At 41.2% G+C, this 56,536-nt stretch carries 59 protein-coding genes, 1 pseudogene and 1 other annotated feature (2 of these 61 cut by a window edge); of the genes and pseudogenes, 49 read left to right on the top strand and 11 right to left on the bottom strand.

Translation table 11 applies throughout. The features are described from left to right. Positions 1-88, top strand: the 3' end of a protein-coding gene (locus QM810_RS04175) for an ABC transporter ATP-binding protein (RefSeq protein WP_414253970.1). The gene continues 641 nt to the left of window position 1, outside the view; 88 of the gene's 729 nt are visible here — the last part of the coding sequence; its start codon lies off the left edge, out of view; its stop codon occupies positions 86-88. Further along, entirely contained in the window at positions 81-1,601 is a 1,521-nt protein-coding gene (locus QM810_RS04170; RefSeq protein ID WP_414253969.1) for an ABC transporter permease/substrate-binding protein, read from the top strand. Before QM810_RS04175 ends, QM810_RS04170 begins: the two co-directional genes overlap by 8 nt. Before the next feature lie 53 nt (positions 1,602-1,654). On the opposite strand, the gene QM810_RS04165 is transcribed toward QM810_RS04170, so the two are convergent. From QM810_RS04165 to QM810_RS04155, 3 genes are read right to left on the bottom strand one after another with little or no spacing between them, the layout of a single operon-like run. Further along, complete coding sequence (locus QM810_RS04165; protein ID WP_414253968.1) at positions 1,655-1,990, bottom strand: glucuronide permease; 336 nt, start codon at positions 1,988-1,990, stop codon at positions 1,655-1,657. Between the two features lie 44 nt (positions 1,991-2,034). Further along, a complete protein-coding gene (locus QM810_RS04160; RefSeq protein WP_254730675.1) occupies positions 2,035-2,505 on the bottom strand; it encodes an HXXEE domain-containing protein in 471 nt (156 codons plus the stop codon). Positions 2,506-2,520: 15 nt separating this feature from the next. Further along, on the bottom strand, positions 2,521-3,060 hold the full coding sequence (locus QM810_RS04155) for a TetR/AcrR family transcriptional regulator (protein WP_254730671.1): 540 nt from the start codon (positions 3,058-3,060) through the stop codon (positions 2,521-2,523). Between the two features lie 132 nt (positions 3,061-3,192). Between QM810_RS04155 and QM810_RS04150 the strand changes: the two genes are divergently transcribed. Beyond that, on the top strand, positions 3,193-4,089 hold the full coding sequence (locus tag QM810_RS04150; RefSeq protein WP_414253967.1) for a cation diffusion facilitator family transporter: 897 nt from the start codon (positions 3,193-3,195) through the stop codon (positions 4,087-4,089). Between the two features lie 76 nt (positions 4,090-4,165). Further along, positions 4,166-5,203, top strand: coding sequence for a zinc-binding dehydrogenase (locus tag QM810_RS04145; protein ID WP_414253966.1), 1,038 nt, complete (start codon positions 4,166-4,168; stop codon positions 5,201-5,203). Positions 5,204-5,418: 215 nt separating this feature from the next. Here QM810_RS04145 and QM810_RS04140 read toward each other — a convergent pair whose 3' ends face one another. Next, positions 5,419-6,420, bottom strand: a complete 1,002-nt coding sequence (locus QM810_RS04140) for a LacI family DNA-binding transcriptional regulator (RefSeq protein WP_414253965.1) — start codon at positions 6,418-6,420, stop codon at positions 5,419-5,421. Between the two features lie 168 nt (positions 6,421-6,588). Here QM810_RS04140 and QM810_RS04135 point away from each other — a divergent pair, with 168 nt between their 5' ends. From QM810_RS04135 to QM810_RS04120, 4 genes are all read left to right on the top strand, one after another. Continuing rightward, positions 6,589-7,767: a galactokinase gene (locus QM810_RS04135; protein WP_000191955.1), complete on the top strand. Its 1,179-nt coding sequence runs from the start codon at positions 6,589-6,591 to the stop codon at positions 7,765-7,767. An 11-nt stretch (positions 7,768-7,778) separates the two neighbouring features. Further along, positions 7,779-8,438 (top strand): HAD family hydrolase, encoded by a 660-nt coding sequence (locus QM810_RS04130; protein WP_036759323.1) that lies wholly within the window; start codon positions 7,779-7,781, stop codon positions 8,436-8,438. Then, positions 8,438-9,919: a UDP-glucose--hexose-1-phosphate uridylyltransferase gene (locus QM810_RS04125; protein ID WP_414253964.1), complete on the top strand. Its 1,482-nt coding sequence runs from the start codon at positions 8,438-8,440 to the stop codon at positions 9,917-9,919. Before QM810_RS04130 ends, QM810_RS04125 begins: the two co-directional genes overlap by 1 nt. 69 nt (positions 9,920-9,988) lie before the next feature. Beyond that, positions 9,989-10,393, top strand: a complete 405-nt coding sequence (locus QM810_RS04120) for a PaaI family thioesterase (RefSeq protein ID WP_414253963.1) — start codon at positions 9,989-9,991, stop codon at positions 10,391-10,393. A 56-nt stretch (positions 10,394-10,449) separates the two neighbouring features. On the opposite strand, the gene QM810_RS04115 is transcribed toward QM810_RS04120, so the two are convergent. After that, positions 10,450-10,836: a bleomycin resistance protein gene (locus QM810_RS04115; RefSeq protein ID WP_414253962.1), complete on the bottom strand. Its 387-nt coding sequence runs from the start codon at positions 10,834-10,836 to the stop codon at positions 10,450-10,452. Between the two features lie 11 nt (positions 10,837-10,847). Then, positions 10,848-11,675: an exodeoxyribonuclease III gene (locus QM810_RS04110; protein ID WP_414253961.1), complete on the bottom strand. Its 828-nt coding sequence runs from the start codon at positions 11,673-11,675 to the stop codon at positions 10,848-10,850. 262 nt (positions 11,676-11,937) lie between these two features. On the opposite strand from QM810_RS04110, the gene QM810_RS04105 reads away from it, so the two are divergent. From QM810_RS04105 to trpA, 12 genes are all read left to right on the top strand, one after another. Next, a complete protein-coding gene (locus QM810_RS04105) occupies positions 11,938-13,683 on the top strand; it encodes an ABC transporter ATP-binding protein (RefSeq protein ID WP_414253960.1) in 1,746 nt (581 codons plus the stop codon). Next, positions 13,673-15,415, top strand: a complete 1,743-nt coding sequence (locus tag QM810_RS04100) for an ABC transporter ATP-binding protein (protein WP_414253959.1) — start codon at positions 13,673-13,675, stop codon at positions 15,413-15,415. The genes QM810_RS04105 and QM810_RS04100 overlap by 11 nt, the downstream gene beginning before the upstream one ends. 106 nt (positions 15,416-15,521) lie before the next feature. Further along, positions 15,522-16,214 (top strand): sugar transferase, encoded by a 693-nt coding sequence (locus QM810_RS04095; RefSeq protein ID WP_414253958.1) that lies wholly within the window; start codon positions 15,522-15,524, stop codon positions 16,212-16,214. A 38-nt stretch (positions 16,215-16,252) separates the two neighbouring features. Continuing rightward, a complete protein-coding gene (locus QM810_RS04090) occupies positions 16,253-17,479 on the top strand; it encodes a DegT/DnrJ/EryC1/StrS family aminotransferase (RefSeq protein WP_414253957.1) in 1,227 nt (408 codons plus the stop codon). 60 nt (positions 17,480-17,539) lie between these two features. Further along, positions 17,540-17,770 (top strand) — a binding site (T-box leader). A 160-nt stretch (positions 17,771-17,930) separates the two neighbouring features. Next, positions 17,931-19,109 (top strand): tryptophan synthase subunit beta, encoded by a 1,179-nt coding sequence (gene trpB / locus QM810_RS04085; RefSeq protein ID WP_004251478.1) that lies wholly within the window; start codon positions 17,931-17,933, stop codon positions 19,107-19,109. A 293-nt stretch (positions 19,110-19,402) separates the two neighbouring features. Continuing rightward, positions 19,403-20,764 (top strand): anthranilate synthase component I, encoded by a 1,362-nt coding sequence (gene trpE, locus QM810_RS04080; protein WP_414253956.1) that lies wholly within the window; start codon positions 19,403-19,405, stop codon positions 20,762-20,764. Next, a complete protein-coding gene (locus tag QM810_RS04075; protein WP_049528083.1) occupies positions 20,761-21,327 on the top strand; it encodes an aminodeoxychorismate/anthranilate synthase component II in 567 nt (188 codons plus the stop codon). The genes trpE and QM810_RS04075 overlap by 4 nt, the downstream gene beginning before the upstream one ends. Positions 21,328-21,337: 10 nt before the next feature. Continuing rightward, positions 21,338-22,342 (top strand): anthranilate phosphoribosyltransferase, encoded by a 1,005-nt coding sequence (gene trpD / locus QM810_RS04070; RefSeq protein ID WP_414253955.1) that lies wholly within the window; start codon positions 21,338-21,340, stop codon positions 22,340-22,342. Continuing rightward, positions 22,339-23,106 (top strand): indole-3-glycerol phosphate synthase TrpC, encoded by a 768-nt coding sequence (gene trpC, locus QM810_RS04065; protein ID WP_414253954.1) that lies wholly within the window; start codon positions 22,339-22,341, stop codon positions 23,104-23,106. Before trpD ends, trpC begins: the two co-directional genes overlap by 4 nt. Beyond that, entirely contained in the window at positions 23,093-23,692 is a 600-nt protein-coding gene (locus tag QM810_RS04060) for a phosphoribosylanthranilate isomerase (RefSeq protein ID WP_414253953.1), read from the top strand. The genes trpC and QM810_RS04060 overlap by 14 nt, the downstream gene beginning before the upstream one ends. Next, entirely contained in the window at positions 23,670-24,893 is a 1,224-nt protein-coding gene (gene trpB / locus QM810_RS04055) for a tryptophan synthase subunit beta (protein WP_414253952.1), read from the top strand. The genes QM810_RS04060 and trpB (QM810_RS04055) overlap by 23 nt, the downstream gene beginning before the upstream one ends. Then, positions 24,886-25,668, top strand: coding sequence for a tryptophan synthase subunit alpha (gene trpA, locus QM810_RS04050; RefSeq protein WP_414253951.1), 783 nt, complete (start codon positions 24,886-24,888; stop codon positions 25,666-25,668). Before trpB (QM810_RS04055) ends, trpA begins: the two co-directional genes overlap by 8 nt. On the opposite strand, the pseudogene QM810_RS04045 reads toward trpA, so the two are convergent. The 3 genes and pseudogenes from QM810_RS04045 to QM810_RS04035 all read right to left on the bottom strand — a co-directional run. Beyond that, positions 25,640-25,771: pseudogene (locus QM810_RS04045) on the bottom strand (prepilin peptidase); the annotation flags it as partial. The gene trpA and the pseudogene QM810_RS04045 sit on opposite strands and share 29 nt — an antisense overlap. A 125-nt stretch (positions 25,772-25,896) precedes the next feature. Beyond that, on the bottom strand, positions 25,897-26,613 hold the full coding sequence (locus QM810_RS04040; protein ID WP_214261551.1) for an EcsC family protein: 717 nt from the start codon (positions 26,611-26,613) through the stop codon (positions 25,897-25,899). Positions 26,614-26,663: 50 nt separating this feature from the next. Next, complete coding sequence (locus QM810_RS04035; RefSeq protein ID WP_214261552.1) at positions 26,664-27,320, bottom strand: prepilin peptidase; 657 nt, start codon at positions 27,318-27,320, stop codon at positions 26,664-26,666. A gap of 70 nt (positions 27,321-27,390) precedes the next feature. On the opposite strand from QM810_RS04035, the gene QM810_RS04030 reads away from it, so the two are divergent. The 8 genes from QM810_RS04030 to QM810_RS03995 all read left to right on the top strand — a co-directional run bounded on the left by QM810_RS04030 (position 27,391) and on the right by QM810_RS03995 (position 31,309). Next, positions 27,391-27,846, top strand: a complete 456-nt coding sequence (locus QM810_RS04030) for a GNAT family N-acetyltransferase (protein WP_414253950.1) — start codon at positions 27,391-27,393, stop codon at positions 27,844-27,846. Positions 27,847-27,931: 85 nt separating this feature from the next. Continuing rightward, positions 27,932-28,681 (top strand): tRNA pseudouridine(38-40) synthase TruA, encoded by a 750-nt coding sequence (gene truA, locus QM810_RS04025; RefSeq protein ID WP_414253949.1) that lies wholly within the window; start codon positions 27,932-27,934, stop codon positions 28,679-28,681. Continuing rightward, a complete protein-coding gene (locus QM810_RS04020) occupies positions 28,671-29,444 on the top strand; it encodes a bifunctional hydroxymethylpyrimidine kinase/phosphomethylpyrimidine kinase (RefSeq protein WP_414253948.1) in 774 nt (257 codons plus the stop codon). Before truA ends, QM810_RS04020 begins: the two co-directional genes overlap by 11 nt. Beyond that, a complete protein-coding gene (locus QM810_RS04015; protein WP_414253947.1) occupies positions 29,422-29,889 on the top strand; it encodes an ECF transporter S component in 468 nt (155 codons plus the stop codon). Before QM810_RS04020 ends, QM810_RS04015 begins: the two co-directional genes overlap by 23 nt. 58 nt (positions 29,890-29,947) lie before the next feature. Further along, positions 29,948-30,163, top strand: a complete 216-nt coding sequence (locus QM810_RS04010) for a YqgQ family protein (protein WP_080560879.1) — start codon at positions 29,948-29,950, stop codon at positions 30,161-30,163. A 5-nt stretch (positions 30,164-30,168) separates the two neighbouring features. Further along, positions 30,169-30,549, top strand: coding sequence for a rhodanese-like domain-containing protein (locus QM810_RS04005; RefSeq protein WP_045615282.1), 381 nt, complete (start codon positions 30,169-30,171; stop codon positions 30,547-30,549). Between the two features lie 90 nt (positions 30,550-30,639). Continuing rightward, positions 30,640-30,867 carry a hypothetical protein gene (locus tag QM810_RS04000; protein ID WP_006149827.1) on the top strand — a complete coding sequence of 76 codons (228 nt, stop codon included), beginning with the start codon at positions 30,640-30,642 and terminating at the stop codon, positions 30,865-30,867. A 196-nt stretch (positions 30,868-31,063) separates the two neighbouring features. After that, positions 31,064-31,309, top strand: coding sequence for a hypothetical protein (locus QM810_RS03995; RefSeq protein WP_414253946.1), 246 nt, complete (start codon positions 31,064-31,066; stop codon positions 31,307-31,309). A gap of 34 nt (positions 31,310-31,343) precedes the next feature. On the opposite strand, the gene QM810_RS03990 is transcribed toward QM810_RS03995, so the two are convergent. Then, entirely contained in the window at positions 31,344-32,069 is a 726-nt protein-coding gene (locus tag QM810_RS03990) for a pseudouridine synthase (protein WP_414253945.1), read from the bottom strand. 159 nt (positions 32,070-32,228) lie between these two features. On the opposite strand from QM810_RS03990, the gene typA reads away from it, so the two are divergent. The 3 genes from typA to QM810_RS03975 all read left to right on the top strand — a co-directional run bounded on the left by typA (position 32,229) and on the right by QM810_RS03975 (position 39,629). Continuing rightward, positions 32,229-34,070, top strand: coding sequence for a translational GTPase TypA (gene typA / locus QM810_RS03985; RefSeq protein ID WP_414253944.1), 1,842 nt, complete (start codon positions 32,229-32,231; stop codon positions 34,068-34,070). 19 nt (positions 34,071-34,089) lie between these two features. After that, a complete protein-coding gene (locus QM810_RS03980; RefSeq protein WP_414253943.1) occupies positions 34,090-34,335 on the top strand; it encodes a DUF3165 family protein in 246 nt (81 codons plus the stop codon). A 197-nt stretch (positions 34,336-34,532) separates the two neighbouring features. After that, on the top strand, positions 34,533-39,629 hold the full coding sequence (locus tag QM810_RS03975) for a G5 domain-containing protein (RefSeq protein ID WP_414253942.1): 5,097 nt from the start codon (positions 34,533-34,535) through the stop codon (positions 39,627-39,629). 128 nt (positions 39,630-39,757) lie between these two features. Here QM810_RS03975 and QM810_RS03970 read toward each other — a convergent pair whose 3' ends face one another. Further along, the gene (locus QM810_RS03970; protein WP_414253941.1) at positions 39,758-40,723 is read right to left on the bottom strand and encodes an aromatic acid exporter family protein; all 966 of its coding nucleotides are present in this window, start codon (positions 40,721-40,723) and stop codon (positions 39,758-39,760) included. A 227-nt stretch (positions 40,724-40,950) separates the two neighbouring features. On the opposite strand from QM810_RS03970, the gene QM810_RS03965 reads away from it, so the two are divergent. The 18 genes from QM810_RS03965 to rsmB all read left to right on the top strand — a co-directional run. Beyond that, positions 40,951-41,517 (top strand): mechanosensitive ion channel family protein, encoded by a 567-nt coding sequence (locus QM810_RS03965; protein ID WP_414253940.1) that lies wholly within the window; start codon positions 40,951-40,953, stop codon positions 41,515-41,517. Positions 41,518-41,568: 51 nt separating this feature from the next. Continuing rightward, positions 41,569-42,474, top strand: coding sequence for a magnesium transporter CorA family protein (locus tag QM810_RS03960; RefSeq protein WP_414253939.1), 906 nt, complete (start codon positions 41,569-41,571; stop codon positions 42,472-42,474). A 16-nt stretch (positions 42,475-42,490) separates the two neighbouring features. Continuing rightward, a complete protein-coding gene (locus tag QM810_RS03955) occupies positions 42,491-43,018 on the top strand; it encodes a YqeG family HAD IIIA-type phosphatase (RefSeq protein WP_414253938.1) in 528 nt (175 codons plus the stop codon). A gap of 2 nt (positions 43,019-43,020) precedes the next feature. Further along, positions 43,021-44,127 carry a ribosome biogenesis GTPase YqeH gene (yqeH, locus tag QM810_RS03950; RefSeq protein WP_414253937.1) on the top strand — a complete coding sequence of 369 codons (1,107 nt, stop codon included), beginning with the start codon at positions 43,021-43,023 and terminating at the stop codon, positions 44,125-44,127. Positions 44,128-44,333: 206 nt separating this feature from the next. Beyond that, entirely contained in the window at positions 44,334-44,645 is a 312-nt protein-coding gene (gene yhbY / locus QM810_RS03945) for a ribosome assembly RNA-binding protein YhbY (protein ID WP_000060171.1), read from the top strand. A 51-nt stretch (positions 44,646-44,696) separates the two neighbouring features. After that, positions 44,697-45,326, top strand: a complete 630-nt coding sequence (locus QM810_RS03940; RefSeq protein ID WP_414253936.1) for a nicotinate-nucleotide adenylyltransferase — start codon at positions 44,697-44,699, stop codon at positions 45,324-45,326. Next, positions 45,326-45,919: a bis(5'-nucleosyl)-tetraphosphatase (symmetrical) YqeK gene (yqeK, locus tag QM810_RS03935; protein WP_414253935.1), complete on the top strand. Its 594-nt coding sequence runs from the start codon at positions 45,326-45,328 to the stop codon at positions 45,917-45,919. The genes QM810_RS03940 and yqeK overlap by 1 nt, the downstream gene beginning before the upstream one ends. After that, positions 45,920-46,273 (top strand): ribosome silencing factor, encoded by a 354-nt coding sequence (gene rsfS, locus QM810_RS03930; RefSeq protein WP_414253934.1) that lies wholly within the window; start codon positions 45,920-45,922, stop codon positions 46,271-46,273. A 359-nt stretch (positions 46,274-46,632) separates the two neighbouring features. Next, complete coding sequence (locus tag QM810_RS03925; protein WP_414253933.1) at positions 46,633-47,373, top strand: class I SAM-dependent DNA methyltransferase; 741 nt, start codon at positions 46,633-46,635, stop codon at positions 47,371-47,373. A gap of 9 nt (positions 47,374-47,382) precedes the next feature. Beyond that, on the top strand, positions 47,383-48,480 hold the full coding sequence (locus tag QM810_RS03920) for a nucleotidyltransferase (protein ID WP_414253932.1): 1,098 nt from the start codon (positions 47,383-47,385) through the stop codon (positions 48,478-48,480). 133 nt (positions 48,481-48,613) lie between these two features. Beyond that, positions 48,614-48,868, top strand: coding sequence for a type II toxin-antitoxin system Phd/YefM family antitoxin (locus QM810_RS03915; protein ID WP_198921333.1), 255 nt, complete (start codon positions 48,614-48,616; stop codon positions 48,866-48,868). Positions 48,869-48,871: 3 nt separating this feature from the next. After that, positions 48,872-49,126 carry a Txe/YoeB family addiction module toxin gene (locus QM810_RS03910; RefSeq protein WP_045615310.1) on the top strand — a complete coding sequence of 85 codons (255 nt, stop codon included), beginning with the start codon at positions 48,872-48,874 and terminating at the stop codon, positions 49,124-49,126. Between the two features lie 219 nt (positions 49,127-49,345). Next, entirely contained in the window at positions 49,346-50,959 is a 1,614-nt protein-coding gene (locus QM810_RS03905; protein WP_045615311.1) for a ribonuclease Y, read from the top strand. A 135-nt stretch (positions 50,960-51,094) separates the two neighbouring features. After that, positions 51,095-51,721, top strand: a complete 627-nt coding sequence (gene gmk, locus QM810_RS03900) for a guanylate kinase (RefSeq protein ID WP_045615312.1) — start codon at positions 51,095-51,097, stop codon at positions 51,719-51,721. A gap of 24 nt (positions 51,722-51,745) precedes the next feature. Next, positions 51,746-52,060 (top strand): DNA-directed RNA polymerase subunit omega, encoded by a 315-nt coding sequence (gene rpoZ / locus QM810_RS03895; RefSeq protein WP_006149960.1) that lies wholly within the window; start codon positions 51,746-51,748, stop codon positions 52,058-52,060. A gap of 84 nt (positions 52,061-52,144) precedes the next feature. After that, positions 52,145-54,541, top strand: coding sequence for a primosomal protein N' (locus QM810_RS03890; protein WP_414253931.1), 2,397 nt, complete (start codon positions 52,145-52,147; stop codon positions 54,539-54,541). Positions 54,542-54,553: 12 nt separating this feature from the next. Beyond that, positions 54,554-55,489, top strand: coding sequence for a methionyl-tRNA formyltransferase (gene fmt / locus QM810_RS03885; protein WP_414253930.1), 936 nt, complete (start codon positions 54,554-54,556; stop codon positions 55,487-55,489). After that, positions 55,482-56,536, top strand: the 5' portion of a protein-coding gene (gene rsmB, locus QM810_RS03880) for a 16S rRNA (cytosine(967)-C(5))-methyltransferase RsmB (protein WP_414253929.1). Its footprint extends 259 nt past the window's final position; the window shows 1,055 of its 1,314 coding nt (coding positions 1-1,055); the start codon lies at positions 55,482-55,484; the stop codon falls past the right edge of the window. The genes fmt and rsmB overlap by 8 nt, the downstream gene beginning before the upstream one ends.

The following is a 56,536-nucleotide window of genomic DNA, read 5'->3' as shown; positions in this document are numbered from 1 at the left end:
TCGTCAGGTCGCAGAACCTGAAACAATTTTACAAGCGCCTGCGACAGACTTTGTAGCAAATTTGTTTGGAGGTAGACTTCATGTCTAATTTGATTTCAACCTTTCAAGAGCGATTTAGTGAATGGGTAACAGCTCTGGGACAACACTTACAATTATCTCTTTTGACCTTATTGGTTGCTATTTTTCTGACCATTCCACTTGCGGTTTATCTAAATGGACACAAAAAAGCGGCGAACTGGGTGCTACAAGTTGCGGGTATCTTCCAGACCATTCCCTCAATGGCTTTGTTGGGTCTCTTTATTCCTTTCATGGGAATTGGAACCTTACCAGCCCTCACAGCCCTTGTTATTTACGCTATTTTCCCGATTTTAGAAAATACGATTACAGCCTTGAACGGCATTGATCCTAGTCTTGAGGAGGCAGGGATTGCTTTTGGAATGACCAAGTGGGAGCGACTCAAAAAGTTTGAAATTCCACTGGCCATGCCTGTCATTGTATCGGGGGTTCGTACAGCAACCGTTATGATCATTGGGACAGCAACTCTAGCTGCTCTTGTGGGAGCTGGAGGACTAGGCTCCTTTATCCTTTTGGGAATTGATCGTCGGAATGCTAGTCTCATTTTAATCGGCGCAATCTCATCAGCCATTTTGGCCATTCTCTTTAATATCATTCTCAAATGGTTGGAAAAGGCAAAGTTGCGTACGATTGTTGCAGCTTTTGCAGTGATGGTCCTTGGTTTGGGAGCTAGTTATGCTCCAAGCATGATTCCTAACAAAGAGAAAGAAAATTTAGTTATAGCTGGGAAGTTGGGACCTGAGCCTGAGATTCTCATGAATATGTATAAACTTCTCATCGAGCAAAATACGGATATGACGGTGACGGTCAAGCCTAACTTTGGGAAGACAGATTTCCTTTATCAAGCGCTGAAAAAGGGTGATATCGATATCTATCCAGAATTTTCTGGAACAGTGACAGAGAGTCTCCTCCAACCATCTCCACAAATTGGGCATGACCCAGAAAAGGTTTACGAGGTGGCTCGTGACGGCATTGCCAAACAGGATCAACTAGCCTTTCTTAAACCCATGGCTTATCAAAATACTTATGCTATAGCAGTTCCTAAAAAAATTGCGCAAGAATATGGACTTAAGACGATTTCAGACTTGAAAAAAGTAGAAGGACAGCTCAAGGCAGGATTCACTCTGGAGTTTAATGACCGTGAGGATGGAAACAAGGGTTTGCAGTCTGTTTATGGATTGAATCTCAATGTGGCAACCATGGAACCAGCTCTTCGCTACCAAGCCATCCAGTCAGGTGACATTCAAATTACAGATGCTTACTCAACGGATGCTGAAATTGCTAGGTATGACTTGATGATTTTAGAAGATGATCAACACCTCTTCCCACCTTATCAAGGGGCTCCACTCATGAAAGCTGAGTTACTCGAAAAACATCCTGAGTTGGAAGATGTTCTTAATAAACTAGCTGGAAAAATCACCGAGAGCCAGATGAGTCAGATGAACTATCAAGTTGGTGTGGAAGGTAAATCAGCAGAGGAGGTTGCGCATGAGTTTCTCCTTCAAGAAGGAATACTTAAGCAATAATCAAAGGAGTATTAGTTTATGAGTATACAAAAAAGGATCAAAAGATCCTTTTTTTATTGTACCAAGGCTAACAAGATAGTAAGCACCAGTGCAATTCCAATTCGAATCAGATGGTGGGCTGGATGGAAGTTTTCTTTTTGTTTGCCATTCCAATAGGCTCCGTAGCAAATTAATCCACAGCCAATCAGCCAAAGAGATAGTGCGATAATCGGCAAAAAGAAGTAGAGGAAGATAGATAAGGTCGCAAGGCTACTTCCGATGAGGAGAAATGTATTTCCTAGAGTGTGATTTCCCTTTTTAACTTCAGAAAGAGAAGCCAATAAGTGAAGAAGAACAAAAGCAAGGGCAAAGAAGGCTATAAAAAAGCCGAGAAGAATGGAGAAGAACATAGAATTTCCTTTCAAGAAGAGATTTTGGATATGAGGATTATATATCAAGACCTACGACTCATTTTATGAAGTACCACAAATGATAATACAAGATTCAAAATGATAACCAACAAAGTCAAAAGAGAGTAACCATAAAGTTTAATTGGAAATTCATTTTTGAGATTGCAAAGAGCAAACAAACTCGTTAAAATGCCCGTCAACAATCCAGGCACATATTTTCGAATAACGACTGTCTGAATCAGATGTCCTAAGACATGGTAGATATAAGCGATTATGATGCTTACGTAAATAGTATAGTTGCTAAACCGGTAACTAAGAAAAAGTGATAGAAGCAGGATTAGAAATTGCTCCAAGACAATAGCATTGAAAGTAAAAGGCGTGTAATAAGAAAGGATTCGATTATCTGGAAACTGTGCCGATAATTTTTTGACAAAGGATGGCATCCATATGATTTCTTCCAGTTCGTGAAGCATAAAGAGCGCTGGAAAGAGAAAATAAAATTGTATGATGGACATTGAAAATACTCCCTTCTAGTTAGAGCCCACTTTTAAAATCTCCAAATAAAATTGGATCACTTCTTGTTCGGTGTAGGACTTGCCTTTTTTCAACCACCAGCTGAGGGTTTCGATGAAATGGCTGACGACCAGGTGTTTGAGGTAAGAGTGAGGGAGAGTTGGATGGGCCTGGATGAGTTCGTCGACTACCATTGGGTAGACATCGTGTTCCAGTTCTTTTCGCAGTTGCCGTATAAAATAATCGTTTTTAGAGAGCAAGAGACTGGTCACATGATCTTGATTTTTCTTGAAATGCTGAAAGATATGAGCCAGATAGTCTTGTGGTGAGAGGTGTTCAGCACGCTCAAAGAGATGGTGAAAGAGCTTTTGACAGAGTTCATCTAGCAATAACTCCTTACTCTCGTAATGGCTGTAAAAGGTCGAGCGTCCCACATCAGCAAGGTCTATGATTTCCTGAACGGTGATGGCCTCGTAGTCTTTTTGGTTGAGTAAGTGTAAGAAAGCCTGATAGATAGCTTTTCGTGTCTTGGTAATGCGACGATCTTGACTAGTCATATGGACAATTTGAACAAACTGTTCCGTATCTTACAAAGTAAACAGTTTGCTCCTATCCTTTCTGTAATGAATGTTAGATAATGATAATGAACAGGATGTTCATGAATCTATTATAACAAAGGAATGATGATTATGAAGACAAAACATACAGTCTGGTTAGCTTTTTTCTTGAATTTAAGTTATGCCATTGTTGAGTTTATCGCAGGAGGGATTTTTGGTTCTAGTGCAGTTCTTGCGGACTCGATTCATGACTTGGGAGATGCAATCGCAATTGGGGTATCAGCCTTTCTTGAAACTATCTCCAATCGTGAAGAAGATAGTCATTACACCTTGGGTTACAAACGGTTTAGCCTTCTAGGTGCCTTGGTAACAGCTGTGATTCTGATGACAGGGTCTGTTTTGGTTATCTTGGAAAATATAACAAAAATCTTTCATCCACAGCCGGTCAATGATGAGGGAATCCTCTGGTTAGGAATCATAGCGGTCAGTATCAATGTATTGGCAAGTCTAGTAGTTCGTAAAGGAAAAACAAAAAACGAATCCATCCTTAGCCTGCATTTTCTGGAAGATACTTTGGGTTGGGTGGCCGTCATCCTAATGGCCATTGTTCTGCGATTTACCGACTGGTATATTCTGGATCCGCTCTTATCTCTTGTCATTTCGATCTTTATTCTCTCAAAAGCTATTCCACGTTTTTGGTCTACACTCAAGATTTTCCTAGACGCCGTGCCAGAAGGAGTAGATATCCAGCAAGTAAAGAGAGAATTGGAGCAATTGGATCACGTTGCTAGTATTAATCAGCTTAATCTCTGGACCATGGATGGGCTAGAAAAGAACGCCATTGTCCATGTTTGTCTAAAAGAGATTGAACAGATGGAGCTTTGCAAAGAATCGATTCGAAGCATACTTAAAGATTGTGGTTTTCAAAATATCACCATTGAGGTTGATGCAGACCTAGCAACTCACCAAGCCCATAAGCGCAAGGTTAAGGAGTTGGAAGTAGATAAAAATCATGAACATCATCATTAATGAGATGTAGTATAAGTGAGCAAAAGCTTGCTAAAAAGTGTATACTTAAGGTAGTTACATAGAAAGAGGAAATGTTATGAAATCAGCAGTTTATACTAAGGCAGGTCAGATCGGTATTGAAGAAGTCAAGCGTCCAAGTATCCAAGAGGCGGACGATGTGATTATCCGTGTAGTTCGTGCCTGCGTTTGTGGTTCAGACCTTTGGAGTTACCGTAATCCCGAAATCAAAGAAGGGCATAGTAATAGTGGTCATGAGGCTATCGGAATCGTCGAAGAAGTTGGTGAGGCTGTCACTACTGTAAAACCAGGTGATTTTGTGATTGTGCCTTTCACTCATGGTTGTGGCGAATGTGACGCTTGTCGTGCTGGATTTGATGGTTCTTGCGACAATCATATTGGAAATAACCTTGGAGGGAATTTCCAGGCTGAATATATCCGCTTCCATTATGCTAATTGGGCACTTGTGAAAATTCCAGGTCAACCTTCAGATTATAGCGAAGGCATGCTTAAGTCACTTTTGACACTTGCTGATGTCATGCCGACCGGTTACCATGCGGCGCGTGTGGCTGGTGTAAAACCAGGTGACAAAGTTGTCGTTATTGGAGATGGTGCTGTTGGTCAATGCGCTGTTATCGCAGCTAAGATGCGTGGAGCTTCACAAATTATCCTTATGAGTCGTCACGAAGATCGACAACAAATGGCCTTGGAGTCAGGCGCGACAGCTGTTGTGGCCGAACGTGGTGAAGAAGGCATTGCCAAGGTGCGTGAAATCCTCGGAGGAGGAGCAGATGCAGCACTTGAGTGTGTTGGTACTGAGGCGGCTGTTGAGCAAGCACTGGGTGTCCTTCATAATGGTGGTCGTATGGGAATTGTTGGTGTGCCTCACTATAATAACCGTGCCCTTGGTTCGACCTTTGCTCAGAATATTTCTGTTGCGGGTGGAGCAGCTTCTGCAACAACATACGATAAGCAATTCTTGCTCAAAGCTGTTCTGGATGGTGATATCAATCCAGGTCGTGTCTTTACTTCAAGCTATAAACTGAAAGATATCGACCAAGCTTATAAGGCTATGGATGAACGCAAGACTATCAAGTCTATGATTGTGATGGATTAATACTCCTCGAAAATCTCTTCAAACCACGTCAGCTTTACCTTGCCGTAGATATAGGTAACTGACATCGTCAGTCTTATCTACAACCTTAAAGCAGTGCTTTGAGCAACCTGCGGCTAGCTTCTTAGTTTGCTCTTTGATTTTCATTGAGTATAAAAAGAAAAAACTAATAGGATTTGAGAATCTCTATTAGTTTTTTTTATGTTCAAGTGTTGTACTTAATGCAAGGTACTTTCTCTTAAGGTTAGTTTGGTTCCTAGCATAGTAAGGCTTGGAATTTTACGGCCGTGAAGGACTTCTCTGTTCAGAATATCCATTCCTGTGCGTCCCATTTCTTCGGTGTAGACTGTAATACTGGAAAGTGGTGGGAACACTTGCTTGGTCAGAATAGTATCATTAAAGGAAATAATACTGACGCGCTCTGGAATGCTGATGCTGGCTTCTTGAAGGGCGCGAAGGGCACCAATGGCTAAACTGTCACTGGCTGCAAAAAAGGCCTGTGGAAGTTTCTCTCCTAATTTTTCGATAGCCCCTTTCATCAAGTCATATCCAGATTGGGCAGTAAATAGACCTTGAAAAATGAATTTCTCGTTATAAATTCCTTTTTCTTGCGTATAAGATTTGAAGTAATCTAAACGCTTGTCTGCGATAACTTCCTCTTGGTCAGTAGTAGTTTCAAGACCGGATAGGATACCAATCTTCTTAAGCCCGTGGTCTGTAAAGTAATCAACCACCTGTCTAACAGCATTATTAAAATCTGTAATGACACAGGTATGGCCCAAGGCGATGGTGTCACTATCAAGAAAAACTAGAGGTTTTTGATATTCTTCAAATGAAGCAATCTGTGCTTGGCTAAATTTTCCAATACAAAGAATTCCAATGACTTCTTCGCTAAGCGTGAAAGGTTGATCGTTGAAATAACGCAAGATTTCGTAATCTAACTCTTGGGCTCTATTTTCGATTCCTAGTCGAATCTGGTAGTAGTAGAGGTCTTCCAACTCACCTTGTTCGCTGACCCACTGGATAATGGCAATCTTTTGTTTAAGTTTGTGACTTTCGCCTGTTTTAAGATGTTTGGTATAACCTAGTTCTTCAGCGACAGTTAAAATACGATGTCGGGTTTCTTCTGTGACAGATAGACTCTGATCGCGATTGAGAACACGGGATACAGTTGCGATTGAAACAGAGGCTAGCTGAGCGATATCTTTGAGTGTAGCCATAATTCCCCTCCTTTTTAGGTTATTATAGCATATTTTTCTTCCTTTTTACTCATAGTTTAGTAAAATATCGGTAAAAATGTTGACCTGAGCAAAACCCTTGGGTACAATAGAAGAAAACGATTACAGGATAAACTTTTTTACCTAATATTTCGTAAAAGGAGAATTCATATGACACAACATCTTACTGCTGAAGCACTTCGCAAGGATTTTCTTGCTGTTTTTGGTCAAGAAGCAGACCAAACCTTCTTCTCACCAGGCCGCATCAACTTGATTGGGGAACATACTGACTATAACGGTGGTCATGTTTTTCCAGCAGCTATTTCACTCGGAACCTATGGGGCTGCTCGTAAGCGTGATGACCAAGTTTTGCGTTTCTACTCCGCAAACTTTGAGGATAAGGGCATTATCGAAGTTCCTCTAGCTGACCTTAAGTTTGAGAAAGAGCACAACTGGACCAACTATCCAAAAGGTGTCCTTCATTTCTTGCAAGAAGCTGGGCATGTGATTGATAAAGGTTTTGATTTTTATGTTTTTGGGAATATCCCAAACGGAGCTGGCTTGTCTTCTTCTGCATCTTTGGAGCTTTTGACAGGTGTCGTAGCAGAATACCTCTTTGACCTAAAATTGGACCGTCTAGACTTAGTTAAAATCGGAAAATTGACAGAGAATAACTTTATCGGTGTTAACTCTGGGATCATGGATCAGTTTGCCATCGGTATGGGAGCAGACCAACGTGCTATTTACCTAGATACTAACACGCTAGAATACGACTTAGTTCCACTTGATTTGAAGGACAATGTTGTTGTGATCATGAATACCAACAAACGCCGTGAACTAGCAGATTCTAAGTACAATGAACGCCGTGCTGAATGTGAAAAAGCAGTGGAAGAACTTCAAGTTGCCTTGGATATCCAAACCTTGGGTGAATTAGATGAGTGGGCTTTTGATGAATACAGCTACCTAATCAAAGACGCAAATCGTTTGAAACGTGCTCGTCACGCCGTTCTTGAAAACCAACGTACCCTTAAAGCACAAGCAGCTCTTCAAGCAGGAGATTTAGACAAGTTTGGTCGTTTGATGAATGCTTCTCATGTTTCACTTGAGCACGACTACGAAGTGACTGGCTTGGAATTGGATACTCTTGTTCATACGGCTTGGGCTCAAGAAGGTGTTCTAGGCGCTCGTATGACAGGAGCAGGCTTTGGTGGCTGTGCTATCGCCTTGGTTCAAAAAGATGCAGTTGAGGCCTTTAAAGAAGCTGTTGGCAAACACTATGAAGAAATCGTTGGCTATGCTCCAAGCTTCTATATCGCTGAAGTTGCAGGTGGTACTCGCGTTTTAGACTAGGAGAGAAGGATATGGAAGCTGTAATATTTGATTTAGATGGCTTATTAGCCGATACTGAAATCATTTCTCTAAAAGTTTATCAAGAATTGCTTAGAGATTTTGGAATTCCTTTCACAGAAGAAACTTATTCTAGAGACTACAGTGGACATAGGGAAGAGGAGAATGTTCAACGATTTTTGGACACCTATGATTTACCTTGGAACTTTGACCAAACCTTGGCAAAAGTTTATGAACTGGAAGCTCAAATCTTAGCTCAAGGTGTAAATTTAAAAAAAGGTGCTAAAAATTTGCTCACTTATTTGCAAAAAGAAGGCGTTCCAATCGCTTTAGCAACATCAAGTGTTGAATCTCGGGCTAGAATGATATTGGATAGCAATGGTATACTGTCACTATTTGACCATTTAGTTTTTGCAAAAGATGTAAAGCGAAGCAAACCATACCCTGATATATTTTTAAAGGCCTGTAGTGATTTGAATGTTTTACCAGAGAATTGCTTGGTACTAGAGGATAGTGAAGCAGGGATTGAAGCGGCATCTAGAGCTGGGATTCCAGTTATTTGTATTCCAGATTTAAAAATACCAGCACAGTCTTTCTTAAATAAAACAGAACAAGTTTTTCAGGATTTGGATGCTGTTAGAGACTATTTAGAAAGTAAGAAGGAGGTTTTCTAGTGACCTTAGTAGAAAAATTTGTTACCAAAGTCATTGCAGAAAGCACCTTTGAAGAGTTGGATCGGATTTATCTGAGCAATCGCGTCTTGGCACTGGTGGGAGATGGAGTTCTTGAAGTTGAGACTGACCAAGATAACTTGATTGACCTCAAAGACCAGCTTGTCGAGGAAGCCGTTCGATTAGGGACGATTGAAGATAGTCTGGCTGCGCGTGAGATTCTCGGTGCTGATTTCATGGACTTGGTAACGCCTTGTCCAAGTCAGGTTAATCGTGACTTTTGGGCTACTTATGCACAGTCCCCAGAGCAGGCGATTGCGGACTTCTACCAACTCAGTCAAAAGAATGACTACATCAAACTAAAGGCCATCGCAAAGAATATTGCTTATCGTGTACCGTCTGACTATGGTGAACTAGAGATTACTATCAATCTGTCTAAGCCTGAAAAGGATCCAAAGGAGATCGCGGCAGCTAAGTTGGTCAAGTCGAGTAACTATCCTCAATGTCAGCTCTGTATGGAAAATGAAGGCTACCATGGTCGTGTCAACCATCCAGCTAGAAGCAACCATCGTATTATCCGTTTTGGCATTTCTGGGCAGGAGTGGGGCTTCCAATATTCGCCTTACGCTTACTTTAATGAGCACTGTATTTTCCTAGATAGCCAACATCGTCCTATGGCCATTGGTCGCCAAAGCTTCGAGCGTTTGTTAGCAATCGTAGAGCAATTCCCAGGTTATTTTGCAGGTTCAAATGCTGACCTACCTATCGTGGGTGGCTCCATCTTGACGCATGATCATTATCAAGGGGGTCGTCATGTCTTCCCAATGGAAGTGGCTCCTTTACAGAAAAGTTTTACCTTTGAAGGTTTTGAATCTGTCAGAGCAGGGATTGTTCAGTGGCCTATGTCAGTGATTCGATTGACGTCGGATTCAAAAGACGATTTGACCAATCTTGCTGAGAAAATCTTACTGGCTTGGCGCCAATACTCAGATCCAAGTGTACAGATCTTGGAAGAAAGCAATGGAACACCGCATCACACTATCACACCGATTGCGCGTAAAAGAGATGGGCAGTTTGAGTTGGATTTGGTCTTGCGAGACAATCAAACATCTCCAGAGCATCCAGATGGTATCTATCATCCCCACAAGGATGTCCAACATATCAAGAAGGAAAATATCGGCTTGATAGAGGTCATGGGCTTGGCAATCTTGCCACCACGCTTGAAGGAAGAAGTGGAGCAAGTAGCAGCTTACCTAGTCGGAGAGGATGTTTTAGTAGCCGATTATCACCAAGAATGGGCGGATGAGTTGAAAGAAAATTATCCTGGATTGACTGATAAAGACCAAGCTCTCGAAATTGTCCAAGAATCTGTTGGTAAAATCTTCGCTCGGGTATTGGAAGATGCAGGTGTTTACAAGCAAACAGAAGAAGGACAGGCAGCCTTTATGCGCTTTGTCGAGCAGGTTGGAGTTTTACCTGAATAAGTGCTTCTCCCTTGCACAGAGTCTTGAAAAGTAGTATCATAGTGTCGTTTGAAATATCAGGAGGAAAGTATGAAAGATTTTCACTTTGACGCTATATCTGCCTTTGAAAACTACGAAATTGAAAAAATGAGAGATGGTCACGTTGTGGTAACGACAAAAGTAGTGGACTCCTCACTCAACTATTATGGAAATGCCCATGGAGGCTATCTATTTACCCTTTGTGACCAAATCAGTGGACTTGTGGTTATTTCTCTTGGATTAGATGGTGTGACGCTCCAGTCTTCCATCAACTATCTGAAAGCTGGTAATCTAGGGGATGTTCTCACTATCAAAGGAGAATGTGTCCATCATGGACGTACCACTTGTGTCGTCGATGTTGATATCATCAACCAAGATGGCCGAAATGTCTGCAAGGCAACCTTCACCATGTTTGTCACAGGAAAACGATCTGAAGATAGACAGGTGAGGATATAGGAAATAAGAAAAAGAGGCATGTGCCTCTTTTTCTTATACTCTAGTGATCTATTATATTATTCACTAAATCTTAAAAAATAGCCATCTGGGTCTAAAACTGCAAATTCATGAGGGTAGATATATTGTTCATCAACACGAAATTCTCTTTTGGTCAAAGGACGATGAATAGGATAGTTAGACTCGATTACTTTCTGATAGAGTCGAGGGACATCCTCTATGCCAAAGGAAATGTTGACTCCACGACCAAAGGGGTAGGTCAGTTCAACTAAATCATCCTTTGTTCCCTCCTCTAACATTAGTTGGCAGTCTTCAAGCGAGAGGAAGAGAAATTTCTCCTCTGGACGCTCATATTCGACAGAAAATCCCAGCAAGTCGCAGTAGAAGTGGCGTGACTTTTCGAGGTCAGATACTACAAATTCAGGAATGACAGCTTGATAGTCCATTAGCTTTCTCCTTAGAGTTCAATCTCCAAGACAATCGGTGTATGGTCTTGGCGTGGGCCTGAGTCAATCATATCTGACTTGGCAACTTTGTCTGCCACACGGTTACTTGTGAGCCAATAGTCGATTCTCCAGCCTGTGTTGTTGATTTTTGAAGTCTTGCTGCGTTGTGCCCACCAAGTATAGCGTTCTGGCACATCACCATGGATATGGCGGAAGGTATCTGTAAATCCTTTGGCTAAAAGGTTTGTAAATCCTTCACGTTCTTCGTCTGTAAATCCTGGTGAACGACGGTTGCTAGCCGGGTTAGCAAGGTCAATTTCCTTGTGGGCAACGTTATAGTCTCCAGTTGCTAGGACTGGTTTTTTCTTGTCTAGTTCAGCCAAGTATTCCGCATATTTGATGTCCCAGACTTGACGTTCTTCCAAACGTTTGAGTCCATCACCTGCATTTGGTGTGTAGACTTGAGTCACGAAAAATTTATCAAATTCCAAAGTAATGATGCGGCCTTCCAAGTCCATAGTAGAAGGGGCGCCAATCTCTGGGAAGCTGATAGTTGGAGTGAGTTCTTTCTTATAGAGGAACATGGTTCCAGCATAGCCTTTACGGGCAGGCTCTTGAGAGGAACGCCAGGTGTTTTCGTAGCCTGGGAAGAGTTCTTCCAGTACCTCAAGGTGTTTTTTAGTAGGACCTTTAGCTGAAAGCTTGGTTTCTTGGATAGCGATGATATCAGCGTCTTCGGCTACCAAAGTTTGGAGAACGTCTTGAGACAATTTCGCACGCGCAGAGTCACTCGTCAACGCTGCATTGAGGGAATCAATGTTCCATGAGATTAGTTTCATAGTGTGTACCTTTTCATTCAGATTATAGACAATATTATACCAGAAAAAGAAGTATTTCCCCAGCGTATAGTTTGAAAAATCCAGGTCATTCCTATATAATAAAGAATGATTTATGTAAAGGAATGAAAATAAATGAAATGTTACTCCTTTGAGTATCTTTATCGCTGAGTATGACAAAATTCAAGTGAGTGTCGTCACCTATGAATAAGAAAAACCTGGGGTCCATGCCTCAGGTTTCCATTTTCAATTAGAAAGGAATTTTATGTCCATCATTCAAAAACTCTGGTGGTTTTTTAAGTTAGAAAAACGTCGTTATCTCGTTGGAATTGTAGCTCTGATTTTAGTTTCTGTACTAAACCTCATCCCACCTATGGTTATGGGGCGCGTGATCGATGCCATCACTTCGGGACGATTAACACAGGATGAGCTCTTGCTTCATCTCTTTTATCTCCTGCTAGCAGCTTTTGGGATGTACTATCTGCGTTACGTTTGGCGCATGTATATCCTAGGGACTTCCTACCGACTGGGACAAATCATGCGTTCAAGACTATTTGAGCACTTTACAAAAATGTCGCCTGCATTTTATCAGAATTATCGAACAGGGGATTTGATGGCTCATGCAACCAATGATATCAATGCCCTGACTCGTCTAGCAGGTGGGGGTGTCATGTCTGCAGTGGATGCCTCTATCACAGCCTTGGTAACTTTGTTGACCATGCTCTTTAGCATTTCTTGGCAGATGACCTTGGTTTCCATTCTTCCCTTGCCATTTATGGCCTATGCGACTAGTCGTCTGGGGAGAAAGACCCATAAAGCTTTTGGCGAATCGCAAGCAGCCTTTTCTGAACTCAACAATAAGGTTCAAGAGTCTGTATCAGGTATCAAGGTAACCAAGTCCTTTGGCTATCAGTCTGATGAATTGGCATCTTTTCAGGAAGTTAATGATTTGACCTTCCAAAAGAATCTGCAAACCATGAAATATGATAGTCTCTTTGACCCTATGGTTCTGCTTTTTGTTGGTTCTTCTTATGCCTTAACTCTTTTGGTCGGTGCCTTTATGGTACAAGCGGGGCAGGTGACTGTTGGGAATCTGGTCACCTTTATCTCATACTTGGATATGTTGGTTTGGCCCTTGATGGCAATTGGTTTTCTCTTCAACATTACCCAGAGAGGGAAAGTCTCATACCAGCGTATTGAGAGTCTCTTGTCTCAAGAGTCACCTGTCAAAGACCCAGAATCTCCACTTGACGGGATTGAAAATGGGCGTTTGGACTATGCCATTGATAGTTTCGCCTTTGAAGACGAGGAGACGCTGCGATATATTTACTTTAGTCTTGAAAAAGGGCAAACTCTAGGCTTGGTTGGGCAAACTGGTTCAGGAAAAACAGCTCTGATTAAGTTGCTCTTACGTGAGTATGACATTGACCAAGGAGCCATTTATCTAAATGGGCATGACATTCGTGACTATCGACTAGCTAACTTGCGTAGTTTGATGGGTTACGTCCCACAGGACCAATTTCTCTTTGCCAGCTCTATCCTAGACAATATTCGATTTGGGAATCCTGACCTGTCTTTCTCAGAAGTAGAAGAAGCAACCAAGTTGGCTCAAGTCTATCAAGATATTCAAGCTATGCCTCAGGGATTTGATACGGTTATCGGCGAAAAAGGTGTCAGTCTATCTGGTGGACAAAAGCAACGTCTGGCTATGAGTCGGGCTATGATTTTAAATCCTGATATCCTGATTTTAGATGATTCCTTGTCAGCTGTAGACGCCAAGACAGAGTTCGCAATCATCGATAATCTCAAGGAAACTCGCAAGGATAAAACGACTATCATCACTGCCCATCGTCTCAGTGCAGTTGTTCATGCAGATTTGATTTTGGTGATGCAGGATGGTCGCATCATTGAACGAGGTAGGCATGAAGACTTACTAGCCTTGGATGGTTGGTATGCCCAAACCTACCAGTCTCAACAGTTAGAAATGAAAGGAGAAGAAGATGCGGAATAAACAAGAACAATGGGCTGTATTGAAGCGTTTGTTGTCCTATCTCAATCCTTATGGTCTCCTAACCTTTTTAGCCCTTGCTTTTCTCCTCGCGACGACTGTTGTTAAGAGTGTTATCCCCTTGGTAGCTTCTCACTTTATCGACCAGTATCTAAATAACCTTAATCAGCTTGCTGTCACAGTTTTGTTGGTTTACTATGGTCTCTACATTCTTCAAACGATTGTCCAATATGTGGGGAATCTCCTTTTTGCGCGCGTTTCCTACAGCATCGTTAGAGATATCCGACGTGATGCCTTTGCCAATATGGAGAAGCTAGGCATGTCTTATTTCGATAAGACACCTGCAGGTTCTATTGTCTCTCGTTTGACAAATGACACCGAGACTATCAGTGATATGTTTTCAGGAATCTTGTCCAGCTTTATCTCGGCAGTTTTTATCTTTGTGACGACCCTTTATACCATGCTAGTCCTGGACTATCGTCTGACAGCTTTAGTATTGCTTTTTCTACCTTTGATTTTCCTCTTGGTCAATCTCTACCGTAAAAAATCCGTCAAGATTATCGAAAAAACCAGAAGTCTCTTGTCAGATATTAACAGTAAGCTGGCAGAAAATATCGAAGGAATTCGTATTATTCAAGCCTTTAACCAAGAAAAACGTCTGCAAGAAGAGTTTGATGAGATAAATCAAGAACACCTAGTTTACGCTAACCGTTCCGTAGCCTTGGATTCTCTCTTTTTACGTCCAGCTATGAGTTTGTTGAAGCTGTTGGGCTATGCGGTTTTGATGGCTTACTTTGGCTATCGCGGACTTTATCTAGGAATAACGGCAGGAACTATGTACGCCTTTATCCAGTACATCAACCGTCTCTTTGATCCGCTTATCGAGGTGACGCAAAACTTTTCTACTCTTCAGACATCCATGGTGTCAGCAGGTCGTGTCTTTGCACTCATCGATGAGACCAACTATGAACCGGTCCAAGAAAATGGCCAGGATGAGATTCAAGAGGGAAATATCCGCTTTGAACATGTGTCCTTCTCCTATGACGGAAAACACCAAATTCTCGATGATATTTCCTTTACCGTCAATAAGGGTGAAACTATTGCCTTTGTCGGACATACAGGATCGGGAAAATCTTCTATCATCAATGTTCTCATGCGCTTTTATGAATTCCAGTCAGGTCGGGTTCTCCTAGATGGTGTGGATATTCGAGAGTATAGTCAAGAGGAGTTGAGAAAAAACATCGGTTTGGTTCTACAGGACCCCTTCCTCTATCATGGGACCATTAAGTCCAATATCGCCATGTACCAAGATATCAGCGATGACCAAGTCAAGGCTGCAGCAGAATTTGTCGATGCAGATTCCTTCATTCAAGATCTTCCTTTAGGTTATGATGCTCCTGTATCTGAGCGTGGTTCGAGTTTTTCAACGGGTCAACGTCAGCTACTTGCCTTTGCCAGAACTGTTGCTAGTCAGCCTAAAATCCTGATTTTGGATGAAGCGACAGCCAATATCGACTCTGAAACAGAAGCTCTGGTCCAAAATTCCCTAGCTAAGATGAGACAAGGTCGGACAACCATTGCCATCGCCCATCGCCTTTCTACCATTCAAGATGCTAATTGTATCTATGTTCTTGATAAGGGACGTATCATCGAAAGTGGAACCCACGAGGAACTTTTAGCCTTGGGAGGTACTTATCACAAGATGTATAGTTTGCAGGCAGGGGCTCTTTCCTAGGGAAGAATTCCTTTAAAACATAGATTTCTTGCACTGCCTCTTTCATTTTGTGGTATAATGTAGAATGTTAATAAAGATTATATATAAAAAACAGAGGAGAATGTGCATGCTGAAATGGGAGGAGCTACCTCAAGAAATGCAATTGAACGAGGTAAAACCATACTACCAGCTTGTGTCTAGAAGAAAAGGCTCACTGATTTTCAAGCGTTGTCTAGATTTGTTTCTAGCCGTAGTCTTGTTAATCTTGACCTCCCCCTTATTTCTGATTCTAAGCATCTGGATCAAGCTAGATAGCAAGGGTCCAGTTATTTACAAGCAAGTGCGGGTAACCCAGTACAACCGTCATTTCAAGATTTGGAAATTCCGGACCATGGTGACGGATGCTGATAAAAAAGGAAGTCTAGTAACTTCTGCAAATGACAGTCGCATCACTAAAGTTGGAAATTTCATTCGACGTGTTCGTTTGGATGAATTGCCGCAATTGGTCAATGTCCTCAGAGGAGAGATGTCCTTTGTGGGAACTCGTCCAGAAGTACCACGCTACACAGAGCAGTATAGCCCTGAAATGATGGCTACCTTGCTCTTACCAGCAGGGATTACATCGCTTGCCAGCATTAACTATAAGGACGAGGATGCCATTATCAGTCAAATGACTGCAAAAGGTATGACTGTTGACCAGGCTTATGTTGAAAGAGTCCTCCCAGAAAAGATGCACTATAATCTAGCCTACCTACGTGATTTTAATTTCTTCGGGGATATTAAGATCATGTTCCAGACTGTATTTGAAGTTTTAAAATAAGTAGTCGCAAGATTGAAACCAATCAAAGGAGTAAAACAATGACAAAGTATAATATTCCATTTTCACCACCTGATATTACCGAAGCTGAAATTGCTGAAGTAGCAGATACCCTCCGTTCTGGTTGGATCACAACAGGTCCAAAGACAAAAGAATTGGAGCGTCGTCTATCTGCCTATACTCAGACACCTAAGACAGTCTGCCTCAACTCTGCAACAGCAGCTCTTGAATTGATCTTGCGCGTGCTTGAAGTGGGTCCTGGCGATGAAGTTATCGTTCCGGCTATGACTTATACAGCATCATGTAGCGTTATCACTCACGTAGGTGCTACACCAGTTATGGTTGATATCCAAGGTGATACCTTTGAAATGGACTATGACAAGCTTGAGCAAGCGATTACTGAGAAGACTAAGGTTATCATCCCAGTAGAACTTGCAGGGATTGTCTGTGACTATGACCGTTTGTTCCAAGTTGTTGAGAAGAAACGTGACCTCTTTACAGCTACTAGCAAGTGGCAAAAGGCCTTTAACCGTATTGTGATTGTCTCTGATAGTGCCCATGCTTTGGGTTCAACCTATAAAGGACAACCAGCTGGTTCCATTGCAGACTTTACATCATTCTCTTTCCACGCAGTTAAGAATTTTACAACTGCTGAAGGAGGAAGTGCGACCTGGAAAGCTAATCCAGCTATTGATGATGAAGAAATGTACAAGGAATTCCAAATTCTTTCCCTTCATGGTCAAACAAAAGATGCGCTAGCTAAGATGCAACTAGGTTCATGGGAATACGATATCGTAACACCAGCCTACAAGTGCAACATGACAGATATCATGGCTTCGCTTGGTCTGGTTCAGCTAGATCGTTATCCTGCTTTGCTACAACGTCGTAAGGACATCGTAGATCGCTATGACCGTGGATTTGCAGGGACTCCTATTCACCCATTGGCTCATAAGACAGATACTCTTGAATCTTGTCGTCACCTCTACATCACCCATGTAGAAGGAGCAAGTCTTGAACAACGCAACCAAATCATCCAAGAATTGGCCAAAGCAGGAATTGCAAGTAACGTTCACTACAAACCGCTTCCTCTTTTGACAGCCTATAAGAATCTTGGATTTGACATGGCTGATTATCCACGAGCTTATGCTTTCTTTGTAAATGAAATTACACTACCACTTCACACGAAATTAACGGATGAAGAAGTAGACTATATCATTGAGACTTTTGTCAGAGTTTCTGAAGAAGTTCTAGGCGCTTCAGAAAAATAATTAAAAAAATTAGTAAAAAATGAGTGAAAACGGTTGACAAAGAAAAAACAATAACATATAATTAACTCAACAAATCAGAAAAGTAATTATTTTTGATCTTCAGGGAGCCTGTGGATACTGCGAACAGGTGGTTGGAACTAGTGAAATTGGGCTGATTTTAAAAGTGAATTTGAAACAATGAAAATTCGGTAGGCACACCTTACAGTGCAACTTGTTGTTAGACAAGGCAGAGATGTAAAGGGGATATTCTCTTTACAAATGAGGTGGTACCGCGTTACAAACGCCCTCACATGGAAGTGAATTCCGTGTGTGGGCTTTTTCTATCCGTCATTTTGTTTATCTTTTATTAGGGCGTTAAGTCGCTTTGATGAACTTGAGTTCTATCTACAGCACCTTGCCTACTACTAAAAGCAAACAAAAAGCCGGATTCATACAGAAGGAGGAAAATTTTATGACAACTAAAGGATATTTTGGACAATTTGGTGGTAGTTTTGTACCAGAACCAATTCAGGTTTTACTAGATGAATTGGAAGTGACTTTTGAAAAATACAAGGATGATCCAGAGTTTTTAGCTGAGTTTCGCCATTACTTGAAAGATTATTCAGGTCGCGAAACACCGCTCTATTTTGCAGAAAGTTTGACAGAGCACCTAGGTGGAGCTAAGATTTATCTCAAACGTGAAGACCTTAACCACCTTGGTTCACACAAACTTAACAATGTCCTTGGACAAATCCTTCTAGCTAAACGCATGGGTAAAAAGCGTGTCATTGCTGAGACAGGAGCTGGGCAGCACGGTGTTGCGACAGCGGCAGCGGCAGCTAAGTTTGGTATGGCATGTGATGTCTATATGGGGGCAGAAGATGTGGAGCGTCAACGTCTCAATGTCTTCCGCATGGAGATGATGGGAGCAACTGTTCACGCAGTTGAAACTGGTACTCGTACCCTCAAAGATGCGGTTGACGCAGCCTTTGGAGCATGGATGAATGACCTTGAAGCCTTCTACGTTTTAGGCTCTGCTGTGGGACCTCACCCTTATCCAACTATTGTTCATGAATTCCAAAAAGTCATCAGTGAAGAATCACGTCGTCAAATATTGGAAAAAGAAGGACGTCTACCAGACTACGTCATTGCCTGTGTGGGTGGTGGTTCTAATGCCATCGGTGCCTTTTCACAGTATGTAGCTGATGAAGAAGTTAAATTGGTTGGGGTAGAAGCTGCTGGTCACGGTTTAGATACCGACAAACACGCGGCAACAATGACCAAGGGCAGTGTCGGAATTGTCGATGGAATGAAGACTTATGCAGTTTTTAAGGAAGATGGAGAGCTGGCGCCAGTTTACTCTATCTCAGCAGGTTTGGACTATCCAGGGGTTGGTCCAGAACATGCCTTCTTTAAAGACTCTGGTCGTGTAGAGTATGTTGCAGCAACTGATGAAGAGGCTGTTCAAGCCTTGCTTTTACTAAGCAAGACAGAAGGAATTATCCCAGCTATTGAAAGCTCCCATGCTATTGCAGAAGCAGTCAAACGGGCACCAAAACTAAGTAAAGATGAGATTATCATCATCAATGTCTCTGGTCGTGGAGACAAGGACGTAGCTGCCATTGCAGACTACCTTGAAGCTAAAAAATAAAAGATGGAAAAATTGTAGCTGTTTCTCTCTCAGAGAGCTTGTGGTTGCTGAAAACAAGCAGAGAAAGCTGTAAGGTTGGGTCCATCTCAAACGAGAGAAGAATTCATAATTCTCAAGGGAGTGCCCTTTATCGCACAACCTGTTACAGGAGCTATCTGAGACAGGAATGAGAGATAGGAGAAATCCTATAATTGAGGTGGCACCGCGAATTTCGTCCTCACGCAAGTTATTTTGCGTGGGGATTTTTTGTAGAATAAACACGGGATTTAAGAAGAACTGAAAGGGAAATTATAATGGAACGAATCATTCATGGAGATGTTTTATCACCAATTTTGGCTTATATGCGCTTGAAGGGACAACACAAGGTTATACTTGAAAGTATCCCAAGAGAAAAGGAAAATGCTCGATTTTCTATCTTGGCTTATAATCCAGTTTTTGAGATTAAGTTTGAAAATGGAGTTCTTTATCAAAATGGTCAGGTGATTGATCGTGACCCCTTGGATTTCCTTTATGAGGTGACTCATAAGAGCCAGCACCATTCAGACCTACCTTTTGGTGGTGGAGCCATCGGCTTTGTTGGTTACGACATGATTTCTCTCTATGAAGAAATTGGTCAGCTTCCTGAGGATACGATTGAGACGCCAGATATGCATTTCTTTGTTTACGAGAGTTATATGGTATTTGACCACAAGAAAGAAAAAATTCATATCATCGAGGATGCTCTTTACAGTGATCGTAGCAATGATGAGCTAGAAGCGGCTTTGGATCAAGCTTTAGAGGAGTTAAAAATCCCTGCTCCAGATGAATTTGAAGATTTGGACCTTTCTCCACTTCAGTTTAGACCACATATTGCACCTCAGAAATTTGAAGAGATGGTAGAAACAGCTCGCGACTTGATTCGCAATGGAGATATGTTCCAATGCGTGCTCAGTCAGCGTTTCTCCGCAGAAGTAACTGGAAATCCTTTTGACTTCTACAGAAATCTCCGAGTGACAAATCCATCAAATTACCTCTACTTTTATGACTTTGGAGATTATCAAATCATCGGAGCTAGTCCTGAGAGCTTGGTGTCCGTCAAAAATGGTATCGTGACAACCAATCCAATTGCAGGTACGCGACCTAGAGGTACCAATGATGAGGAAGATGCAGCATTAGCTAATGATTTACTCTCTGATGAAAAGGAAACAGCAGAACACCGAATGCTAGTGGACCTAGGGCGTAATGATATCGGTCGAATTGCTGAAACAGCAAGTGTCCAAGTAACCAAGTATATGGAAGTGGAACTTTTCCGTTATGTCATGCATTTGACCAGCGTGGTTAAAGGACGTTTGCTTCCAGAACTGACTGCTATGGATGCCTTGAAGGCGACTCTTCCGGCAGGAACAGTTTCTGGGGCCCCTAAGATTCGTGCTATGAAACGCATATATGAGTTGGAAACAGAGAAGCGAGGCGTTTATGCCGGAGCTATCGGCTACCTTTCAGCAACTGGTGATATGGACTTTGCCATTGCTATTCGAACCATGATTCTTAAAAATAAAACAGCCTACGTGCAGGCTGGAGCAGGAATTGTTTATGATTCTATCGCCCAAAACGAATACCAAGAAACGATTAACAAAGCTAAATCTATGACTAGAATGGGAGAACTAAGACCATGATTTTACTGATTGATAATTATGATTCATTTACCTATAACTTGGCTCAATACATCGGGAATTTCGCAGAAGTTCAGGTTTTGAGAAATGATGATCCAAACCTTTATGAAGAAGCTACAAAGGCAGATGGACTTGTCTTTTCTCCTGGCCCAGGTTGGCCAGCTGATGCTGGGAAGATGGAAGAAATGATTCGTGATTTTGCAGGTAAGAAACCGATTCTAGGGATTTGTTTAGGGCACCAAGCCATCGCAGAAGTCTTCGGTGGTAAGTTGGGTTTGGCTCCAAAAGTCATGCATGGCAAGCAGAGCCAAATCCGATTTGAGACTCCTTCAGTTCTCTATCAAGGAATCGAGGACAATCGCCCAGTCATGCGTTACCACAGTATTTTAATTGAAGAGATGCCAGAAGAGTTTGAAGTGACAGCTCGTTCGACAGATGACCAAGCCATTATGGGAATTCAACACAAAACTCTTCCGATTTATGGCTTGCAGTATCATCCAGAAAGCATTGGAACGCCAGATGGCCTATCTTCTATTCAGAATTTTATCGAGAAAGTTGTAAAGTGAGGAAGACAAAATGAAAGAAATTATTGAAAAATTAGCGAACTTTGAAGACCTATCAAGTGTTGAAATGACGGATGTGATCGAACGCATCGTAACAGGGCGAGTGACAGAAGCACAAATCGCTTCACTTCTTTTAGCCCTCAAGATGAAGGGAGAAACACCTGAGGAAAGAACAGCCCTCGCTCAAGTTATGAGAGGACATGCTCAACACATCCCAACCAACATTCAAGATGCTATGGATAACTGCGGTACAGGTGGAGATAAGTCATTTAGCTTTAACATCTCAACAACTGCAGCCTTTGTCTTAGCAGGTGGTGGCATCCACATGGCTAAACATGGAAATCGTTCAATTTCTTCTAAATCTGGTTCAGCAGATGTCTTGCAAGCTTTGGGAATCAATATTGATCTCAAGCCAGCACAATTGGGTAAGATATTTGACCAAACAGGAATCGTCTTTCTCTTTGCTAAAAACATGCACCCAGCTATGAAATATATCATGCCAGCACGCTTGGAATTGGGAATTCCAACCATCATGAATTTGACAGGTCCACTCATTCACCCAATGGTCTTAGAAACACAGCTTCTAGGAATTAGTCGTCCAGAACTTCTAGAAAGTACTGCTCAGGTTTTGAAAAACATGGGTCGCAAACGTGCTATCGTAGTAGCTGGTCCAGAAGGATTGGATGAAGCTGGTTTGAATGGTACTACCAGCATTGCCCTTCTTGAAAATGGTGAAATCACTTTGTCAACCTTTACTCCAGAAGATTTGGGAATGGAACGCATTGCCATTGAGGACATTCGTGGCGGAAATGCTCATGAGAATGCAGCCATCCTTGTCAGTGTTCTTAATAACGAACCAAGTCCATTCTTGGAAACAACAGTCTTAAATGCAGGTCTAGGATTCTACGCCAATGGTAAAGCAGACAGTATCAAGGACGGAGTTGAAATGGCACGCCAAGTGATTGCTAGTGGTAAGGCCCTGGAAAAACTCAGACTATTACAGGAGTACCAAAAATGAGTCAGGAATTTTTGTCACGTATCTTAGAGCAGAAGGCGCGTGAAGTTGAAAAGATGGAGCTAGAGGAGCTTCAGCCCTTGCGTGAAAGTTATCGCTTAGCTGAATATTTGAAAAACCATCAGGACCGCTTGCAAATTATTGCAGAGGTCAAGAAGGCGAGTCCAAGTATGGGTGATATCAATCTGGATGTAGATATCGTTCAACAGGCCCAGACTTACGAGGTTAACGGTGCGGTTATGATTTCTGTTCTGACAGATGAAGTTTTCTTCAAAGGTCATTTGGATTACCTTCGTGAGATTTCAAGTCAGGTACAGATTCCGACTTTAAACAAGGATTTTATTATCGATGAAAAGCAAATCATCCGTGCTCGCAATGCGGGTGCGACAGTTATCTTGCTCATCGTAGCGGCTTTATCAGAAGAACGCCTCAAGGAACTGTATGACTATGCGACAGAGCTAGGTCTAGAAGTTTTGGTAGAAACTCATAATCTAGCAGAGCTAGAAGTGGCTCACCGCCTTGGCGCTCAAATTATTGGTGTGAATAATCGTAATTTGACTACCTTTGAAGTTGACTTGCAGACTAGCGTAGACTTGGCCCAATACTTTAAGGATGATTGCTTGTACATTTCTGAATCTGCTATTTTTACAGAAGCGGATGCGGAACGAGTTGCACCCTACTTTAACGGAATTTTGGTAGGAACAGCTCTGATGCAAGCGGAAGATGTAGCCCAGAGAATCAAGGAGTTGCAGATTGACAAAGGTTAAGATTTGTGGACTATCGACCAAAGGAGCGGTAGAAACAGCTGTGTCAGCGGGGGCCGACTACATCGGTTTTGTCTTTGCTCCTAGCAAAAGACAAGTGACCTTGGGACAAGCAGCAGAGCTGGCTGAGATTATTCCTACAAATGTAAAAAAGGTTGGCGTATTTGTTTCACCAAGTCGGGAAGAATTACTAGAAGCGATTGAAAAGGTTGGCTTGGACTTAGTTCAAATTCATGGTCAGGTGGCGGATGATTTGTTTGTGGATTTGCCTTGTGCCAGCATTCAGGCTGTTCAGGTGGATGGAGATGGTCATGTACCCAATTCTCAGGCAGATTATCTACTCTTTGATGCCCCTGTGGCAGGAAGTGGTCAAACCTTTGACTGGGGGCAACTGGATACGACAGAACTATCTCAGTCTTTCTTCATCGCAGGCGGGCTCAATGAGGATAATGTAGAAGAAGCAATTCAACACTTTACTCCCTTTGCAGTAGATGTATCAAGTGGAGTAGAATCAAACGGACAAAAAGATCATGAAAAGATTAGAAGATTTATAGAGAGGGTTAAGCATGGCATATCAAGAACCAAATAAAGATGGATTTTACGGGAAATTCGGTGGACGTTTTGTCCCAGAAACATTGATGACAGCAGTATTGGAGTTGGAAGAAGCTTATCGTGAAAGTCAGGCAGATTCAAGTTTCCAAGAAGAGTTAAACCAACTTTTGCGCCAGTATGTAGGACGTGAAACACCTCTTTACTACGCAAAAAACTTGACCCAGCATATTGGTGGAGCCAAGATTTACCTCAAACGTGAAGACCTCAACCATACAGGTGCACACAAGATTAACAATGCCTTGGGACAAGTTCTTCTCGCTAAACGCATGGGCAAAAAGAAAATTATCGCTGAAACTGGTGCCGGTCAGCACGGTGTAGCAACTGCAACTGCTGCAGCCCTTTTCAACATGGAATGTACTATCTATATGGGCGAAGAAGATGTCAAACGCCAAGCCCTCAATGTCTTTCGTATGGAGCTTTTGGGAGCCAAGGTGGAAGCTGTAACAGATGGTTCGCGCGTGCTCAAAGACGCGGTCAATGCAGCCCTTCGTTCTTGGGTGGCAAATATCGATGATACCCACTATATCCTTGGTTCTGCCTTGGGGCCTCATCCTTTTCCAGAAATTGTGCGTGATTTCCAAAGTGTTATCGGTCGAGAAGCTAAACAACAGTACCGTGACTTGACAGGGCAAGATTTGCCAGATGCCCTAGTAGCCTGTGTTGGTGGTGGTTCTAATGCCATCGGGCTTTTCCATCCATTTGTGGAAGATGAGACAGTAGCTATGTATGGTGCTGAAGCAGCAGGACTAGGTGTGGATACAGAGCACCACGCAGCTACCTTGACCAAGGGGCGTCCAGGTGTTCTCCACGGCTCTCTCATGGATGTGCTCCAAGATGCTCATGGTCAAATCCTAGAAGCTTTCTCAATCTCAGCAGGTTTGGACTATCCTGGTATCGGTCCAGAACATTCTCATTACCATGATATCAAACGTGCGACCTATGTACCAGTGACAGACGAGGAAGCCTTGGAAGGATTCCAACTCTTGTCTCGTGTAGAAGGAATTATCCCAGCTTTGGAATCTAGCCATGCCATCGCCTTTGCGGTGAAATTGGCCAAAGAACTTGGCCCAGACAAGTCTATGATTGTCTGCCTATCAGGTCGTGGGGACAAGGATGTAGTTCAAGTTAAAGACCGCTTGGAAGCAGACGCAGCAAAGAAGGGAGAAGCTAATGCCTAAGACTCTAACCGAAAAATTGAACGCTATCAAAGCAACTGGAAAAGGAATTTTTGTTCCCTATATCATGGCTGGAGACCATGAAAAAGGATTAGATGGTCTCGCTGAAACAATTCACTTTTTAGAAGATTTGGGTGTGTCTGCTATTGAGATAGGAGTTCCCTTTTCAGACCCAGTTGCAGATGGTCCAGTTATCGAAGAAGCAGGCTTGCGCAGTCTAGCTAGTGGTACTTCTACACAGGCTCTAGTTGAAACTTTGAAGATTATTGAAACAGAAGTTCCACTTGTTATCATGACCTACTTTAACCCCCTCTTTCAGTACGGTATTGAGAAATTTGCCAAAGACCTTTCTGATACAGCGGTTAAGGGATTGATTATTCCAGACCTGCCTCATGAGCACGCTAACTTTGTAGAGCCCTTTTTGGCAGGTACAGACATTGCTTTGATTCCACTTGTCAGCTTGACGACAGGAATGGAGCGTCAAAAAGAACTCATTGAAGGGGCTGAAGGTTTTGTCTATGCTGTTGCTATTAACGGGGTGACAGGGAAAACAGGAAATTACCGAGATGACTTGGACAAGCACTTGGCTCAACTTCATGAGGTAGCTAACATTCCAGTATTGACAGGTTTTGGTGTATCCACACAGGATGATGTAGAACGATTTAATGCAGTATCAGATGGCGTCATCGTCGGTTCCAAGATTGTTAAGGCTCTACATGAAGGACAAGTAGCAGAAATCGCTGACTTTATCAGACAAGCAGTAGCTTACCAAAAATAATCATACAAGCAGCAAGCAAGAGGAAAGGCACAAAAGGAAGTCTTTCCTTTTTCTTTAGTAGGAGAAAGACTAGAATGCCGGTTTTGGAGGCAAATGAAGTAATCTGATTAAATGATAGCCATCAGATAATTTGATGCATATAAAAAATAAAAAGCCCTCTTTGAGGGCAGAAATTTATGTTAATTTTATTCGATAAGTATGAAGATAATAAAAGAATATAAGACTTTTTTATTGTATTTCATCCATATCAATAATTAAGTCATCTCCAAGATTAATTCCATTAGAAGTGAAGACACTTAGTGCATGATTTGCAATAACTTGTGTAGAAATAGTATCAACTCCTGCTCCAATAAGTGCACCTGCTACAGGAATCATTTTCCCTAAGTTGACTACTCCTTTTTGTCCGAATTTCGTAACCAATCGAAATCCAACTGCTTGATTGATTTTCTTTAGCACCTCTCCAGGAATTTTTTTAATCATTCCTTGGGCTAATTTCTCAGCCACTACAATCCCAGCTTTCTTTGCAATATCAGCTACAGTAGTTCCTGTAAGTGCTGCATATACAAAAGTCTGGACCTGATCACTTTTTAAGTCGTATCCACGCATATAAGCAATGGTAGCAATCATTCTCATTTGAACTAAAATTACGGATGTCACATTTGCAGGGATAGTTACTGGTAAAGTTAAAATTCCTCCGAATCCAGTGACAAAGCCAGATAGAGCGGCTTTACTAGTTTGAAAAGCAATCATTTTTGAAATAGCAGTATCAACATTGTCGTTCTTTAGGTAATCATCCGCTAATTCTTGAATTGTTTTTTGTCCAGGAATTCCATTAATAGTTGTATCGTAAGCCCAATCAAGAACTTGCATCATTGAATTTTCATCAATTTTTGGAACTTCTAGTTTTGGGAGTTCAAAGTTTATATTTGGCAACTCAAATTTCATAATAATTCTCCTATTTTTGCTATATTTAGTATACAATATTACAAATATATTTACAATAATAATTTGTAGAAAATAATCAAACAAGCAGCCAGCAAGAGGAAAGGTACAAAAGGTAGTCTTTCCTTTTTCTTTAGTAGGAGAAAGGCTAGAATGCCAGTTGTGGAAGAAAATTGAATTAAAAACAGCATTTCAGTTAGGCTAAAAATAAGTGCACAAGAAGCCAGAAAGAGAAAATCCCCTGCACCTATGCGGATATCGATAAAGTGAGCCAAAATTCCCAAGATAAGAAAGAAAATCATAACTAGATTCCAACCACAGCAAACCATGAGGATTAGGTGGAAAGTCAGCCAGACTAGTAAGGGATATTCCTGATGGCGAAAGTCATAGATGCCCAAAGTCAAGCCGGCAGTTATCAAGATAACTTGCCCCAAAGTTAAAAATCCTACAGACTCAGCTAGAAAGAGCAGTCCCAAGGACAACTCAAAGAAAGCATACCAGACAGGATAGCTTGACTTGCAATAGCGACAGCGAAAGCGATTGAATACCTGTGAGAGAAATGGAATCAAATCCAGTGGTCTCAAGCGAGTCTGACAAGAATCACAGTGACTAGCAGGGAAAACAATGGATTGCTCAGGGAAACGATCAATAACCAATCCAAGAAAGGAAGCAAAAATAGCTCCAACAAGAAAAAAGTAAAGGTGAATCATACTTATTAATTCGGAAAAAATAAGAGAAAGAGTATAATAGTTGGATAAAGGAGAAATTTTAGGAGCAAATATGAAAATTCACTTTGAAAAAGGACTTCAGATAGAAAATGCCCAACTCATTTGTCGCTGGTCTAATGCTTTGGGAGAAAGTTTTCAGAAGCAATGGATGGGAACAATGATTCCTTTTCCCTTGACAATACAAGTCTTGCAAGATTTGGAAGGAATCTTTTCAATCTTTGATGGACAAGAGTTTGTGGGGCTTATCCAGAAAATCAGGCTAGAAGACAGGAATCTTCATATCGGGAGATTTTTTATCAATCCCCAGAAACAGGGGCAGGGATTAGGTAGCCAGGCTTTAAGGAAATTTGTCAGTTTAGCCTTTGAAAATGAAGACATAGATACTATTTCTCTAAATGTCTATGAGGCAAATCAAAGAGCTCAGAATCTTTACCAAAAAGAAGGATTTGAAATTGTTCAAACCATTGAAGTTCCAGAACGTAAATACATAATGAGAAAATCTAGGTAAGGACTAGATGATATCGAGGACTGTACCCGTACAATTTTTGGTTTTCAAACTTGTTGCAGAGAAATTTTCTTGATAGAATAGATACATGACTAGATATAAAGCTGTAATTTCCTATGATGGCTACGCTTTTGCTGGTTTTCAGCGACAACCTCACGCGCGTAGTGTCCAAGAGGAAATTGAAAAAACTTTAACCAAATTAAATAAAGGACAAGCCATTACCATTCATGGCGCTGGGCGAACAGATAGTGGTGTTCATGCATTAGGTCAGGTCATCCACTTTGATCTTCCCTATCAGATGGATGAGGAAAAACTTCGTTTTGCTCTCGATACCCAAAGCCCTGAAGATATCGATGTGATTTCGATTGAGATTGTGGCTGATGATTTTCATTGCCGTTATGCCAAGCATAGCAAGACCTATGAGTTTATCGTAGATAGAGGACGTCCTAAAAATCCTATGCGTCGTCATTATGCGACTCATTATCCTTATCCACTAGATGTGGAGCGGATGCAGCTTGCTGTAAAAAAACTAGAGGGAACGCATGATTTTACTGGTTTTACAGCATCAGGGACTAGTGTGGAAGACAAGGTAAGAACGATCACGGAAGCCAGTCTTAGGGTTGATGAAACAGGGCAGTTTTTGACTTTTACCTTCTCAGGCAATGGTTTCCTCTATAAACAGATTCGAAATATGGTCGGAACCCTGCTGAAAATTGGTAACAATCGGATGCCGATTGAACAGATTGACCTCATCTTGGAGCAAAAGGATAGACAGTTGGCAGGACCAACTGCAGGGCCTAATGGTTTGTATTTGAAGGAGATTCGTTATGAAGAATAATCGTATTTTAGCACTTTCAGGAAATGATATTTTTAGTGGTGGTGGATTAGCTGCTGACCTTGCCACCTATACTTTGAATGGTTTGCATGGATTTGTAGCCATGACCTGCTTGACTGCTTTGACAGAAAATGGTTTTGAAGTCTTTCCAACTGATGAAACTATTTTCCAACAACAGTTGGATAGTCTCAAGAGCGTAGACTTTGGAGGGATTAAAATTGGTCTTTTACCGACTGTTGGTGTTGCTGAGAAAGCTTTGAATTTCATCAAGGAACGTGAAGGAGTTCCAGTAGTCTTGGACCCTGTTCTCGTTTGTAAGGAAACGCATGACGTTGCAGTCAGTGAGCTCTGTCAAGAGTTGATTCGCTTTTTCCCTTATGTATCTGTGGTTACTCCGAATCTTCCTGAGGCAGAGTTGCTTGCAGACCAAAAGATTGAAAGTCTGGAAGACATGAAAAATGCAGCCAAAAAACTACATGACTTGGGTGCACCAGCAGTGATTATCAAGGGTGGAAATCGCCTCAGTCAGGATAAGGCTGTGGATGTCTTTTATGACGGAGAAAATTACACAATCCTTGAAAATCCAGTCATCCAAGGACAAAATGCTGGTGCAGGATGTACCTTTGCATCTAGCATTGCTAGTCAGTTAGTCAAGGGAGAGGAACTATTACCAGCAATTGAAAGTTCTAAAGCCTTTGTTTACCGAGCTATTGCACAAGCAGATCAATATGGAGTGAGACAATATGAAGCAAACCAAAACAAGTAAAATCGCCCTATTATCAATACTGACTGCCCTATCAGTAGTTTTAGGTTATATTGTCAAAATCCCAACCCAAACAGGAATTTTAACTCTTTTAGATGCTGGTGTTTTCTTCACTGCTTTTTATTATGGAAAACGGGAAGGAGCTATTGTCGGAGGTCTAGGAGGTTTCATTATTGACCTAATCTCAGGTCATCCTCATTGGATGTTCTTCAGCTTGCTTTTCCATGGCTTGCAGGGTTACTTTGCAGGTTTTAAAGGAAAATGGCGGTGGCTTGGATTAGTTTTGGCAACTTTTCTCATGGTAGCTGGATATGCATGTGCGACCTCTTGGATGAAAGGTTGGGGGGTAGCCCTGACAGATATTCCTCACAATTTGTTGCAGAATTTTGTTGGAATGATTGTTGGGTATCTTCTATATCAGAGTATCAAGAAAATTAGTAAGCAGTAAAAATAGTCTTCCATGGGAACTATTGAAAAAACTCTGATTATTTGCTAAAATAAAAGCTATGAAAACACTCTACGATGTGCAACAATTTCTCAAACAGTTTGGTATCATTGTCTACATGGGGAAACGTCTCTATGATATTGAGCTGATGAAGATTGAATTATCTCGAATCTATGATGCAGGCTTGATGGACAAGCTAGATTACTTAGAAGCGGAAGCTGTTCTTCGTAGAGAGCACAAACTAGAATTAGACTATTTAGAAAAAAATGGAGATTAAGTATTATGGTAACTTGGGTATTATGGGGACTTGTCGTAGCGATGTTGGCATGGATGGGATACAACTATCTTCGCATTCGTCGAGCAGCGAAAATCGTAGACAATGCAGAGTTTGAGTCTTTGATTCGTATAGGTCAGTTGATTGACTTGCGTGATCCAGCTGACTTCCACAGAAAACATATCCTCGGAGCTCGTAATATCCCTTCAAATCAATTGAAGACAAGTCTTGCAGCGCTTCGCAAGGATAAGCCTGTTCTTCTCTATGAAAATCAACGTGCGCAACGTGTCACAAATGCAGCGCTTTTCTTGAAAAAACAAGGTTTCTCAGAAATCTATATCCTCTCTTATGGGTTGGATTCTTGGACAGGAAAGGTGAAATCTAATTAACAATGTGAAAAAAACTTGTCACATATGTTTAATATAGATACCGTTTTTTTATGGTATAATAATTTATATAAATTTTAAGGAGTTTTTATTATGCAAGAAAAGAAAAAAGCATCGCTTGTTTTAGGTATCCTATCTATCGTCCTTGGTTTGTTATCTCCAATCGTAGGTCTGATTTTGGGTATTATTGGTCTTGTTTTGGGTAATTCACATCAAAATCAATCTGGACTAAATTATAAAACAGAAAAAATCCTCAATATCGTAGGGATTGTCATTTCAGTCCTTAACTGGATTGCAGGAGTCATTTTGATGATGCACTAATCAGGATTCTAACAAAAAAAGCTTTATTTTTAAAGCTTTTTTGTTTTACCCATTTTTCGTTAAGTGGTTTTTAATCATTTCTAATTCTTTCTAGCTCAGGGACAGGTTTTCAAAGTTCTAAAACGTGTTACCTAATAGATAAAGCCGGTTTGTATGGTATAATGATTGCGTAATAAATTTAAGGAGTTTTTTTGAAATGCAAGAAAAGAAAAAAGCTTCACTTGTTTTGAGTATTCTATCTATTATAGTTGCCTTTGGATTTCCAGTTTTAAGTATTATTTTTGGTGTTTTTGGTTTGGCCTTGGCTCATTCACATCAAAAAGAATCTGGACTAGACTATAAGACAGAAAAAATTCTCTCTATTTTAGGGATTGTGTTAGGGATTATGATTTCTGCAATTTTCTGTATCGTTCTTATCTCACAACTTTCTGGAATTCATTAAAACAAAAAAGCTTTATCTTTAAAGCTTTTTTGTTTTATCCACTTTTCTCTAAGTAGTTTTTAATGATTTTCAATTCCTCCTGATTCAAGGGTCGATATTGACCTTCTGCTAGGTCGGAATCTAATGTAAAATCCCCGAACTGAACTCGTTTGAGGGCAGTGACCTTGACACCAACTGAGAGGAACATTTTCTTGATCTGATGAAATTTCCCTTCAGAGATGGTGATGGTGGCTCGGCTGAGACTAGGGCTTGAAGATAGAATCTCAAGCTGAGCAGGTTTACAGACAGTTCCGTCTAAAAAGACTATCCCATCTTTGAACGTTTGGACGTGGTCGGATGAGAGTGGTCCATTGACCTCAACTTGATAAGTTTTATACACATGATACTGAGGGTGGAGGAGTTGAAAACCTAAAGGCCCATTGTCTGTCAAGATGAGCAGTCCTGTCGTATCTCGATCCAGACGACCAATGGCATAGAGTTGCTCTGACTGGAGATGTTGAGGAAGAAGATCCATGACAGTTGGAAGTTTTTTGTCCTTACTTGCAGTTACAACACCACCTGGCTTATAGAGCATGAGATAGGTATGTTCATATCCTTGAATTTTTTCCCCCTGAAATAGTAGTTCTTGAAGACCAGTATCAATATTTTGTGCAAGGGAAGTAGTAGCTTGTCCATCAACTAAGATTTCTTTTTTGAGAAGAGCTTGTTTCATGGCTTTCCGACTGATTTTTTCCTCGGCTAATAATTTATCTAAACGCATACCAACCTATCTTATCACAAGTCAATATTTTTGAAAAGAAAAGAGAAGGAATGAATTTTCTTTTGAAAACATTTACACTTACTTGAGTTATGCCATTTGCTGAAAATTGTGGTATAATCGTTCAGTTAGAAAATAAATTTGAAATAAATAGAGGAACTCATGACAAAATTAAGAGAAGATATCCGTAATATCGCGATTATCGCCCACGTCGACCACGGGAAAACAACCCTCGTTGACGAATTGTTGAAACAATCTGAAACTCTTGACGCACGTACAGAATTGGCTGAGCGTGCAATGGACTCAAACGATATCGAGAAAGAGCGTGGAATCACCATCCTTGCTAAAAATACAGCCGTTGCTTACAACGGAACTCGTATTAACATCATGGACACACCAGGACACGCGGACTTCGGTGGAGAAGTTGAGCGTATCATGAAAATGGTTGACGGTGTTGTTTTGGTCGTAGATGCTTACGAAGGAACTATGCCACAGACTCGTTTCGTATTGAAAAAAGCCTTGGAACAAGACCTTGTGCCGATCGTTGTAGTTAATAAAATCGATAAGCCATCAGCTCGTCCAGCAGAAGTAGTAGATGAAGTCTTGGAACTCTTCATCGAGCTTGGTGCGGATGATGACCAACTTGACTTCCCAGTCGTTTATGCGTCAGCGATCAACGGAACATCTTCATTGTCAGATGATCCAGCAGACCAAGAAAAGACTATGGCGCCAATCTTTGACACCATTATCGACCACATTCCAGCTCCAGTTGACAACTCAGATGAGCCTCTTCAATTCCAAGTGTCACTTCTTGACTACAATGACTTCGTAGGACGTATCGGTATCGGACGTATCTTCCGTGGTAGTGTCAAGGTTGGAGACCAAGTAACCCTTTCTAAACTTGACGGAACAACTAAAAACTTCCGTGTTACAAAACTCTTTGGTTTCTTTGGTTTGGAACGTCGTGAAATCCAAGAAGCTAAAGCTGGTGACTTGATTGCCGTATCAGGTATGGAAGATATCTTCGTTGGTGAAACCATTACTCCAACAGATGCGATTGAAGCTCTTCCAGTTCTTCACATCGATGAGCCAACCCTTCAAATGACCTTCTTGGTTAACAACTCACCTTTTGCTGGTCGTGAAGGAAAATGGGTGACTTCTCGTAAGGTTGAAGAGCGCCTTCAAGCAGAATTGCAAACAGACGTTTCTCTTCGTGTAGACCCAACTGACTCACCAGATAAGTGGACAGTTTCAGGACGTGGGGAATTGCACTTGTCAATCCTTATCGAAACCATGCGTCGTGAAGGATATGAGCTTCAAGTATCTCGTCCAGAAGTTATCATTAAAGAAATCGATGGTGTTAAATGTGAGCCGTTTGAACGCGTGCAAATTGACACACCAGAAGAATACCAAGGATCTGTTATCCAAAGTCTTTCTGAACGTAAAGGTGAAATGTTGGATATGATCTCAACTGGTAACGGTCAAACTCGTTTGGTCTTCCTAGTTCCTGCGCGTGGTTTGATTGGATACTCAACTGAGTTCTTGTCAATGACTCGTGGTTACGGTATCATGAACCATACCTTCGACCAATACTTGCCATTGATTCCAGGTGAAATCGGTGGACGTCACCGTGGTGCCCTTGTTTCTATCGATACTGGTAAGGCAACAACATACTCAATCATGTCTATCGAAGAACGTGGTACTATCTTTGTTAACCCAGGTACTGAGGTTTACGAAGGAATGATCATCGGTGAAAACTCTCGTGAAAATGACTTGACTGTTAATATCACGAAAGCAAAACAAATGACTAACGTTCGTTCAGCTACCAAGGACCAAACAGCGGTTATCAAAACTCCTCGTATCTTGACACTTGAAGAATCACTTGAGTTCTTGAACGACGATGAGTACATGGAAGTAACGCCTGAATCGATTCGTTTGCGTAAACAAATCCTTAACAAGGCAGAGCGTGAGAAAGCAAACAAAAAGAAAAAATCAGCTGAATAAGAGCTAGAAAGAGATAAAGATGGTCTATCTAATCATAGGGATTTTATTACTCTTACTCTATATCTTTGCGACCCCTCAAAGTATTAAGGGAACAGTCAACGTTGTTATTCTGGTTTTCGGATTGGTTGCTCTCTTGATTTTATTGATGCTGTCGGCTCTACAGATCTTCCAACTTCCAGCAGAAATCTATATAACATTGGGAATGCTGGCTCTTACTTACTTTAGTTTGAGAGATATTTCCTTAATATCGATTAAAAAGAGGTAGGATTTACCCTCATTCCTCTACACCATTAGAGTCAAAATGTAAAATGATTGAAGCAAAATCAGATTCATGCTGGTTTTGCTTTTTGTTTTCACGACATAACTAGGTAAGAGGCGATTTCATTTTTTTTTCATATCTTTTGAATAGAAGTACGTTTTTTGATACAATGAAAGAAAACGGTTACAAGATTGGAGTTTGATATGAACCGACATTTATTTAAGGAAAAGCAACGTTTTTCTTTAAGAAAATATGCAATAGGAACTTGTTCTGTTTTATTAGGAACGAGTTTGTTTTTTGCGGCCTCACCGATTGAAATCGTAGGAGCTCAGGAGAGACAGCCACAATTAGTTTCTCATTATGTTGAGGATAAAGATTTACCTGAAGCAATAAAGGAAGAATTGCGGTGGTTTGAAGATAATGCAATCGAGCTAGAAGAGGGTAAGGACTATTACTTCATTTATCGTAAATCAGCTGCAAGCTTACCCAATACGGGACTCTTTTCTAATCCTTTAGTGCCAGTACTAGGAATGGGAATTCTTTTGGTTTCGTTAACGTTAATCAAGAAGAAAAAAGGTAGAAGTCTTTTTCTAGTGACAGTTTTGGCAGTTGGGGGAACAGCAGTCTCAGTCTCTGCCCTAGAAAACTTAGTAGAGCTTCGTCCAGCCCTCGTTAAAACGGTAGAAGGGGAGTTTTTGCCAAGACCTGAAAAGATTGAAGGTTATGAATTTACGGGTTACTATTTTGTAAGATGCAATGAAGAGATATCTCAAAGCCTAGTCACACCTTCAAAAACGACTCAGGGAAGTCTGCTTGAACAAGCTTTAATTCCAAGTCATCCAGGTATAATTGAAACTCCAGCAACTCCAAGCCGACCATCTTCTGAAGAGTCTACATCAATCCCTCCTCAGGGTCAACCAAGTTTAGTAGAGGTGAAACCGGAATTGGAAATTAGCAAGGAATCCATTCCTTTTGATACCATTCGTCAGGAAGATCCAAACTTACCGAAGGGACAAACGCAAGTTATCCAAGCAGGAGTCGCAGGAGAACGTACCATCTTAACAGAGGTTACAAGGGGTAATGGTAAGGAGAGTCGTGAAGTTCGCTCAAACACTGTGACTCAAGAACCAGTTTCAGAAATTATTGCAGTCGGTACTAAGGTAGAATCCACATCAATTCCTCTAGAAGGTTCTCCAAGCTTGGTGGAAGTGAAACCAGAGCTAGAAACAAGCACAGAGTCAGTTCCTTTTGATCGACTCTACCAAGAAGATCCAGATTTGCCTAAGGGTCAAACTCGAGTTATCCAGGCAGGAGTAGTAGGAGAACGTACCATCTTAACAGAAGTTACAAGGGTTGATGGTAAGGAGAGCCGTCAAGTCAAATCAAATACTGTGACTCAAGAACCAGTTTCAGAAATTATCGCAGTTGGTAGCAAGGTGGAATCCACATCAATTCCTCTAGAAGGTAGTCCAAATTTAGTAGAAGTGAAACCTGAGTTGGAAACTAGTACAGAAGAGATACCTTATAATACTCTTCATCAAGAGGACCCAGATTTATTAAAAGGTGAAACTCGTATAATCCAAGCAGGTGTGGTTGGGCAACGTACGATTCTAACAGAAGTTACAAGGGTTGATGGTAAGGAGAGTCGTGAAGTTCGCTCAAATACTGTGACTCAAGAACCAGTTTCAGAAATTATTGCAGTTGGTAGCAAGGTGGAAGCGACAGCTATTCCGCAAGAAGGTAGTCCAAGTTTAGTAGAAGTGAAGCCAGAGTTGGAAACTAGTACAGAAGAGATACCTTATAATACTCTTCATCAAGAGGATCCGGATTTACTAAAAGGTGAGACTCGTATAATCCAAGCAGGTGTGGTTGGGCAACGTACGATTCTAACAGAAGTTACAAGGGTTGATGGTAAGGAGAGTCGTGAAGTTCGCTCAAATACTGTGACTCAAGAACCAGTTTCAGAAATTATTGCAGTTGGTAGCAAGGTGGAAGCGACAGCTATTCCGCAAGAAGGTAGTCCAAGTTTAGTAGAAGTGAAACCAGAATTGGAAGTAACAACAGAGGTGGTTCCATTTAAGACCATTCGTCAAGAAGATCCGAATATGGCAGAAGACCAAGTTAAACTAATTCAAGCAGGTGTCAACGGGAAACGTACCATCCTAACCGAAGTTAGCACGCTTAATGGTCAGGAAAAACGTAAGATTATTTCGAATACTTTAACGACAGAAGCCATTCCGGAAATCATTGCTATCGGGACAAAAAAAGAGCTTCTCCCACTCCCCCAACCAAAAATTGAAACCCAATCGGTTCCTTATAAAATTATCTACCAAGCAGATGAAACTCTAGCAGTTGGGACCCGAAAAACAAAAGTTTCTGGCGTTAATGGAAAGCTAGAAACGACTACAAACTATACGAGAGATAAGGTCAGCGGTGCAATCAAAGAGTCTAGTACTACAAAAACCTTGGTTGAGAAGGTAGATGAAATTATTCTTGTAGGAACAAAACCAAGTATCGAAACGAAGGTTATTGCAAATAAGACGGTTTTTGAAGCAGACTCTACACTACCTTACCAGACGCAAAAAGTGTTTGTTCCAGGGAAGGAAGGTAGTGAGAAAACGATGACTAGTTACAAAGTTGATAGTCAGTCAGGTCTTGTAACTGAAAAAGATAAACAGAAACAAACCACGGCCCCAATTGATAAGGTTATTAAAGTTGGGAATGTCGAAAAGATTGTGACTCCAATTCCGATCAAGGAAGAACGTCGAAAGGATCCATCACTTGACAAGGATACTGAAAAAATTGAGAGCCCAGGTCAAGCAGGAGAGTTGACGGCTACTCGAGTTTATGAAGTGAACACTCACACTGGGGCATTACTGTCGTATAAAGAAACTATTGCTGAGACGAAAGCTATGAAACCGAAGGTAATCTTGGTAGGAACCAAAGAAAATAAACCACATCTCCTCCCAGATAACAAGGATCTAGAAAATGCGATTGATACAAATCGAGTAAGCCGAGATATGAAAGGGATAGATTTATTTACTAACACATACTTAGTGAATGCTCTGAAACCAAGCATCCTTGGGCGTGACGTGATTAGTAAGAAGATTGAACTCAAAAAGACAAATCCAGCTATCACTGATGAAGAAGTCAAAGAAGTCCTGCGCAAAGAATACCTTGAAAGATTATCGATTAAAGATACTTTTGAACAAACAAAGAATAACTTAGATTCAGATCTGAAAAAGATTGCTTCTCATACCCTTAGCATACTAGGAAATACTCCAGATTCTAGGGCAAAAGTCCAAAGTGAACTAGAAGCAAATAAAGAAAAAATTCTTTTAGGTCTAACTTATATCAATCGTTTTTACAATATTGATTTTGGTAAGACCAATATTCGCGATATTCTAGCCTTTAATCCAAGCTCTTTTGGTAAAAAAGTTACTTCCTTAGATTGGTTGAAGCATCTAGGTTCCATGAACTATAGTGAGATGAAGTTGGTCAATAGTCCTAATACCTATGAAAAGTATTTTGAGAAGATTACTGACAAAGGAACATTGAAAGACTTCCTTGACTACAACCGGACTACCTTTACAGATATGGATGGTGATACTTGGTTGAAGGATGCTACAAAGGCCATTGTTATAGAGAAAAAATCAAAAGAGAAGCCTGACGAAAACGTTGCTCTATATACAAAATTGACCTCTGATCCTGTCAAGTATGGGGCTGAGCCACAACAAGTTGCACATCATAAACAGTATAATATGGCAACTCTTTTAGGTCTGGTCAATATAAAAGAACCAAGCATTTATGCTATTACAAATATGGCAACTGTTTCTTATGGAAATATCGGAACCTACATTGATTCTTCACTTGCAAAAAGTAACCCTGCCCAATACAAGGCTGATTTAGAAAAGGCGAGGGCTCTGGTTGAGTTAACAGCGGATCGTCAGGCAGCTTACGTTGATTCCCTGTACAGAATTACTAAAAAAGAGAACCAAACAAAACTGATAACCAACCGTTTGATTGTGGATACTATGAAAAAGTATACTAACAAGCAAAATGCAGGTATCAAGGAAACTTGGTCTAAGGAGTTTGGTCCAGAGGCTGATAAAGGAGTCAAGGACTTTATGTCTCCGTTAGGTATGTATTCTCCGTCTCAAACCGTTGGAGCTGAAGCCAATGGTTCTGGTGTGCGTTACTTTATTGATAGAGTTTTAGATGATCGTGGTTCAGCAACCTACTCTCATGAAATGACTCACTTGTTGGATCGTACAGTACTCTTTAACAACCATGGACGACGAGATGGTACGGGAGCAGAGTTCTATGCTCGTGGAATCTTTGAAAATTCTTATACACCTGAAACTGATACCTACTTTAACTTGAATTTTGTCTTTGATGAAAGTAAGAAAGATAGTTTCTACAATAAGAAACCGGACCGCTTTAAATCTGCTGCAGATTTGAAAGAATACATGCATGGTAGTTTTGATGTACTTTATAGTTTAGATTATTTGGAAGCTGAGGCTAGTCGAGGATTGTCAGCAGCTGAAAAAGCAATCTATTTCAAACAGCTCTTGCCAAGTCCAACTTCAGGTTCTAGAACTCCAGTTTCTTACGACAATCCATCTGCCCAACCGACTCATCAGAGTGAGGAAATTAAGGCTTTGACGGAGGTAGACGCAAGTAAGTTGACGGACATCAATAGTTTGATTGATAATCATATCGTGGTAAATCGCTATATTATTAAAGGGCTAACAGCAACTGGGAAAGTAGATGCCAATGGCTATTACACGGTCGATATGTTTGATACGATTTATGGTGTTAATCAAAATGATAAAGGAATGAGTGGTGATATTAGCTTTAGAAAACAAGCCTTTGAGTTAATGGCAGGACTTGGTTACTACGAAGGTTTCGTCCCTTATGTGTCGAATCAATACAAGAAAGATGCTGAGAAAGCCAATCGTCCATTGTCGGACAAATATATCTTTGATAAGATTTTAGCTGGAAAAAGCTATGCTCAATTTAAGAAAGAACAAGTCAATGAACGAATCAATAACCTGAACAAGTTAAAACCGATAACGATTGACTACAAAGGCAAGAAGGAAGTGATTGCTAGCCCAGAAAGAATGAAGCAGTTAATGGCAGAAGCGGTAAAAGAAGAACTTGCTGAGATTAAAGCTGGTAACACAAGTGCGAAACAATATCGCTTTATTGAAACTCCGGTACAGAAGTTGAAAAAAGCCATTTACAAAGCTTATCTTAAGGAATCAAATGAATTTAAAGAATCGATCTATAAATCTTGATAGCTGAGATAAATTTCAACCGGATCAGAATCATTTTTCTAAGTAGTTTTGAGTACTTAATAAGACAAGAAAAACACCTTTCGGACTGCAAGTCTCTACAGTCCGAAAGGTGTTTTTTATCTGTACAATTATCTCTTTTTGTTTTTTGAATATCGCTGGTAGAAGTCGACTTTTATCTGGATAAAATGTTCTAATTCACGAAAGAGTTGTAATAGGGTTGCCCGTGTCTCAAACTCTTCTCTAGTTTTAGGGAGAGATCGATTGCGAAATACCTCTAGGTAGCTCTCAATATCATTCAATAAGTCGTAGGCTGGATTGGTTTGACTCAGTTGGCTAGCTGTTTTTGAAAAGAGCTGAGCGACAATCAAACTCTCACTAGCGGCTAATTGGCATGTGTTAATCTGTTGAGCCATATTTCTTAAGATACGCGTTTGTCTTTGCCGCATCTCGAAGTAGTGGATATGATAATCTGTCTGGTGAAAGAGATGGTCAGAGTGATCGAGGTAAACTAACTTAAGAGCATCCTCAAGTAGTTGGTCAAGTTCATTTACAAGTTGAGCCTGATTACGGCCATCCCCTCTTTTCAGATAGTAAGAAAGCCGTAGAAGAACATCTCTGAGTTTTTCTTCAACAAGAGTATGATAATGTTGAATGTCTTTTTCACGTGAAGGCATGTAGAGATTGACCAGAAGTGCAAAGCCAGTACCGATTAGGAAGAGTAAGAGCTCATTCAGTAAAAGTGTTGGTGATGTTGTTTGTTGGATTAAGAGATGGCTGACCAGGACGCTACTAGGAGTAATCCCAATTTCCCAACCGAGTTTATAGGCCAAGGGAACATAGACTGCTAAGTAGAGTCCAAAGCTCCAGATATGATAACCAGTTAGTTGGAAAGCTATAACACCAACTAAGAGAGCTAGAAGAGTTGAAAAAAGACGATTGCGGGCTAGCTTGATCGTACTTCTGCGAGTATCAGAAAGACTCAAGATAGCAATGATACCAGCTGATACAGCTGACGACAAATCAAAAAAGTAGGCTAGAAAACAGGCAAAACAGGTTGCCAGGACTAGTTTTAAAGTACGTTGAGTGATAGACATAGAATATTTCCTTGAGAAAATGCTTTAAAGTTTTAGTAGTAGGTGAGGTAGAAAGGTCTATTCCAAGAGAGTTACTGAGAAAATAATTTGTTCTCCTTGTAGTGGTTTGATTATAGTATAAATATGTTTTGAAATCAAGTGAATCTAATAATAGTATAGGCAGAATGAATATTTACCAAACTGGTCCAGATATCGTTTTATGGTATAATAGTAGAAAGGAGTTTTACATGCAAGAATTTTTTAAAAGTTATTTTGATAAGCTAGATTTAACCTCAGTATTTGAGAATCTCTTGACCAAAGTGATTTCTCTTTTAATTTTATTTATACTATTTTATATTGCTAAAAAGCTACTTCATGCGGCTGTAAAGAAGATAGTGAAACCATCGCTTAAATTTTCAAATCGGGACGCGGGAAGACAGAAGACAATCTCTCGTTTGCTTGAAAATGTCTTTAATTACATTCTCTATTTCTTCTTAGTCTACTGCATTTTATCTATCCTAGGACTGCCTGTATCAAGTTTACTAGCTGGTGCGGGGATTGCTGGGGTTGCAATTGGTATGGGGGCACAAGGTTTCCTTTCAGATGTTATCAATGGTTTCTTTATTCTCTTTGAACGCCAGTTGGATGTAGGAGATGAAGTTGTTTTGACAAATGGTCCTATTACTGTATCGGGGAAAGTAGTTAGTGTTGGCATTCGAACAACTCAATTAAGAGGCGAAGACCAAGCCCTCCACTTTGTTCCTAACCGTAATATCACAGTGGTTAGCAATTTTTCAAGAGATGAAGAGAACTGAAATTTTACTTGATTTATGGTACAATAAAGGGAGTTTGACAGAGGAGAAATGATGGTTTTAGATAAACAATTAGGAAATGGTTGTGCCTGGATAAATCTTGATATCGAAAAAATTAAAAATCTTGAAGATTTATCTGAAATCTATGGTTTAGATAAGGAAACCATCGAATATGCTCTGGATAGAAATGAACGAGCCCACATGGACTATAACCGTGAAAATGGGACTGTAACTTTTATCTACAATGTTCTGGATCTTGAGAAGGACAAGGAATACTATGAAGCCATTCCTATGACCTTTATCGTTGAAAAACAACGAATGATTACGATCAGTAACCATAAGAACGCTTATGTGATTGAACGTATGCTGACTTATCTTAAAACTCATGAAACGATTTCAATCTACAAGTTTCTCTTTGCCAGCTTAGAGCTTATCAGTAACGCTTATTATCCTGTCATCGAAGAAATGGATAAAAGTAAGGACGAAATTAGTGCCTTGCTACGTCAAACCACGACAAAGAAAAATCTCTTTGCTCTCTCTGATTTGGAGACTGGTATGGTTTACTTGACAGCTGCGGCAAAACAAAATCGACTTCTATTGGAACATATCCAAGGTCATGCTCTTTATCGGAGATTTAACGATGTCGAACGAGAGCAGTTTGATGATGCCATGATTGAAGCCCATCAGTTGGTGTCTATGACAGATTTGATTTCTCAAGTCTTGCAACAACTCTCAGCTTCTTACAACAACATCCTTAACAATAACCTGAATGATAGTTTGACAATTTTGACTATTATCTCCGTCTTACTAGCAGTACTTGCGGTTATTACAGGTTTCTTCGGAATGAATGTTCCTCTACCATTTACAGAAGAGCCAAATGCTTGGATTTATATCTTAATGGCTAGCTTGATTTTATGGGCAGCCTTATCTCAATGGCTGAAGAAAATTACTAGGAAATAAAAGAGAAGGAGCCAGAATGGCGATTGAACATTACATGCCAGATTTTGCTGTGGAAGCAGTTTATGATTTGACAGTAGAAAGCCTGCAAAAACAGGGAATAAAAGCTGTTTTGGTAGATTTAGATAACACTCTCATTGCTTGGAATAACCCTGACGGGACTCCAGAGATGAAACGATGGTTGCACGACCTTCGTGATGCAGGGATTCGTATTATCGTAGTCTCAAACAATTCTAAGAAACGTGTTCAACGAGCAGTTGAAAAATTTGGAATTGACTATGTTTATTGGGCTTTGAAGCCTTTTACTTTCGGGATTGATCGAGCGATGAAAGAATTCCACTATGAGAAAAACGAAGTGGTCATGGTTGGGGATCAGCTCATGACAGACATTCGTGCAGCTCACCGTGCAGGAATTCGCTCGATTTTGGTTAAACCCTTGGTGTGGCACGATTCCATCAAAACGCAAATCAACCGAGCTCGTGAACGTCGTGTTATGAAGCAAATCACTGAGAAGTACGGACCTATTACTTATAAAAAAGGAATTTAACTATGGAAGAAATTCTCTGTATTGGTTGTGGAGCAACCATTCAGACGGAAGATAAGACTGGGTTGGGTTTTACACCTCAGTCAGCATTGGAAAAAGGTTTGGAAACTGGAGAAGTTTATTGCCAGCGTTGTTTCCGTCTCCGTCACTATAATGAAATTACAGATGTGCAGTTGACGGATGATGATTTCCTCAAACTCTTGCACGAGGTAGGAGACAGTGATGCCTTGGTGGTCAATGTCATTGATATTTTTGACTTCAATGGCTCTGTTATCCCAGGTTTGCCACGCTTTGTGTCAGGTAATGATGTGCTTTTGGTTGGAAATAAAAAAGACATCTTGCCTAAGTCTGTTAAGGACAGCAAGGTAACACACTGGCTGATGGAGCGCGCTCACGAAGAAGGTCTTCGTCCTGTGGATGTTGTCCTGACTTCAGCACAAAACAAGCATGCTATTAGAGAAGTAATTGACAAGATTGAGCAGTACCGTAAGGGTCGTGATGTTTACGTAGTTGGTGTGACCAACGTTGGGAAATCAACTCTTATCAATGCCATCATCCAGGAAATCACTGGTGACCAGAATGTTATCACGACGTCTCGATTCCCGGGTACAACCTTGGACAAGATTGAGATTCCGCTTGATGACGGATCTTATATCTATGATACACCGGGGATTATTCACCGTCATCAGATGGCTCACTACTTGACGGCTAAAAATCTCAAGTATGTCAGTCCTAAAAAGGAAATCAAACCAAAAACCTATCAGCTAAACCCTGAACAAACTCTGTTTTTAGGTGGATTGGGACGCTTTGACTTTATTGCAGGAGAAAAGCAAGGTTTCACAGCTTTCTTTGACAATGAACTCAAACTTCACCGCACCAAGCTAGAAGGAGCCAGTGTCTTTTACGACAAGCACCTGGGAACTCTTCTCACACCGCCAAATAGCAAGGAAAAAGAAGATTTTCCAAAACTGGTCCAACATGTCTTTACTATCAAGGACAAGACAGATCTGGTCATCTCAGGACTAGGCTGGCTCCGTGTAACAGGAACTGCCAAAGTAGCCGTCTGGGCACCAGAAGGCGTCGCAGTTGTCACACGCAAAGCCATTATTTAAACACAGAAAGGAAAGAGTTATATATAAAGGCGAGCATTGCGAGCCCATAACGAATACTTTTCGCCGTGGTGGCAGTTGGTACAAGAAATTGTACCAACAACGGAAAATCTGAGGCCTTAGGCTCAGATTTTAGTCATAAAAGTCCGAAGGACTTTGCTGACGTCCGTCACACTTCAGAAAAGTATAAAAACTCTTTTAAAGAAAATATGTCATTAACATCAAAACAACGTGCCTTCCTCAACAGCCAGGCACATACCCTCAAACCCATCATCCAAATCGGGAAAAATGGTCTCAACGACCAAATCAAAACAAGTGTTCGTCAGGCTCTTGATGCCCGTGAATTGATCAAGGTTACTCTCTTGCAAAATACAGATGAAAACATCCACGAAGTAGCTGAAATCTTGGAAGAAGAAATCGGTGTGGATACAGTTCAAAAAATTGGACGCATCTTGATCTTGTATAAACAATCAAGCAAGAAAGAGAATCGCAAGATTTCTAAAAAAGTTAAAGAAATCTAAGAATGGCACTCCCAAAAACTGTTTTTACAGAAGAGTAAAGGAGATTAACCTATGGCAATCGAATTATTAACTCCCTTTACAAAAGTGGAGTTAGAGCCAGAAATCAAGGATAAAAAACGGAAACAAGTCGGTATTTTAGGAGGGAATTTTAATCCCGTTCATAATGCCCATCTGATTGTTGCAGATCAAGTCCGTCAACAGTTGGGATTGGATCAGGTTCTGCTCATGCCCGAATACCAACCACCTCACGTAGATAAAAAGGAAACCATTCCTGAACACCATCGCCTCAAGATGTTAGAATTAGCGATTGATGGGATTGAAGGTCTGGCTATTGAGACCATCGAGCTAGATCGTAAGGGTATTTCTTACACCTACGACACCATGAAGCTTCTAACAGAGAAGAATCCAGACACAGATTACTATTTCATTATCGGTGCAGATATGGTAGACTATCTGCCTAAATGGTACCGAATTGATGAGTTGGTGGAACTAGTTCAGTTTGTAGGGGTTCAACGTCCGCGTTACAAGGCAGGGACTTCTTACCCAGTTATCTGGGTGGATGTACCTCTTATGGATATTTCATCCAGCATGGTGCGTGATTTCATTGCTCAAGGACGAACACCGAACTTTCTCTTGCCTAAACCGGTATTAGACTATATCGAGAAAGAAGGACTTTACTAATGGCATACCAGGACTATATCAACTGTTCCCGTGAGGAATTATTGAAAAAAATGGCAGAGCTTCTACCCGAGAAACGTTGGATCCATTGTTTGGGTGTAGAGCGCGCAGCCATTGAACTTGCAGAACGATTCGGAGTGGATGCCGAGAAAGCAGGTCTAGCAGGTCTCCTTCATGACTATGCTAAAAAGTTGTCAGACCAGGAATTTCTAGACTTGATTGATCGTTATCGGCTAAATCCTGACCTCAAAAACTGGGGCAATAATGTCTGGCATGGTATGGTCGGTATTTACAAAATTCAGGAAGATTTGGATTTACAAGATCCTGAAATCCTACGAGCTATTGAAATTCATACAGTAGGAGCGATTCAGATGACGGATCTTGACAAGGTTATCTACGTCGCAGACTACATTGAGCACAATCGTGCCTTTCCAGGAGTGGATCAGGCGCGTGAAATTGCTGAACTATCACTAAATAAGGCGGTAGCTTACGAGACAGCTCATACCGTGGAGCATTTAGCTCATCAGGGATTTCCCATCTATCCCCAAACCCTTGAAACCTATAACGCCTATGTGCACTATTTGAAAGAGGACTAAATGAACGAAAAAGAATTACTAGAACTAGTCGTGAAAGCGGCTGATGAGAAACGCGCGGAGGATATCCTCGCGCTTGACGTACAAGAATTGACCAGCGTGACAGATTACTTTGTTATCACTAGCTCTATGAATAGCCGTCAGTTGGATGCTATCGCTGAAAATATCCGTGAAAAAGTAGCGGAAGCAGGCTTTAAAGGCAGTCATGTCGAAGGTGATGCAGCTGGTGGCTGGGTCTTGCTAGACCTCGGCAGTGTTGTTGTGCATATCTTCTCAGAAGAAATGCGTGCTCACTATAACCTAGAAAAACTCTGGCATGAGGCAGAGTCAGTAGATTTATCTGAAGCTTTGGCGTAGTAGATGATGACTTGTGCTTAGGATTGGGAACTGCTTTGAAATTCGACAATGTATTGAAATCTTTCTGGTTTGTTGAGATCGAAGTGAGAAATTACCGAGACTTTCCGTTGTGATAATAGTTCTTGAAACGATAATGTTTCAAGAGGTCGGGAGTTTTGAGACTTTAGGCTCAAAACTAAGTCTTGGAACTTCGAAGAAGGTCGCAGACGTCCGAAATCACCTAAGGAAAGTCTTAATAAGACTTTGTCTTCAATTGAACTCAGTTGCAGTCAACTGGGTTTATTTGCTTAATTTAGAAGAAAATCGTTAGAAAGGTGAGAGCGAGTGGTATTTCCAGAGACTCTCTTGGTATCATGATTATGGCAACATACGAAACCTTTGCGGCTGTTTACGATGCAGTTATGGATGATAGTTTATACGATAAATGGACGGATTTTTCTCTTCGTCATTTGCCTAAGACTAAGGAGAGAAAGAAACTCTTGGAGCTGGCTTGCGGTACAGGGATTCAGTCTGTGCGCTTTTCTCAAGCTGGATTTGATGTGACTGGGCTTGATTTGAGTGCGGATATGTTGAAGATTGCCGAGAAGAGAGCTACTTCATCCAAGCAAAAGATTGATTTTATTGAAGGCAATATGCTGGATTTATCCAAGGCTGGTAAATACGACTTTGTGACTTGTTATTCGGACTCAATCTGCTATATGCAGGACGAGGTGGAAGTAGGGGATGTCTTTAAAGAAGTCTATAATGCCCTCAATGAAGACGGAGTTTTCATCTTTGACGTGCATTCGACCTACCAGACTGATGAAGTTTTCCCAGGCTATTCTTACCATGAAAATGCGGAAGATTTTGCCATGCTCTGGGATACCTATGAGGATGCAGCACCACATTCCATCGTGCATGAACTGACTTTCTTTATCAAGGAGGCTGACGGTTCCTTTAGTCGCCACGATGAAGTGCATGAGGAGCGCACTTACGAAGTCTTGACCTATGATATTTTGTTGGAACAGGCTGGTTTTAAGTCCTTCAAACTCTACGCAGACTTTGAGGATAAGGAGCCTACAGAGACCAGTACTCGTTGGTTTTTTGTGGCACAGAAGTAGGAGAACATCATGACCATTACAGGTATTATCGCAGAGTTCAATCCTTTTCATAATGGCCACAAATACCTGCTTGAACAAGCTAAAGGGTTGAAAATTGTGGCCATGTCTGGAAATTTCATGCAGCGTGGAGAGCCGGCTATCGTGGACAAGTGGACACGGGCTCAAATGGCACTAGAGAATGGAGCGGACTTAGTTGTAGAATTGCCCTTTTTAGTCAGTGTACAAGCAGCGGATTTCTTTGGTCAAGGTTCAGTAGATATCTTGGATCATTTGGGGATGGATACCCTAGCCTTTGGGACAGAAGAAGTTCTGGATTACCAGCAAATTGCTAACCTATATACAGAGCGTGGTCAAGAGATGGAACTCTTCATGGAAAACTTACCGGATTCTCTTTCTTACCCTCAGAAAACCCAAGCCATGTGGAAGGAATTTGCAGACCTTGATTTTTCAGGTGATACGCCCAATCATGTCCTTGCTCTTGCCTATGCCAAGGCGGTAGCAGGGCGAAAGATCAAGCTTCATCCAATTCAACGTCAGGGAGCAGGTTACCATTCTGTGGACAAGGATGTTGACTTTGCATCTGCAACAGCCCTCCGTCAGCATCAAACAGATCAGAATTTTCTAGAGCGTTTTATGCCTTCTGTTGAACTTTTTGAAAATGCTAGTAAGGTGAGTTGGGAAGATTATTTTTCACTCTTACGCTATCAAATCTTGTCAAATCCTGACCTAACTAACATTTATCAGGTCAATCAAGAAATGTCGGTGCGCATCGAGGATGCTATTAAGACAGCTCAGTCTGTGGAAGAATTAGTCGAGATAGTTGCTACCAAACGCTACACCAAAGCGCGTGTGCGACGCCTCTTGATCTATATCTTGGTACAAGCTAGAGAAAGTGACCTGCCAGAAGCCATTCATGTCCTTGGTTTTACCGAAAAAGGAAGACAACACCTTAAAACTCTTAAGGAGCAGGTTAATCTAGTTAGCCGAATCGGTAAAGAACCCTGGGATGCTATGACTCAAAAGGCAGACCAGATTTATCAACTGGGACACCCTAGTGTCGTAGAACAAAATTTTGGCAGAGTGCCAATCAGAATCGAATCGAACTAAGTCTACTGAAAGGTAGGCTTTTTTTAGTTTTTTTCGAATAACTAGATAGAAATGAAAAAATCTTGTACAAGTTCCTGACAATTTTTTTCTTTTCGTGTATAATAGTGGAAAAGAGGTAAAACGAGGTATGGTTATGGAAGCAGTTCTTTATTCAACATTCCGAAATCATTTAAAAGACTATATGAAGAAGGTAAACGATGAGTTTGAACCTTTGACGGTGGTCAATAAAAATCCAGATGAAGATATTGTAGTCCTATCAAAGAGCGAGTGGGATAGTATTCAAGAAACTTTGAGGATTGCTCAGAATAAGGAACTTTCTGATAAGGTCTTGCGAGGAATGTCCCAAGTTCGTGCAGGACGCACGCAGGTTCATGTGATTGAGGAGTGATGAATGCTACTCAAGTTTACAGAAGATGCCTGGGCGGATTATTGCTACTGGCAAACTCAGGACAAGAAAACATTAAAAAGAATCAACAAACTAATCAAGGATATTCAACGTGATCCATTTACAGGAATTGGGAAACCAGAGCCACTCAAATACGATTACCAAGGAGCCTGGTCACGTCGCGTTGACGCTGAAAATCGCTTGATTTACATGATGGATGGAGATAGCATCGCTTTCTTATCCTTTAAAGATCATTACTAAGTCTACTGTGAGGTGGACTTTTTTCTTATTTTTTGCAAAAAAAAATTCTTTTATAAAATAGTTAGGTTTAAGAAGCTTATTTTACTAAGGAAAATGAAGATATTGCTCCTAAAAATAACTAAAACAACTTCCATTTAAGGTTTGTTAAAAATATTTTTTTGTGGTAAAATGTATAAGAATGCATGTCATTCGGATAAACAAATAAATTGAGGTAAAAACATGGAAATTATGGCGATTGTTATAGTTGTTTTTGCCGTCATCATTGGTTTAGTCATTGGATATGTCAGCATCTCAGTCAAGATGAAATCATCACAAGAGGCTGCAGAGTTGATGCTTTTAAATGCTGAACAAGAAGCAACTAATTTACGAGGACAAGCTGAGCGCGAAGCGGATTTATTAATCAATGAAGCTAAAAGCGAAAGCAAATCCCTTAAAAAAGAAGCACTATTGGAGGCTAAAGAAGAAGCCAGAAAATACCGCGAAGAAGTGGACGCTGAATTTAAGTCGGAGCGTCAAGAACTCAAGCAAATCGAAAGTCGTTTGACGGAGAGAGCTACGAGCCTTGACCGTAAAGACGATAATTTGACGAACAAAGAAAAAACACTTGAACAAAAAGAACAAAGTATTTCTGATAGAGCAAAAAACCTTGATGCACGTGAAGAGCAACTAGAGGAAATTGAAAAGCAAAAGCAAGCTGAACTTGAGCGTGTCGGAAGTCTGACTCAGTCGGAGGCGAAAGATATTATCTTAGCCCAAACAGAAGAAGACTTGACTAAGGAAATTGCTAGCCGCATTCGTGAGGCAGAGCAAGAAGTCAAGGAACGTTCAGATAAGCTTGCTAAGGATATCTTGTCCCAAGCCATGCAGAGAATTGCTGGTGAGTATGTAGCTGAGTCTACAAACTCAACCGTTCATCTGCCTGATGATACTATGAAAGGTCGTATCATTGGTCGTGAAGGTCGCAATATCCGTACTTTTGAAAGTTTGACAGGGGTTGATGTCATCATTGATGATACGCCAGAAGTGGTAACCTTGTCAGGTTTTGATCCTATCCGCCGTGAGATTGCCCGTATGACGATGGAAACCTTACTTAAGGATGGACGTATTCACCCAGCTCGTATCGAAGAGTTGGTTGAGAAAAACCGTCAAGAAATTGATAACCGTATTCGTGAATATGGTGAAGCTGCAGCCTACGAAATTGGGGCGCCGAACCTTCACCCTGACTTGATGAAGATCATGGGTCGCTTACAGTTCCGTACTTCATACGGACAAAATGTCTTGCGACACTCAATCGAAGTGGCTAAGTTAGCTGGTATCATGGCTAGCGAACTTGGTGAAAATGCGGCTCTTGCCCGTCGTGCAGGATTCCTTCACGATATTGGTAAAGCCATTGACCGTGAGGTAGAAGGCAGCCACGTTGAGATTGGTACAGAATTGGCTCGCAAGTATAAGGAACACCCAGTTGTGATCAATACTATTGCTAGCCACCACGGAGATGTAGAACCTGAGAGTGTGATTGCAGTTATCGTTGCTGCAGCGGATGCCTTAAGTGCAGCCCGTCCAGGAGCTCGTAGCGAATCGCTTGAAAGCTACATCAAACGTCTCCATGATTTAGAGGAAATCGCGAATAGCTTTGAAGGTGTTCAAAATAGCTTTGCCCTTCAAGCAGGTCGTGAAATCCGCATCATGGTAAACCCAGGTCAAATCAAGGACGACAAGGTCACAATCTTGGCTCACAAAGTTCGTGAGAAAATTGAAAGTAATCTCGATTACCCAGGAAATATCAAGGTAACCGTGATTCGTGAACTTCGTGCAGTTGATTATGCAAAATAAATAAGAAAGAGCAGTTGAAAAATTACTGCTTTTTTGTTACACTAGATAGAAAGATTGTAGTAAGCAGAAATGCCTTCACAAAGATAATTCTGATGAATTTTCGAGTCATTTCACAAACTATCCAAAGGAGACATCATGGCAGACCGTGGCTTACTAATCGTTTTTTCAGGTCCTTCTGGAGTTGGAAAAGGAACGGTTAGACGAGAAATTTTTGAGAGTTCTGAAAATCAATTCCAATATTCTGTATCTATGACAACACGGGCTCAACGTCCAGGTGAAGTAGACGGTGTTGATTATTTCTTCCGTACACGCGAAGAATTTGAAGAGTTGATTCGTCAAGGACAAATGTTAGAGTATGCAGAGTATGTAGGCAACTACTACGGAACTCCTCTGACCTATGTCAATGAAACCCTTGATAAGGGAATCGACGTCTTCCTTGAAATTGAAGTACAAGGGGCTCTCCAGGTCAAGAAAAAAGTTCCAGATGCAGTCTTTATCTTTTTGACACCACCAGATTTGGAAGAATTGCAAGATCGTCTCGTAGGCCGTGGTACAGATAGCGCAGAAGTGATTGCCCAACGTATCGAAAAAGCTAAAGAAGAAATTGCTTTGATGCGTGAGTATGACTATGCTATTGTTAATGACCATGTTGCTCTTGCCGCAGAACGTGTCAAACGTGTGATTGAAGCAGAACATTTCCGTGTCGATCGTGTTATCGGTCACTATCAGGATATGCTACCAAAGTCTCCGACTATTCGATAAACTATAGAAAACAGGTACAAACAAATGATGCTTAAACCCTCTATTGATACCTTACTTGACAAGGTACCATCAAAATATTCACTCGTAATCTTGTTAGCAAAACGTGCTCACGAATTAGAAGCTGGAGCAACTCCAACACAAGAATTCAAATCTGAAAAATCTACACTTCGTGCCTTGGAAGAAATTGAATCTGGGAATGTAACCATCCACCCAGATCCAGAAGGAAAACGCGAAGCTGTTCGTCGTCGTATCGAAGAAGAAAGACGATTGAGAGAAGAAGAAGAAAAGAAAATCAAAGAGCAAATTGCGAAAGAAAAAGAAGAAGGTGAAAAAATTTAAGGTTGGGGGGACTCAATCTTATTTTTTCTATTGCAAGAATACTCAATCAATTGAAACGATTTAAGAAGAGAAGGAGGTGAGGATATGGCTATTGCAAAAATCATTGTAGATGTTCCTTTGATGCAGACAGACCAGCCCTATAGCTACAAGATTCCAGAGGAATTTGAGGGGATGCTAGAAGTTGGTATGCGGGTTCATGTACCCTTTGGGAAGGCTAATCGCTTGATTCAGGGAATTGTTCTTGGAATTGAACAAGAAAATGATGCGGAAGTGGCAGACGATGACTTGAAAGAGATTGCCGAAGTGCTGGACTTTTCTCCTGTCTTAACGGAGGAACAACTCTGGCTAGCTGAATTACTACGTAAGTCAGTATTCTCTTATAAAATTTCCATTCTTAAAGCAATGCTTCCTGGGTTTTTGAACTCTAGCTATGATAAGATCCTCTATCCTCTGGAAGGCTTGAGTCAAGAAGACAGACATCGTTTGTTTGGTTCGCAGGAGTCTCTAGCATTTTCATCTCTAGACTTAGAAAAGCAGGCTGAGATGATGCGGTTGACTCGAAAAGGTCTTTTAAAACTAGAGTACCAGGCTGTGGATCAGAAGAAAGTTAAGACGCAGTCTTGGGTTGAAGTGAATCGTGACAAATTAGAAAAACTAGAAATCTCAAACCGTGCCAAGAAGAAATTGGAACTGCGAGATTATTTATTAGCACATCCTGAAACAGTTCCTCTGGCTGATTTGTTAGAACATTACTCACGCGAACAAGTTAACTTCTTTGTGGAACATGGTGCTGTTACCATCGTTCAAAAGGAAGTCCAACGCTCAGCTGCCTACTTTGAAGGAATTGAGTCGAATCAAGCCCTAGAGTTAAACCCAGAGCAAAAACAAGCCTGTGAGGCAGTTGTTGGAGCGATTGGTAAGCAGCAACCTCCCTTTCTACTTCAAGGAATTACAGGAAGTGGGAAAACCGAGGTTTACTTGCAGATTATCCAAGGTGCTTTGGATATGGGAAAAACAGCAATTGTTCTAGTTCCGGAAATCTCTCTGACACCTCAAATGACGGAGCGCTTTATTGCACGGTTTGGCGATAAAGTTGCCATTCTCCACTCTGGCTTGTCAAATGGTGAAAAGTACGATGAATGGCGCAAGGTGGAGCGTGGGGAAGCCCAGGTAGTTGTTGGAGCCAGATCTGCTATTTTCGCTCCATTGAAAAATCTAGGTGTTATCATTATTGATGAAGAGCACGAGGCCAGCTACAAGCAAGATAGCAATCCTCGTTACCATGCTAGAGACGTGGCTCTTTTACGAGCTCAGTACAATCAAGCAGCATTAGTCCTTGGTTCTGCAACACCGAGTCTAGAAAGCCGTGCGCGTGCTGGCAAGGGTGTTTATCAACATATCCGCCTGACGCAAAGGGCCAATCCTTTTGCCAGTATTCCTGAAGTTCAACTCATTGACTTCCGTGATTATATCGGACAAAATGAGGCGTCGAACTTCACACCACCTCTGATTGAGGCCATTCGAGATCGATTGGATAAAAAAGAGCAGGTTGTTCTCATGCTCAATCGCCGTGGTTATTCAAGTTTTGTCATGTGCCGGGAATGTGGGACCGTGGATACCTGTCCGAACTGCGATATTTCCTTGACGCTGCATATGGATACTAAGACTATGAACTGTCATTATTGTGGTTTTTCTAAGGAAATCCCCCATGTCTGTCCAAACTGTCAGAGTCGCAGCATTCGTTATTACGGGACAGGGACTCAAAAGGCCTATGATGAGCTAGCAGAACTCTTTCCAGAGGCACGCATTCTACGCATGGATGTGGATACAACTCGCAAAAAGGGTAGTCACCAAGCCTTACTTGAGAAGTTTGGAAAAGGGGAAGCGGATATTTTACTTGGCACCCAGATGATTGCCAAGGGCTTGGATTTTCCAAATGTAACCCTTGTCGGTGTTCTCAATGCGGATACAGCCTTGAACCTGCCTGATTTTCGTTCTTCTGAGAGGACTTTCCAACTCTTGACCCAGGTAGCCGGTCGTGCCGGTCGCGCTGAAAAAGCAGGTCAGGTCTTGATTCAGTCCTATAATCCTCAACACTATGCCATTCGTTTTGCCAAGGAACAGGACTACGAAGGTTTTTATGCCTATGAAATGGGCATCAGACGTCAGTTGGGTTATCCACCTTATTATTTCACTATTGGGATTACCTTGTCTCATAAGAAAGAAGAAGAGGTTCTTAGAAGAGCTTATGAGGTCATGGAAATTTTGCGGTCAGGTTTGTCGGATGCTAGTATCATCCTTGGTCCAACGCCTAAACCTATCGCTCGTACTCATAACCTCTATCACTACCAAATATTGATTAAATATCGTTTAGAAGATGAGTTGGCTTCGACCCTTAACCAGGTCTTGGCCTTGACACAAGAACGTGAAAACAGTGAGCTTCGTCTCAGTATTGATCACGAACCGCAGCAATTTTTGTAAAAAGGAGAAAAGATGACAAAACTAATCTTTATGGGAACGCCCGATTTTTCAGCGACCGTTTTGAAGGGACTTTTGTCAGATGATCGCTATGAAATCGTGGCCGTCGTGACTCAGCCAGATCGAGCGGTCGGTCGTAAAAAAGTCATTCAAGAAACCCCAGTGAAACAAGCAGCTAAAGAAGCAGGGCTTCCTATCTACCAACCCGAAAAATTATCAGGTAGTCCAGAAATGGAAGCTATCATGAATTTGGGAGCTGATGGGATTGTGACTGCAGCTTTTGGACAATTTCTCCCAAGTAAACTCCTTGATAGCATGGATTTTGCAGTCAATGTGCATGCTTCGCTTCTTCCTAAACACCGTGGCGGTGCTCCTATTCATTACGCCTTGATTCAAGGTGATGAGGAAGCAGGAGTAACCATTATGGAAATGGTCAAGGAAATGGATGCTGGTGATATGATTTCTCGCCGTAGCATTCCCATTACCGATGAGGACAATGTCGGAACCTTGTTTGAAAAATTGGCCATTGTTGGTCGTGATTTGCTTTTGGATACTCTACCAGCTTATATAGCTGGTGAAATTCAGCCTCAACCACAAGACCCAAGCCAGGTTACATTCTCACCAAATATCAAACCTGAGGAAGAAAAGTTGGATTGGAACAAGACCAACCGTCAACTCTTTAACCAAATCCGTGGGATGAATCCATGGCCAGTTGCTCATACCTTCCTAAAAGGAGAACGCTTCAAAATCTATGAAGCTCTGCCTGTAGAAGGGAAGGGTAATCCGGGTGAGATTATCTCCATCGGTAAGAAGGAGTTGATCGTCGCAACAGCAGAAGGAGCTCTATCTCTCAAACAGGTTCAACCAGCAGGAAAACCTAAGATGGACATTGCCTCCTTCCTTAACGGTGTGGGCCGTACCTTGGCTGTAGGAGAACGATTTGGTGACTAAAGTAGAAACGGCTAGAAACTTAGCCTTAAAGGTGCTAGAGGATGTCTTTGTCAATCAAGCTTACTCCAATATCGCCTTAAATAAACACCTCAAGGGAAGTCAACTGTCAACAGCAGACAAAGGTTTGGTGACAGAGCTTGTGTATGGAACAGTAGCACGAAAACTCACACTAGAGTGGTACATTTCCCACTTTATTGAGGATAGAGACAAGCTAGACAGCTGGCTCTATGTTCTGCTTCTCATGAGCGTCTATCAACTCCAATATCTAGATAAGCTTCCTGACCATGCAGTGGTCAATGAAGCCGTAGAAATTGCAAAATCTCGTAAGAAAGGCAGTGAAAAACTAGTCAATGCTATTCTGCGCCGTATTTTGCGTGAGGGTTTGCCAGATATCACCACTATCAAACGTAAAAATAAGCGTGATTCCATTGCTTACTCTCTTCCAGTTTGGTTGGTTTCTAAACTCAAGGAAGAGTATGGAGAAGCGCGAGCTCAAGCGATTTTTGAAAGTCTTTTAAAACGCAACAAAGCTAGTATTCGAGTGACAGATTTGAGCCGCAAAGAGGAAATTAAAACTTTACTTGATGCCAGTGATTCGATTCTGTCAGCTGCTGGTTTGGTCAAGGAGCAAGGGCATTTTGCTAGTCATGACTTATTTGCTGAAGGGGCTATTACCATCCAGGATGAGTCTAGTCAGTTGGTTGCGCCTACACTAGATTTACAAGGAGATGAGCAGGTTTTAGATGCCTGTGCGGCTCCTGGTGGCAAGACAGCCCATATGGCGTCTTATCTAACGACAGGTCAGGTAACAGCTCTGGATTTCTACGACCATAAACTCACTTTGATTCAAGAAAATGCTCAGCGTTTAGGTGTAGCAGATCGTGTGCAAACGCAAAAACTGGATGCTCGAAAAGTGCATGAGTTTTTTGGCAAGGATCAATTTGATAAGATTCTAGTCGATGCCCCTTGTTCAGGGATTGGACTTTTACGTCGGAAACCAGATATCAAATACAACAAAGACACTGCTGATTTCGCGTCATTACAGGA

It is taken from the genome of Streptococcus infantis (assembly GCF_047464155.1).
Lineage (GTDB): Bacteria > Bacillota > Bacilli > Lactobacillales > Streptococcaceae > Streptococcus > Streptococcus infantis_U.
This window is presented reverse-complemented; position numbering and strand designations above follow the sequence as displayed.

Bases quoted from the DNA above. Each gene is read 5' to 3' on its own strand.
- QM810_RS04110 (WP_414253961.1), bottom strand. From the start codon at position 11,675: ATGAAACTAATCTCATGGAACATTGATTCCCTCAATGCAGCGTTGACG.
- QM810_RS03980 (WP_414253943.1), top strand. From the start codon at position 34,090: ATGGTCTATCTAATCATAGGGATTTTATTACTCTTACTCTATATCTTT.
- QM810_RS04030 (WP_414253950.1), top strand. From the start codon at position 27,391: ATGAAAATTCACTTTGAAAAAGGACTTCAGATAGAAAATGCCCAACTC.
- QM810_RS04015 (WP_414253947.1), top strand. From the start codon at position 29,422: ATGAAGCAAACCAAAACAAGTAAAATCGCCCTATTATCAATACTGACT.
- QM810_RS04090 (WP_414253957.1), top strand. From the start codon at position 16,253: ATGACAAAGTATAATATTCCATTTTCACCACCTGATATTACCGAAGCT.
- QM810_RS03915 (WP_198921333.1), top strand. From the start codon at position 48,614: ATGGAAGCAGTTCTTTATTCAACATTCCGAAATCATTTAAAAGACTAT.
- QM810_RS03995 (WP_414253946.1), top strand. From the start codon at position 31,064: ATGCAAGAAAAGAAAAAAGCTTCACTTGTTTTGAGTATTCTATCTATT.
- trpA (WP_414253951.1), top strand. From the start codon at position 24,886: ATGCCTAAGACTCTAACCGAAAAATTGAACGCTATCAAAGCAACTGGA.
- QM810_RS03905 (WP_045615311.1), top strand. From the start codon at position 49,346: ATGGAAATTATGGCGATTGTTATAGTTGTTTTTGCCGTCATCATTGGT.
- QM810_RS04095 (WP_414253958.1), top strand. From the start codon at position 15,522: ATGCTGAAATGGGAGGAGCTACCTCAAGAAATGCAATTGAACGAGGTA.
- QM810_RS04145 (WP_414253966.1), top strand. From the start codon at position 4,166: ATGAAATCAGCAGTTTATACTAAGGCAGGTCAGATCGGTATTGAAGAA.
- QM810_RS04135 (WP_000191955.1), top strand. From the start codon at position 6,589: ATGACACAACATCTTACTGCTGAAGCACTTCGCAAGGATTTTCTTGCT.
- QM810_RS04040 (WP_214261551.1), bottom strand. From the start codon at position 26,613: ATGAAATTTGAGTTGCCAAATATAAACTTTGAACTCCCAAAACTAGAA.
- QM810_RS04010 (WP_080560879.1), top strand. From the start codon at position 29,948: ATGAAAACACTCTACGATGTGCAACAATTTCTCAAACAGTTTGGTATC.
- QM810_RS03925 (WP_414253933.1), top strand. From the start codon at position 46,633: ATGGCAACATACGAAACCTTTGCGGCTGTTTACGATGCAGTTATGGAT.
- QM810_RS04100 (WP_414253959.1), top strand. From the start codon at position 13,673: ATGCGGAATAAACAAGAACAATGGGCTGTATTGAAGCGTTTGTTGTCC.
- QM810_RS03990 (WP_414253945.1), bottom strand. From the start codon at position 32,069: ATGCGTTTAGATAAATTATTAGCCGAGGAAAAAATCAGTCGGAAAGCC.
- QM810_RS04155 (WP_254730671.1), bottom strand. From the start codon at position 3,060: ATGACTAGTCAAGATCGTCGCATTACCAAGACACGAAAAGCTATCTAT.
- gmk (WP_045615312.1), top strand. From the start codon at position 51,095: ATGGCAGACCGTGGCTTACTAATCGTTTTTTCAGGTCCTTCTGGAGTT.
- typA (WP_414253944.1), top strand. From the start codon at position 32,229: ATGACAAAATTAAGAGAAGATATCCGTAATATCGCGATTATCGCCCAC.
- QM810_RS04020 (WP_414253948.1), top strand. From the start codon at position 28,671: ATGAAGAATAATCGTATTTTAGCACTTTCAGGAAATGATATTTTTAGT.
- trpD (WP_414253955.1), top strand. From the start codon at position 21,338: ATGAAAGAAATTATTGAAAAATTAGCGAACTTTGAAGACCTATCAAGT.
- QM810_RS03910 (WP_045615310.1), top strand. From the start codon at position 48,872: ATGCTACTCAAGTTTACAGAAGATGCCTGGGCGGATTATTGCTACTGG.
- QM810_RS03965 (WP_414253940.1), top strand. From the start codon at position 40,951: ATGCAAGAATTTTTTAAAAGTTATTTTGATAAGCTAGATTTAACCTCA.
- trpB (WP_414253952.1), top strand. From the start codon at position 23,670: ATGGCATATCAAGAACCAAATAAAGATGGATTTTACGGGAAATTCGGT.
- yqeK (WP_414253935.1), top strand. From the start codon at position 45,326: ATGGCATACCAGGACTATATCAACTGTTCCCGTGAGGAATTATTGAAA.
- QM810_RS03940 (WP_414253936.1), top strand. From the start codon at position 44,697: ATGGCAATCGAATTATTAACTCCCTTTACAAAAGTGGAGTTAGAGCCA.
- QM810_RS03975 (WP_414253942.1), top strand. From the start codon at position 34,533: ATGAACCGACATTTATTTAAGGAAAAGCAACGTTTTTCTTTAAGAAAA.
- QM810_RS04165 (WP_414253968.1), bottom strand. From the start codon at position 1,990: ATGTTCTTCTCCATTCTTCTCGGCTTTTTTATAGCCTTCTTTGCCCTT.
- QM810_RS04105 (WP_414253960.1), top strand. From the start codon at position 11,938: ATGTCCATCATTCAAAAACTCTGGTGGTTTTTTAAGTTAGAAAAACGT.
- yhbY (WP_000060171.1), top strand. From the start codon at position 44,334: ATGTCATTAACATCAAAACAACGTGCCTTCCTCAACAGCCAGGCACAT.
- trpC (WP_414253954.1), top strand. From the start codon at position 22,339: ATGAGTCAGGAATTTTTGTCACGTATCTTAGAGCAGAAGGCGCGTGAA.
- yqeH (WP_414253937.1), top strand. From the start codon at position 43,021: ATGGAAGAAATTCTCTGTATTGGTTGTGGAGCAACCATTCAGACGGAA.
- QM810_RS03955 (WP_414253938.1), top strand. From the start codon at position 42,491: ATGGCGATTGAACATTACATGCCAGATTTTGCTGTGGAAGCAGTTTAT.
- rsfS (WP_414253934.1), top strand. From the start codon at position 45,920: ATGAACGAAAAAGAATTACTAGAACTAGTCGTGAAAGCGGCTGATGAG.
- trpE (WP_414253956.1), top strand. From the start codon at position 19,403: ATGGAACGAATCATTCATGGAGATGTTTTATCACCAATTTTGGCTTAT.
- fmt (WP_414253930.1), top strand. From the start codon at position 54,554: ATGACAAAACTAATCTTTATGGGAACGCCCGATTTTTCAGCGACCGTT.
- QM810_RS03920 (WP_414253932.1), top strand. From the start codon at position 47,383: ATGACCATTACAGGTATTATCGCAGAGTTCAATCCTTTTCATAATGGC.
- QM810_RS04005 (WP_045615282.1), top strand. From the start codon at position 30,169: ATGGTAACTTGGGTATTATGGGGACTTGTCGTAGCGATGTTGGCATGG.
- QM810_RS04115 (WP_414253962.1), bottom strand. From the start codon at position 10,836: ATGGACTATCAAGCTGTCATTCCTGAATTTGTAGTATCTGACCTCGAA.
- QM810_RS04160 (WP_254730675.1), bottom strand. From the start codon at position 2,505: ATGTCCATCATACAATTTTATTTTCTCTTTCCAGCGCTCTTTATGCTT.
- QM810_RS04140 (WP_414253965.1), bottom strand. From the start codon at position 6,420: ATGGCTACACTCAAAGATATCGCTCAGCTAGCCTCTGTTTCAATCGCA.
- QM810_RS04170 (WP_414253969.1), top strand. From the start codon at position 81: ATGTCTAATTTGATTTCAACCTTTCAAGAGCGATTTAGTGAATGGGTA.
- QM810_RS04075 (WP_049528083.1), top strand. From the start codon at position 20,761: ATGATTTTACTGATTGATAATTATGATTCATTTACCTATAACTTGGCT.
- QM810_RS04120 (WP_414253963.1), top strand. From the start codon at position 9,989: ATGAAAGATTTTCACTTTGACGCTATATCTGCCTTTGAAAACTACGAA.
- QM810_RS04000 (WP_006149827.1), top strand. From the start codon at position 30,640: ATGCAAGAAAAGAAAAAAGCATCGCTTGTTTTAGGTATCCTATCTATC.
- QM810_RS03960 (WP_414253939.1), top strand. From the start codon at position 41,569: ATGGTTTTAGATAAACAATTAGGAAATGGTTGTGCCTGGATAAATCTT.
- QM810_RS03890 (WP_414253931.1), top strand. From the start codon at position 52,145: ATGGCTATTGCAAAAATCATTGTAGATGTTCCTTTGATGCAGACAGAC.
- QM810_RS03970 (WP_414253941.1), bottom strand. From the start codon at position 40,723: ATGTCTATCACTCAACGTACTTTAAAACTAGTCCTGGCAACCTGTTTT.
- truA (WP_414253949.1), top strand. From the start codon at position 27,932: ATGACTAGATATAAAGCTGTAATTTCCTATGATGGCTACGCTTTTGCT.
- QM810_RS04130 (WP_036759323.1), top strand. From the start codon at position 7,779: ATGGAAGCTGTAATATTTGATTTAGATGGCTTATTAGCCGATACTGAA.
- rpoZ (WP_006149960.1), top strand. From the start codon at position 51,746: ATGATGCTTAAACCCTCTATTGATACCTTACTTGACAAGGTACCATCA.
- QM810_RS04035 (WP_214261552.1), bottom strand. From the start codon at position 27,320: ATGATTCACCTTTACTTTTTTCTTGTTGGAGCTATTTTTGCTTCCTTT.
- trpB (WP_004251478.1), top strand. From the start codon at position 17,931: ATGACAACTAAAGGATATTTTGGACAATTTGGTGGTAGTTTTGTACCA.
- QM810_RS04150 (WP_414253967.1), top strand. From the start codon at position 3,193: ATGAAGACAAAACATACAGTCTGGTTAGCTTTTTTCTTGAATTTAAGT.